This window comes from Amycolatopsis marina (assembly GCF_900111885.1).
GTDB lineage: Bacteria > Actinomycetota > Actinomycetes > Mycobacteriales > Pseudonocardiaceae > Amycolatopsis > Amycolatopsis marina.
This window is the reverse complement of sequence record NZ_FOKG01000015.1, coordinates 1-56,873: the sequence shown is the minus strand read 5'-3', so window position 1 is coordinate 56,873 and position 56,873 is coordinate 1. Positions and strand designations below refer to the sequence as shown.

The 56,873-nt window shown below is 69.7% G+C and carries 52 protein-coding genes, 1 rRNA gene and 1 other RNA gene (1 of these 54 running past the window's edge); 37 read left to right on the top strand and 17 right to left on the bottom strand.

Going from position 1 to position 56,873, the window contains the following annotated elements; all coding sequences use genetic code 11:
* Nucleotides 1-754: the 5' portion of a stage II sporulation protein M gene (locus tag BM199_RS23015; RefSeq protein ID WP_091675390.1), read on the bottom strand. It extends 254 nt beyond the left edge of the window; only the first 754 of its 1,008 coding nucleotides appear in the window; its start codon is at nt 752-754; its stop codon lies beyond the left edge, outside the window.
* Between the two features lie 217 nt (nt 755-971).
* On the opposite strand from BM199_RS23015, the gene BM199_RS23010 reads away from it, so the two are divergent.
* Genes BM199_RS23010 through nudC form a run of 6 tightly spaced genes read left to right on the top strand, consistent with a single transcriptional unit; the run spans nt 972 to nt 8,401 of the window.
* Nucleotides 972-1,862 (top strand): RDD family protein, encoded by an 891-nt coding sequence (locus BM199_RS23010; RefSeq protein WP_091675389.1) that lies wholly within the window; start codon nt 972-974, stop codon nt 1,860-1,862.
* A gap of 47 nt (nt 1,863-1,909) precedes the next feature.
* Nucleotides 1,910-3,331 (top strand): DUF2207 domain-containing protein, encoded by a 1,422-nt coding sequence (locus BM199_RS23005; RefSeq protein WP_091675388.1) that lies wholly within the window; start codon nt 1,910-1,912, stop codon nt 3,329-3,331.
* On the top strand, nt 3,328-4,701 hold the full coding sequence (locus BM199_RS23000; protein WP_091675387.1) for a DUF2207 domain-containing protein: 1,374 nt from the start codon (nt 3,328-3,330) through the stop codon (nt 4,699-4,701). The genes BM199_RS23005 and BM199_RS23000 overlap by 4 nt, the downstream gene beginning before the upstream one ends.
* Nucleotides 4,702-4,710: 9 nt before the next feature.
* Nucleotides 4,711-5,994, top strand: coding sequence for a M16 family metallopeptidase (locus BM199_RS22995; protein WP_091675386.1), 1,284 nt, complete (start codon nt 4,711-4,713; stop codon nt 5,992-5,994).
* Nucleotides 5,991-7,364, top strand: coding sequence for a M16 family metallopeptidase (locus BM199_RS22990; protein ID WP_091675385.1), 1,374 nt, complete (start codon nt 5,991-5,993; stop codon nt 7,362-7,364). The genes BM199_RS22995 and BM199_RS22990 overlap by 4 nt, the downstream gene beginning before the upstream one ends.
* An 8-nt stretch (nt 7,365-7,372) precedes the next feature.
* Nucleotides 7,373-8,401: an NAD(+) diphosphatase gene (nudC, locus tag BM199_RS22985; protein WP_091675488.1), complete on the top strand. Its 1,029-nt coding sequence runs from the start codon at nt 7,373-7,375 to the stop codon at nt 8,399-8,401.
* Nucleotide 8,402: 1 nt separating this feature from the next.
* Here the strand turns inward: nudC and BM199_RS22980 are convergent, their stop codons facing one another.
* A complete protein-coding gene (locus BM199_RS22980; RefSeq protein WP_091675384.1) occupies nt 8,403-8,891 on the bottom strand; it encodes a gluconokinase in 489 nt (162 codons plus the stop codon).
* 161 nt (nt 8,892-9,052) lie between these two features.
* Between BM199_RS22980 and BM199_RS22975 the strand changes: the two genes are divergently transcribed.
* Both BM199_RS22975 and BM199_RS22970 read left to right on the top strand, forming a co-directional pair.
* Nucleotides 9,053-9,721, top strand: a complete 669-nt coding sequence (locus tag BM199_RS22975; protein ID WP_091675487.1) for a FadR/GntR family transcriptional regulator — start codon at nt 9,053-9,055, stop codon at nt 9,719-9,721.
* Nucleotides 9,722-9,821: 100 nt separating this feature from the next.
* Nucleotides 9,822-10,775 carry a cobalamin biosynthesis protein CobD/CbiB gene (locus BM199_RS22970; protein ID WP_091675383.1) on the top strand — a complete coding sequence of 318 codons (954 nt, stop codon included), beginning with the start codon at nt 9,822-9,824 and terminating at the stop codon, nt 10,773-10,775.
* Nucleotides 10,776-10,855: 80 nt separating this feature from the next.
* Here the strand turns inward: BM199_RS22970 and BM199_RS22965 are convergent, their stop codons facing one another.
* The 4 genes from BM199_RS22965 to BM199_RS22950 all read right to left on the bottom strand — a co-directional run bounded on the left by BM199_RS22965 (nt 10,856) and on the right by BM199_RS22950 (nt 14,521).
* A complete protein-coding gene (locus tag BM199_RS22965; RefSeq protein WP_091675382.1) occupies nt 10,856-11,716 on the bottom strand; it encodes an SURF1 family cytochrome oxidase biogenesis protein in 861 nt (286 codons plus the stop codon).
* 49 nt (nt 11,717-11,765) lie between these two features.
* Nucleotides 11,766-12,635: a fructosamine kinase family protein gene (locus BM199_RS22960; protein ID WP_091675381.1), complete on the bottom strand. Its 870-nt coding sequence runs from the start codon at nt 12,633-12,635 to the stop codon at nt 11,766-11,768.
* Nucleotides 12,632-13,090, bottom strand: coding sequence for a low molecular weight protein-tyrosine-phosphatase (locus tag BM199_RS22955; protein WP_091675486.1), 459 nt, complete (start codon nt 13,088-13,090; stop codon nt 12,632-12,634). The genes BM199_RS22960 and BM199_RS22955 overlap by 4 nt, the downstream gene beginning before the upstream one ends.
* A 171-nt stretch (nt 13,091-13,261) precedes the next feature.
* On the bottom strand, nt 13,262-14,521 hold the full coding sequence (locus tag BM199_RS22950; RefSeq protein ID WP_483860448.1) for a helix-turn-helix domain-containing protein: 1,260 nt from the start codon (nt 14,519-14,521) through the stop codon (nt 13,262-13,264).
* Between the two features lie 196 nt (nt 14,522-14,717).
* On the opposite strand from BM199_RS22950, the gene BM199_RS22945 reads away from it, so the two are divergent.
* The 3 genes from BM199_RS22945 to BM199_RS22935 are packed head-to-tail and all read left to right on the top strand — an operon-like array spanning nt 14,718 to nt 15,501.
* On the top strand, nt 14,718-14,972 hold the full coding sequence (locus BM199_RS22945) for a hypothetical protein (RefSeq protein WP_091675379.1): 255 nt from the start codon (nt 14,718-14,720) through the stop codon (nt 14,970-14,972).
* Nucleotides 14,969-15,163: a hypothetical protein gene (locus BM199_RS22940; protein WP_091675378.1), complete on the top strand. Its 195-nt coding sequence runs from the start codon at nt 14,969-14,971 to the stop codon at nt 15,161-15,163. Before BM199_RS22945 ends, BM199_RS22940 begins: the two co-directional genes overlap by 4 nt.
* A gap of 38 nt (nt 15,164-15,201) precedes the next feature.
* Nucleotides 15,202-15,501: a hypothetical protein gene (locus tag BM199_RS22935; protein WP_091675377.1), complete on the top strand. Its 300-nt coding sequence runs from the start codon at nt 15,202-15,204 to the stop codon at nt 15,499-15,501.
* A gap of 6 nt (nt 15,502-15,507) precedes the next feature.
* Here the strand turns inward: BM199_RS22935 and BM199_RS22930 are convergent, their stop codons facing one another.
* Nucleotides 15,508-15,876: a hypothetical protein gene (locus BM199_RS22930; protein WP_091675376.1), complete on the bottom strand. Its 369-nt coding sequence runs from the start codon at nt 15,874-15,876 to the stop codon at nt 15,508-15,510.
* A gap of 299 nt (nt 15,877-16,175) precedes the next feature.
* On the opposite strand from BM199_RS22930, the gene BM199_RS22925 reads away from it, so the two are divergent.
* From BM199_RS22925 to BM199_RS22865, 13 genes are all read left to right on the top strand, one after another.
* Entirely contained in the window at nt 16,176-17,015 is an 840-nt protein-coding gene (locus BM199_RS22925) for a Nif3-like dinuclear metal center hexameric protein (RefSeq protein ID WP_091675485.1), read from the top strand.
* A 13-nt stretch (nt 17,016-17,028) separates the two neighbouring features.
* Nucleotides 17,029-17,766: a zinc ribbon domain-containing protein gene (locus BM199_RS22920; protein WP_091675375.1), complete on the top strand. Its 738-nt coding sequence runs from the start codon at nt 17,029-17,031 to the stop codon at nt 17,764-17,766.
* An 84-nt stretch (nt 17,767-17,850) separates the two neighbouring features.
* A complete protein-coding gene (locus BM199_RS22915; RefSeq protein ID WP_177242750.1) occupies nt 17,851-18,993 on the top strand; it encodes a bifunctional RNase H/acid phosphatase in 1,143 nt (380 codons plus the stop codon).
* 52 nt (nt 18,994-19,045) lie between these two features.
* An RNA gene (gene rnpB / locus BM199_RS22910) (RNase P RNA component class A) lies at nt 19,046-19,447 on the top strand.
* A 106-nt stretch (nt 19,448-19,553) separates the two neighbouring features.
* The gene (locus BM199_RS22905) at nt 19,554-20,420 is read left to right on the top strand and encodes an SCO6745 family protein (RefSeq protein ID WP_091675483.1); all 867 of its coding nucleotides are present in this window, start codon (nt 19,554-19,556) and stop codon (nt 20,418-20,420) included.
* A 532-nt stretch (nt 20,421-20,952) separates the two neighbouring features.
* Nucleotides 20,953-21,219: a hypothetical protein gene (locus BM199_RS22900; RefSeq protein ID WP_091675374.1), complete on the top strand. Its 267-nt coding sequence runs from the start codon at nt 20,953-20,955 to the stop codon at nt 21,217-21,219.
* Nucleotides 21,220-21,231: 12 nt separating this feature from the next.
* Nucleotides 21,232-21,708 (top strand): hypothetical protein, encoded by a 477-nt coding sequence (locus BM199_RS22895; protein ID WP_091675373.1) that lies wholly within the window; start codon nt 21,232-21,234, stop codon nt 21,706-21,708.
* A gap of 3 nt (nt 21,709-21,711) precedes the next feature.
* Nucleotides 21,712-24,765 carry an ATP-binding protein gene (locus tag BM199_RS22890; protein ID WP_091675372.1) on the top strand — a complete coding sequence of 1,018 codons (3,054 nt, stop codon included), beginning with the start codon at nt 21,712-21,714 and terminating at the stop codon, nt 24,763-24,765.
* 150 nt (nt 24,766-24,915) lie between these two features.
* Nucleotides 24,916-27,051 carry a magnesium transporter gene (locus BM199_RS22885; RefSeq protein ID WP_091675371.1) on the top strand — a complete coding sequence of 712 codons (2,136 nt, stop codon included), beginning with the start codon at nt 24,916-24,918 and terminating at the stop codon, nt 27,049-27,051.
* Between the two features lie 3 nt (nt 27,052-27,054).
* A complete protein-coding gene (locus BM199_RS22880; protein ID WP_091675370.1) occupies nt 27,055-27,666 on the top strand; it encodes a hypothetical protein in 612 nt (203 codons plus the stop codon).
* A 51-nt stretch (nt 27,667-27,717) separates the two neighbouring features.
* A complete protein-coding gene (locus BM199_RS22875) occupies nt 27,718-28,713 on the top strand; it encodes a C40 family peptidase (RefSeq protein ID WP_091675369.1) in 996 nt (331 codons plus the stop codon).
* A gap of 96 nt (nt 28,714-28,809) precedes the next feature.
* Complete coding sequence (locus tag BM199_RS22870) at nt 28,810-29,838, top strand: hypothetical protein (protein ID WP_091675368.1); 1,029 nt, start codon at nt 28,810-28,812, stop codon at nt 29,836-29,838.
* A gap of 50 nt (nt 29,839-29,888) precedes the next feature.
* A complete protein-coding gene (locus BM199_RS22865; protein WP_091675367.1) occupies nt 29,889-30,086 on the top strand; it encodes a hypothetical protein in 198 nt (65 codons plus the stop codon).
* Nucleotides 30,087-30,118: 32 nt separating this feature from the next.
* Here the strand turns inward: BM199_RS22865 and BM199_RS22860 are convergent, their stop codons facing one another.
* A complete protein-coding gene (locus tag BM199_RS22860) occupies nt 30,119-31,090 on the bottom strand; it encodes an ATP-binding protein (RefSeq protein WP_091675366.1) in 972 nt (323 codons plus the stop codon).
* A gap of 132 nt (nt 31,091-31,222) precedes the next feature.
* Between BM199_RS22860 and BM199_RS22855 the strand changes: the two genes are divergently transcribed.
* The 3 genes from BM199_RS22855 to BM199_RS22845 are packed head-to-tail and all read left to right on the top strand — an operon-like array spanning nt 31,223 to nt 33,845.
* Nucleotides 31,223-32,632, top strand: a complete 1,410-nt coding sequence (locus BM199_RS22855; protein WP_091675365.1) for an RNB domain-containing ribonuclease — start codon at nt 31,223-31,225, stop codon at nt 32,630-32,632.
* Between the two features lie 5 nt (nt 32,633-32,637).
* Entirely contained in the window at nt 32,638-33,060 is a 423-nt protein-coding gene (locus BM199_RS22850; RefSeq protein WP_091675482.1) for a DUF4326 domain-containing protein, read from the top strand.
* The gene (locus BM199_RS22845; RefSeq protein WP_091675364.1) at nt 33,057-33,845 is read left to right on the top strand and encodes a helical backbone metal receptor; all 789 of its coding nucleotides are present in this window, start codon (nt 33,057-33,059) and stop codon (nt 33,843-33,845) included. Before BM199_RS22850 ends, BM199_RS22845 begins: the two co-directional genes overlap by 4 nt.
* A gap of 4 nt (nt 33,846-33,849) precedes the next feature.
* Here BM199_RS22845 and BM199_RS22840 read toward each other — a convergent pair whose 3' ends face one another.
* Both BM199_RS22840 and BM199_RS22835 read right to left on the bottom strand, forming a co-directional pair.
* Nucleotides 33,850-34,629: a cache domain-containing protein gene (locus BM199_RS22840; RefSeq protein ID WP_091675363.1), complete on the bottom strand. Its 780-nt coding sequence runs from the start codon at nt 34,627-34,629 to the stop codon at nt 33,850-33,852.
* A gap of 43 nt (nt 34,630-34,672) precedes the next feature.
* Nucleotides 34,673-35,416, bottom strand: a complete 744-nt coding sequence (locus BM199_RS22835) for a FadR/GntR family transcriptional regulator (protein WP_091675481.1) — start codon at nt 35,414-35,416, stop codon at nt 34,673-34,675.
* 165 nt (nt 35,417-35,581) lie between these two features.
* Here BM199_RS22835 and BM199_RS22830 point away from each other — a divergent pair, with 165 nt between their 5' ends.
* The 5 genes from BM199_RS22830 to BM199_RS22810 all read left to right on the top strand — a co-directional run bounded on the left by BM199_RS22830 (nt 35,582) and on the right by BM199_RS22810 (nt 41,205).
* A complete protein-coding gene (locus BM199_RS22830) occupies nt 35,582-37,003 on the top strand; it encodes a gamma-aminobutyraldehyde dehydrogenase (RefSeq protein ID WP_091675362.1) in 1,422 nt (473 codons plus the stop codon).
* A 35-nt stretch (nt 37,004-37,038) separates the two neighbouring features.
* Entirely contained in the window at nt 37,039-38,130 is a 1,092-nt protein-coding gene (locus BM199_RS22825; RefSeq protein ID WP_091675361.1) for an ABC transporter ATP-binding protein, read from the top strand.
* A gap of 47 nt (nt 38,131-38,177) precedes the next feature.
* Nucleotides 38,178-39,389: an ABC transporter substrate-binding protein gene (locus BM199_RS22820; protein WP_091675360.1), complete on the top strand. Its 1,212-nt coding sequence runs from the start codon at nt 38,178-38,180 to the stop codon at nt 39,387-39,389.
* A 205-nt stretch (nt 39,390-39,594) separates the two neighbouring features.
* Complete coding sequence (locus BM199_RS22815) at nt 39,595-40,386, top strand: ABC transporter permease (RefSeq protein ID WP_245788587.1); 792 nt, start codon at nt 39,595-39,597, stop codon at nt 40,384-40,386.
* 9 nt (nt 40,387-40,395) lie between these two features.
* Nucleotides 40,396-41,205 (top strand): ABC transporter permease, encoded by an 810-nt coding sequence (locus tag BM199_RS22810; RefSeq protein ID WP_091675359.1) that lies wholly within the window; start codon nt 40,396-40,398, stop codon nt 41,203-41,205.
* Here BM199_RS22810 and pip read toward each other — a convergent pair.
* On the bottom strand, nt 41,202-42,164 hold the full coding sequence (pip, locus tag BM199_RS22805; RefSeq protein WP_091675358.1) for a prolyl aminopeptidase: 963 nt from the start codon (nt 42,162-42,164) through the stop codon (nt 41,202-41,204). The genes BM199_RS22810 and pip overlap by 4 nt on opposite strands.
* A gap of 94 nt (nt 42,165-42,258) precedes the next feature.
* A complete protein-coding gene (panB, locus tag BM199_RS22800; protein WP_091675357.1) occupies nt 42,259-43,140 on the bottom strand; it encodes a 3-methyl-2-oxobutanoate hydroxymethyltransferase in 882 nt (293 codons plus the stop codon).
* 293 nt (nt 43,141-43,433) lie between these two features.
* Between panB and BM199_RS22795 the strand changes: the two genes are divergently transcribed.
* Nucleotides 43,434-44,138 carry a DUF998 domain-containing protein gene (locus BM199_RS22795; protein ID WP_091675356.1) on the top strand — a complete coding sequence of 235 codons (705 nt, stop codon included), beginning with the start codon at nt 43,434-43,436 and terminating at the stop codon, nt 44,136-44,138.
* 73 nt (nt 44,139-44,211) lie between these two features.
* Here BM199_RS22795 and BM199_RS22790 read toward each other — a convergent pair whose 3' ends face one another.
* From BM199_RS22790 to secA2, 3 genes are all read right to left on the bottom strand, one after another.
* Nucleotides 44,212-44,754, bottom strand: a complete 543-nt coding sequence (locus BM199_RS22790; protein ID WP_091675355.1) for a methylated-DNA--[protein]-cysteine S-methyltransferase — start codon at nt 44,752-44,754, stop codon at nt 44,212-44,214.
* Between the two features lie 2 nt (nt 44,755-44,756).
* Entirely contained in the window at nt 44,757-46,481 is a 1,725-nt protein-coding gene (locus tag BM199_RS22785) for an NAD+ synthase (protein WP_091675479.1), read from the bottom strand.
* 352 nt (nt 46,482-46,833) lie between these two features.
* On the bottom strand, nt 46,834-49,302 hold the full coding sequence (gene secA2, locus BM199_RS22780; protein WP_091675478.1) for an accessory Sec system translocase SecA2: 2,469 nt from the start codon (nt 49,300-49,302) through the stop codon (nt 46,834-46,836).
* 153 nt (nt 49,303-49,455) lie between these two features.
* Here secA2 and BM199_RS22775 point away from each other — a divergent pair, with 153 nt between their 5' ends.
* Nucleotides 49,456-51,072, top strand: a complete 1,617-nt coding sequence (locus BM199_RS22775) for an alpha/beta hydrolase (protein WP_425425572.1) — start codon at nt 49,456-49,458, stop codon at nt 51,070-51,072.
* A 184-nt stretch (nt 51,073-51,256) separates the two neighbouring features.
* On the opposite strand, the gene BM199_RS22770 is transcribed toward BM199_RS22775, so the two are convergent.
* Both BM199_RS22770 and BM199_RS22765 read right to left on the bottom strand, forming a co-directional pair.
* The gene (locus BM199_RS22770) at nt 51,257-51,955 is read right to left on the bottom strand and encodes an LppX_LprAFG lipoprotein (RefSeq protein ID WP_091675353.1); all 699 of its coding nucleotides are present in this window, start codon (nt 51,953-51,955) and stop codon (nt 51,257-51,259) included.
* A 9-nt stretch (nt 51,956-51,964) separates the two neighbouring features.
* Nucleotides 51,965-52,963, bottom strand: a complete 999-nt coding sequence (locus BM199_RS22765; RefSeq protein ID WP_091675352.1) for a GlxA family transcriptional regulator — start codon at nt 52,961-52,963, stop codon at nt 51,965-51,967.
* On the opposite strand from BM199_RS22765, the gene BM199_RS22760 reads away from it, so the two are divergent.
* From BM199_RS22760 to BM199_RS22745, 3 genes are all read left to right on the top strand, one after another.
* On the top strand, nt 52,962-54,353 hold the full coding sequence (locus tag BM199_RS22760) for an MFS transporter (RefSeq protein ID WP_091675351.1): 1,392 nt from the start codon (nt 52,962-52,964) through the stop codon (nt 54,351-54,353). The genes BM199_RS22765 and BM199_RS22760 overlap by 2 nt on opposite strands.
* A gap of 28 nt (nt 54,354-54,381) precedes the next feature.
* Nucleotides 54,382-55,725: a type I glutamate--ammonia ligase gene (gene glnA, locus BM199_RS22755; protein WP_091675350.1), complete on the top strand. Its 1,344-nt coding sequence runs from the start codon at nt 54,382-54,384 to the stop codon at nt 55,723-55,725.
* Nucleotides 55,726-56,679: 954 nt separating this feature from the next.
* A 16S ribosomal RNA gene (locus BM199_RS22745) occupies nt 56,680-56,873 on the top strand; the annotation flags it as partial.

Genomic DNA, 56,873 nt, shown 5'->3' with positions numbered 1-56,873 from the left:
CCGCCGTGCGTGTGTGCGGGCCGGGGTCGATGACCGTCCAGCCCAGCCGCAGACCCGCTCCCGCCGCGACGAACACCGCCGTCAGCTCCAGCAGCCCGTGCGGGACGATCAGGCCGAAGAACACGTCCAACCGGTCGGCGTCAGCCATCAGGCCCGCCGAGACCCCCAGGTTGAGCGCGTTGCTCCAGAGGATGAAGACCACCGGCAGGCACAGCAGCACCCCGAGTACCAGCGCGCCGGCCGCCACCCACGCATTGTTGGTCCACACCTGTGCCGCGAAGGACGCGGCGGGCTCGCTGGAGTAGTAGGACTCGAAGTCGCCCCCCGGCGCGGTGAGCTGCCGGATCTGCTCCGGCGCGACGATCGCGGTCTGCACCTCCGGGTTCTGCGCGATCCACGCCGCGAGCACCCCGCCGACCAGGACGAACGCCGCCGAGCTCGCCAGCCACCACCGCCTGCTCAGGTAGACCGCCGCCGGGAACCTCCGCGAGAAGAACAGGCCGATTTCCCGCCACGCCGGGCTGTGCGTCCCCGCCACAGCGGATCGTGCCCGTGCCACCAGCGACGACAGCCGCGCCAGCAGCGCCGGATCCGGTGCCGCCGACCGCGCTGTCGACAGATGTGTCGCCGTCCGCTGGTAGAGGTGCACGAGTTCGTCGGCCTCGGGGCCGCTCAGCCGTCCGCTGCGGCGGATCAGCGCGGCCAGCCGGTCCCATTCGGCACCGTGCGCGGCGACGAAAAGATCGACGTCCACTCCGGTACCGGGTCCTCTCCTCGGGCCGGCCCAGAGGGGCCGGGCATGGGCATCCGCCTGCCAGAACGAGGCTTGCGCAAATAAGTGTCGTGCACACACGCGGGTTCGGCTGTCGTGCGCATGTTACTTGCACCCGGCCGCAGCGGGGGCCCTCCTCCGCAAGCTCCGGGCAGCCCCCGTCCACCGAGTTGTGCATGACCCTCAATACATTCTTCACATGCAGGCAGAGTCCGATCTGGTCACCGGCGACGCCGTCGTCCTGGAACTGCGGCTGGCCCAGTTGGCCAGTCGCAGCGTCGCGTTCGCCCTCGACGTGCTGGTTCAGGCGGCGTTGTTGCTGCTCGCGCTCCTGCTGCTCGCCGGGGTCGGCGATGTCGACGGAGCACTGCTCGGCGCGATCATGCTGACCCTCGCCGTGCTGGTGCTGGTCGGGTACCCGGCGACCGCGGAGACCCTGAGCCATGGTCGGACACTGGGCAAACTCGCGATGGGTCTGCGCACGGTCCGGGACGACGGCGGGCCGATCCGCTTCCGGCACGCGCTGACGAGGGCCCTTGCCGGGTTCTTCGTCGACTTCTGGGCCCTTGGCTTCCTCGGCACGGTCGCGATGACCGTGTCGCTGTGCTCGGCGAAGGGCAAACGGGTCGGCGACTTCCTCGCGGGCACCGTCGTCATCAGGGAACGCGCTCCCGAGGACCTCGCCGTCACCACCGCCACCATCGCGATGCCTCCCTCGCTCGCCGACTGGGCCGCCCGGCTCGACCTGTCGAACCTGCCGGACGATCTCGCGCTCGCCGGGCGCCAGTACCTCGGCCGCTACGGCACGCTCGGCGAGGCCGCCCGCGAACAGCTCGGGCACCGGCTCGCCGGGGAGGTTGCCGAGCGCATCGGCGCACCCGTGCCGGCCTGGGTCCCGCCGTGGGCGTATCTGTCCGCGGTGCTGGCCGAGCGGCGCAACCGCGAGTACGCCGGGCGCTACGGTCAACCGCCCGCGCAGCACGCTCCGCCACCGCAACAGAGCCAGCCACCGCCACAGAGCCAGCCACCAGCGGCGCCCCCCGCGGCCCCGACGCAGGACACCGACAACCCCTTCACCCCACCCGGCTGAGCGCGTCCCGGACGCGTTGCGCTGCCGGTCCTCTATCGTCTGCAGTCGTGCGCACACAGCTCGTCCGCTGGGGGACCGTGCTCGTGGCGGCGGGACTCGTCGCCGTGCCGGGCCAGCAGGTACGTGTGGTTTCCACACTGGACGTTGCGATGAAGGTCGAGCGGGACGGCCGTCTTTCGGTGACCGAGACCGTCAGCGTGCCCCCGGGACGAGAAATCTCCAGGGTGACCTCGCTCAGGGAGCCCGTCGACGGCGACCGTGAGCGCCGATACCGGGTGCGGGACGCGGTGGTCACCGGGTCCGGCAGTGCGGACGTGACCGAGGACGAGCTGCGGACGACCATCAGCGGCAACGCCACCGTCACGTACACAGTGGACGGAGCGGTGGCGGAACTGCCCCACAGGCAGGAGGTGCGCTGGCAGGTCGCGGACGGCTGGGACACCGAGCTGGCGGAGGTACGGGCCTCCTTCGTCGCCCCCGTGCAGCGCGCCTCGCCGATCACCTGCCTCGCCGGACCGCCCGGGTCGGGCAGGCAGTGCGGCCTCGCGGAGGTGGACCACACCGGTGTCGTCCGCGCCGAGCACTCGCCGCTGGCCGCCGGGGAGCGGATGGTGCTCGCCGTCGGGCTGCCCACCGCGACGGTCACGGCGAACGCCGCCTTCGTCTCCGCCGGGCTCGGGTGGCCCTGGCTGCTCGCACTCTCTCTCGCCTGCCTGCTCGCGCTGGCGCTGGTCGCGGGCGGCATCGTGGTCCTGCTGGCCCGCAGGCGAGACGCACAGGCATTCGGCGTGGCCGAGCCGGTGGAGGTGCTGCTGCGGGACGGGGACCGGGTGCGCTTCAGCTCACCGGACGGCGTGCTGCCCGGCCAGATCGGCACGGTGATGGACGGTGTCGTGGACGTCGTGGACATCAGCGCGACCGTGCTGGATCTGGTGGTGCGGCGCTACCTTGACGTTCGCCCCGACGGCGAGGGCGCTCGGGAACTCGTCCAGCTCAACGCACCGGGTCCGGAGCTGCACGACTACGAGCAAACCGTGCTGGCGACCCTGCTGCCGGGCGAAGAGCGAGTCCTTTCCCTGTCTCGATTGCGCGGCAGGGATCTCGATCTGACACCGGTCATCGATGCCATGTACGACGACGCGGTGCGTCAGGGCTGGTTCTCGCGCAGGCCGGACAGGGGCAGGGGGTTGCTGCCGCCCCGAACCGCGCGCGGCAGGCTGCTCGCCGGTCAGGTCCGGGGATTGCTGAACTACCTGCACTCCGTGCGGCCCGCCGATATCCCGGCCGCGGACCGGGAACTGGTGTTCACCCGGTCGCTGCCCTACGCCGCGGTGCTGGGCGGGGTCGAGCGCTGGGTCGCCACCTTCGCCGAGGACGAGCGGCTGGCAGGCAGAGGCAGCGATCTCGCTGCCTTCCTCGTCGAACTGAACGGTCTCCTCGCCGAGTCCGAGCACCTCCGAAACCGGTGAGGGCGGCGATTCTCGTCTGTGTGCTCACCGCCCTGCTCGCGGTGGCACCGGTCCCGGCACGTGCCCAGTCCGGCACCCCGCCCCTGCCCACGTTGCCGCGCAGTGTCGAGGTCGAGCTCATCGTGCTGCGCGACGGCGCGCTCGCGGTGACCGAGGTCGTCTCGGTGCCGCGGGGAGAGCGGATGGTGCGGGAGGTGCCGCTGCGCGTACCCGTCGACGCCGCCAGGGAACGGCTGCTGGCCGTGCGCGACGTGAGCATCGAGGGCACCGGGTATGCCGAGACGACCGGCGACCGGCTGACCATCCGGCTCGGCGGTGGCACGGCGATTGTGCGGTACACGGTGGACGGAGCGGTGGGTGAAGCGGGAGCCGGTCGCGAGGTGGTCCACTGGCAGCCCGCCGGCGGCTGGGACACCGACCTGGTCCTGGTCCGGGGCTCCTTCGCCGCGCCGCGAGTCCCGACGGCCGTGCGCTGCTCGGTGGCAGCGGAGACGGGCGGAGCCACGGATCTGCCGTGCCTGGCCGCCCAGATCGGTCACTCCGGGCTCACCCGGTTCAGCCAGCGCGATCTGCCGTCCGGGGACCGGTTGCACCTCACCGTCGAACTGCCGGACGGGACCGTGCCCGGCAACACCCGGACACGCCCCGCCGCGACCCTGGCCGGTGCGTTCCTGTGCACCCCGCCGGTTCGCTGGGCCTGGACCGGGCTCGGCGTACTCGTGGTCGCGGCCGCGCTGGGCGTCGTCCGCGCCCGGCGCAAGGACCGGCGCAGCGCGACGGGCGGGCCAGGTCCGCCGGGGCCCCTGCCGACCGGACTTGGTCCTGGTCATGTCGGCCCGCTCGCCGTTGGCAGGCTCGATGCGGTGGACCTCGCCGCGGCCCGGCTCGCGCTCGACGACCGCGAGCCGGAGGGGACGTTCGAGTCGCTACTGTGGCGGTCACGGGACAACCCGGATCTCGACCTCACCGCACTGACGGCCGCCGCACGCGACGACCTCGTGCGGCTCGGCTTCCTGCGCGGCGACCGGCTGCGGGGCGCGGGGCTGCGGGTCATCGGCTACGGCGCCTTTCTCACCGTGCTGCTCGCGCTGACCACCGGCCATGCCCAGGTCGGACTGGTTCTCGCGCTGGCCGGTGCGACGACGGCCGGCTGCGCGCGGCTCCTGCCGGGACGCACCTCGGCAGGGCGAACGGCGCTGGGGCTGGTGTTGGCCTGCCGCGAGTCCCCGGCCTGGCAGCCGCCGGACCGGGCGTGGGCCGTGGCGCTCGGCGCGCACCAGGGTCGGGGAGACACCGCGTCGGCCATGCGGATCCGGCGCCTTGTCGGCACCCTCACCGGGAGCGTCGCCGCCGCAGGCCACACCCCGTAGGGTGGCCGCATGGCCGTACCCGAGCTACACAGACTCACTCTCGACAACGGCCTGCGGGTCGTGCTCGCCCCCGACCGCACCGCACCGGTGGTCGGCGTGAGCGTGCACTACGACGTGGGCTTCCGTTCCGAGCCGGAGGGGCGAACGGGCTTCGCCCACCTCTTCGAGCATCTGATGTTCCAGGGCAGCGAAAGCCTGGAGAAGCTGGCCCACTTCCGATATGTGCAGGGCAGTGGCGGCACGTTCAACGGCTCGACGCATCCGGACTACACCGACTACTTCGAGGTGCTGCCCTCGGCGGCGCTGGAACGCGCGTTGTTCCTCGAGGCCGACCGGATGCGCGCGCCGAAGCTGACGCAGGAGAACCTGGCCAACCAGATCGACGTGGTCAAGGAGGAGATCCGGCTCAACGTGCTGAACCGGCCCTACGGCGGGTTCCCCTGGATCCTGCTTCCGCCGGTGCTCTACTCGACCTTCCCGAACGCGCACAACGGCTACGGCGACTTCACCGACCTGGAGCAGGCCTCCCTCGAGGACTGCGCCGCCTTCTTCGACACCTACTACGCGCCGTCGAACGCCGTGCTCACCGTCGCCGGTGACATCGAGATCGACCGTGCGCGGGAACTGATCGAGAAGCACTTCGGCGATGTGCCCGCACGGCCACGGCCGGTGCGACCGTCGTTCGCCGAGCCGCGCCCGGAAACGGAGCTGCGCGGCACGCACGTCGATCCGCACGCGCCGCTGCCCGCGCTGGCCGTCGGCTACCGGATGCCGGACCCGGTCAACGAGGTGGACGGCTACCTGTCCCACCTGGTGCTGGCCGGCCTGCTCGCCGACGGCGACGGGTCGCGGCTGCAGCAGCGCCTGGTGCACCGCGAACCGCTGGTCACCGACATCAACGCCGGTGCGGGCCTGTTCGGCCCGTTCGAGGCACGGGACCCGGACACGTTCTCGGTCACCGCCGTGCACCCGCCGGAGGTCTCGGCCGACCGCGTGCTGGCCGCACTGGACGAAGAACTCGACACACTGGCGGCCAACCCGCCGGACGAGCAGGAGCTGGCCAAGATCACCGCGCGCTGGAGCGCGAACCTGCACGCCGAGCACGACCGGTTGGTCTCCAGGACGCTCGCACTGGGGTCCTTCGAACTGCTCTACTCCGATCCCGCGCTGGTCTACGGGATCGCCGATCGCATCGCCGCCGTCACCGCGGACGACGTGTCCGCCGCAGCCAAGGGGCTGCGCCCGGACTCGCGCGCCGTGCTGGTGGTTCAGCCAGAGGGGGGAGCCCAGTGAGTTCAGCGACGCACCGTACGGCCGACGAGATCGGCCGTACGCCACACGGTCCGCGCGAGGTGCCGGCGCTCGGCGAGCAGGGTGTGGCCGCGGACCTGTCCCATGTGGACACGGTTCTGAGCAACGGCCTGCGTGTGCTGGCCGTGCGCAAGGCCAACGTCCCGCTCGTGGAACTGCGGCTGTCGATCCCGTTCGCGGGCACGGATCCGATGCACCCGGCGACGGCCGAGGTGCTCGCCGAGACACTGCTGACCGGCACGGCTCGCAGGGACCGGATCGCGATCGACACCGAACTCGCGCTGATCGGTGGCGAGCTGGGCACCATGGTCGACCCGGAACGCCTCTCGCTCAGCGGCACCTCGCTCGCCGAGGGGTTGCCGACCCTGCTCGACGTGCTCGCCGACATTCTCACCAGCGCGTCCTACGCGGATGCCGAGGTGCGCAGGGAGGCCGACCGCATCGGTGAGCGCCTCGCCGTCGCCAGGACCCAGCCGAGGGTCATCGCGCGGGAAGCGTTGCAGCGCCGCCGGTACGGCGACCACCCGTACACCAAGGAGATGCCGCAGGCCGAGGACGTCGCCGTGGTGGAGGCGGCGGGCGTGCGCGAACTGCACGCCACCGCCGTGGTGCCGCGCGGCGCGACGATGGTGCTCGTCGGCGACGTCGATCCGCAGTCGGTCGTCGGTGATATTGAGAAGGCGTTGCGGGACTGGGCATCGGAGCAGGCCGCCGCCGTGCTGCCGCCGCTGCCCGAGGTGGTCGGCGGCGCGTTGCTGCTCGTGCCGCGCGCCGGTGCCGTGCAGTCGCAGATCCGCCTTTCCGCGCAGGCACTGCCCCGCACGGACCCCCGCTATGCCGCGCTGCAGCTGGCGAACCTGGCCTTCGGCGGTTACTTCTCCTCGCGACTGGTGGAGAACATCCGTGAGGACAAGGGATACACCTACGGTGCGCATTCCGGGTTCGAGTTCACCGGGAACACCGCGACCGTCCAGGTGGACGCGGACACCGCGAGCGAGGTCACGGTCCCGGCCCTGCTGGAGACCCGCTACGAACTCGGCAGGCTGGGTCTCGTGCCGCCGACCGAGGCCGATGTGGAGTCGGTGCGGCAGTACGCGATCGGGTCGCTGCTGATCGCCACGTCCTCGCAGACGGGGCTGGCCAACCAGCTCTCCGCGCTGGCCTCGCTGGGGCTCGGCGCGGAGTGGCTCGCAGAGCACCCGGGGCGGCTCGCGCAGGTCACCACCGAGGAGGTCGCCGAGGCGGCGCTGGACTTCTTCGCGCCCACTCGGTTCACCGGCGTGGTCGTCGGTGACGCGGCGACGCTCACCAGGAAGCTGACGGCGCTGGGAGATGTGGTCGTCGAGGAATGAACGGTGCGATGAGTGCTCCGTTCGAGTTCGGGGCGCTACCCGCTTTGTCGCGCTCCGGGGCCGATCGGCAGGAGAACCTGCGCGGTGACCGGGAGCGACTGCTGAGCCGTTGGCCGGACGCGCGGGTGGTGCTCGTCGGCCACGCCACCCGTACCCCGGTGCGAGCGGTGTCCGCGGGGTCCGACAGCGGCGGGCAGTACACGTTGAGTACGCGCAAGGCGCTGTCCTTCGGTGACGAACCGCCGGAGGACGCGCTGTTCCTCGGTGAGTGGGACGGTACCGACTACTGGGCGCTGCCGGGTGAGCCGGAGGACACCGGGAAAACGGAGCGGGTGCGCGGCGGCTGGGGCTTCTGGGAGGAGGTGCCCGCGGCGGACGGCGAGCTATGGGTCGAACTCCGCGGCCACGGCCACAAGCTGGACGACGCCTCGGCCGGACTGCTCACGACGGCGGTCGCCCTGCGCAACTGGCACCGCCGCGCGCGGTTCTGCGCGCGCTGCGGCGAGGCCGCCGCGCGGACCCAGTTCGGCTGGGCCTCCTGGTGCGCCTCCTGCGAGCGGGAGGAGTACCCGCGCACCGATCCCGCGGTGATCTGTCTGGTGCACGACGACGTCGGCACGAACGGGAAACATGTGCTGCTCGCCCGGCAGCCGATGTGGCCGCGCGGGCGCTACTCGGTGCTGGCCGGTTTCGTCGAGGCGGGCGAATCGCTCGAAGGCTGTGTCGAACGGGAGATCCGCGAGGAGGTCGGCGCCGAGGTGTGGGGGATTCGCTACCTCGGCAGCCAGCCGTGGCCGTTCCCCCGCTCGATCATGCTGGGGTTCGCGGCGAGGGCCGACGCGTCGGCCCCGCTGCGGCCCGCGGACGGGGAGATCGAGGAGGCCAACTGGTACAGCAGGGCCGAGGTGCGCGCCGCGCTGGCCGCCGACGAGATCCACGAGCCCGGGTTCGAGGCCGAGCCGGGAGCACTCCTGCTACCGGGGAACTCCTCCATCGCCAAGGTGATGCTGAACGCCTGGGCGGCGGCTGAGGCCTGACTCAGGCTCGCAGGGCGTCGAGGGCAGTCCGGACGATCTCGTCAGGGCCGAGTGCGAGGTCGACCGTCAGGCCGTCCTCGTCGGTGCCGAGCGGCTGCAGGTCGGCCAGCTGGGATTCGAGCAGCGACACCGGCATGAAGTGCCCGGACCGGGTCTCCATCCGTTTCGCGATGAGCGCGCGGTCGCCGTGCAGGTGCAGGAACCACGCCGGGCCACCCTCGCGCAGGACGTCGCGGTACTCGCGCTTGAGCGCGGAGCAGGTCACCACCCCGCCGGTCTCGGCGTGCTCGCCGATCCAGCCCGCGATCGCCCGTAACCACGGCCAGCGGTCCGCGTCGGTCAGCGCCGTTCCGGTGGTCATCTTCTCGATGTTGGCCGGCGGATGGAACGTGTCGGCCTCGGCATAGCGGACGCCGAATGCCTCGGCGAGCGCCGTACCCACGGTCGTCTTGCCGGACCCCGACACACCCATAACAACGATCACGCGCATGGCAGCAGAGTCAACCCCAAAAGTAGTACTTAATCAAGGAAGCGTATTCAGGCAGCTTTAAATCGTACTTAATACGAGCGGCGGTGTAGCCTCCTCGGCCGGGGGGCGTTGGCGTCCCGGTAGCGGAAGGGGTACCCGTGGCCGACGCACGGCATGCGCGGATGCTGGACGAACTGGGCACCGAGATCGCCTGCGGCACGCTGCGCTCGGGCACGGTGTTGCGGGTCGAGCAGCTGCAGGGCCGGTTCGGGGTGTCGCGCACCGTCGCCCGTGAGGTGGTCCGCACGCTCGAGGCCATGCGCCTGACCACCAGCAAGCGGCGCGTCGGTGTCACCGTCCGCGACCCGGCCGAGTGGAATCACTACGACCCGAGGCTCATCCGCTGGCGACTCGACGGGGAAGGGCGAACTTCCGCCCTGCGCACCCTGACCGAACTGCGCGCCGCGGTGGAACCCAGCGCCGCCCGGTATGCCGCGCTGCGGGCAGGCCCGGACGAGCGCGGCAGGCTGCGCGCGCTGGCCGACCAGCTGGCGAGCACGGCGCAGGACGCCGATCTGCAGGCCTTCCTCGAGCACGACATCGCCTTTCATCATCTCGTGCTCACCGCCTCCGGCAATCCGATGTTCGGTCAGCTCTCCGAGGTCGTCGCCGAGGTGCTCACGGGCAGGACCGGGCACGGCCTGATGCCCCAGCGACCGCAGCCGGAGGCGGTCAGGCTGCACGTCGAAGTGGCGGTCGCCATCGTGGCGGGGCAGCCGGACCGCGCCGAGCGGGCCATGCGCGACATCGTGGTGCAGGCCCGCGAGGAGATGTTCGAGCTGATCGAGTAAGAGGGTTGTGCCCCTGCGCCGTTCACACGTTCGGTACGGTCGGCGGGTACTGGGAGGCGGCCGCGTACGGCGGCCGGACACGGCGAGCGGGGATTCACGGGTGAGCGCGGCGCGAGCGATCGGACTGCTGCTGGGTGTACTCGCCGACGGCGCGATCGGTGATCCCCGGCGGGCCAATCCCTCGGTGCGCTTCGGGGAGCTGTCCCGGTGCGTGGAGTCCCGTGTCTACGCCGACCACCCACTGCCCGGCGCCCTGCACACCACCGGTCTCGCCGGGGCGGCCGTGCTCGCCGGTGTCGCCACCGAGCGCTTCGGCCGTCGCGGCCCGGTCCTGCAGGCCGCTGGTACCGCCGTCGTCACCTGGGCGGTCCTCGGCGGCGCACGGCTGGCCGCGAACGGTACGGAACTCGCTCGCGCACTCGAGACCGGCGACCTCGAAGCCGCCCGGCGAACCTTGGGTGGTCTCGACCAGCGCCAGACCGCCGGACTCGAGGTGATCGGCCTTTCCCGTGCTTCGGTGGAGACCGTCGCCGAGCACACGTCCGACGTGGTGGTGGCACCGCTGTTCTGGGGCGCGGTCGCGGGTGCACCGGGTCTGCTCGGTTCCCGCGCGGTGACGATTCTGGCCCGCAACGCGGGCAGGCGGGTGCCGAAGTACCGCCGATTCGGCTGGTGCGCGGCCCGGCTGGACGAGTTCGTGAACCTGCTGCCCACGCGGGCGGCGGCCGCGATGACCGTGGCCGCCGCGCCGGTCGTCGGCGGTTCCGCGTCCGGCGCCTGGCGTGCCTGGCGCCGGGACACACTGGCGCATCCCAGCCCCAACGAGGGCAGGGTGGAGGCGGCGTTCGCCGGCGCCCTCGAGGTCCGCCTCGGTGGTCGCACGGTGTACGCGCACGGGCAGGAGGAACTTCCGGTGCTCGGCGACGGCCGCAACCCCGACACCGGGCACGTCACCAGGGCGGTGGAGCTGTCCAGGGTCGTCGGCTGGCTGGCCGGGCTCAGCTCCGCGGTGCTGGCGCTCCTGGTGGGCCTGCGCCGTCGCCGCAGGGCCTGAACACCAGGGCCGACACCGCGTGTGCCTTCCACGCGCATGCGTGTGCGGTTTGTGCACACCTGATTGCCTTCGGTGCACGGTCAGGAGACCGAAGCCTCGTTCCGCGGCCCGCGGTCCGAGGACGACTCGGTCTCCTCGTCCTCGGCGACCATCTGCGCGACCGACTTGCGGCGCTGGGGCCGTGGCTGCTGCTCGGCCAGCGCGCCACCTGGCTTCAACTCGCGCACGGTGAAGTACAGCCAGCCCAACAGGACCATGGTGCCGAAGGCGATCCACTGCAGCGCATAGGAGAGGAAGGGGCCTGCTTCGACCTGCGGTAGCGGCAGCGTGCCGAGGGCTCCGGGCTGACCCGAGTCCAGTTGCAGGTAGCCGGGGCGGATGTCCAGCCCGGTCGCCGCCGCGACCACCTTCGAGTCGACGCTGTAGCTGTGCAGCTTGCCGCCGGTGGAGTCGTTCGCGAACGCGGGCCGCGCCTGCGGATCGGTCTCGTCCACCCTGATCCGGCCGACGAGTTCGACCCGCGTCTCCGGTGGCGCCTGATATTCCGGCACCCGAATCTGCTGATCCGGCTTCAGGTAGCCACGGTCGATCAGCACGATCTGTCCGTCCGTCGTGCGCAGCGGTGCGAGCACCTCGTACGCGGGCTCGCCCAGCACCGTGCGCAGGCGGGCGATGACCTCGTGCTCGGACAGATAGGTTCCGGTCACCGCGACCCGGCGCCACTCGGTGGTCCGGTCCGGCGCGGTTCCGGGCGGGAGCACCTCGGCCAGCGGCTGTGGCTCGGAGGTGAAGGACTCCTGCAGCGCGGCGTTCTGTGCCTGACGTTCCTCGTGCCTGTTGAACTGCCACGGAGCAAGCAGCGTGTAGCACGCGATGGCGAACGTGAACACCACCAGCGTCAACGCCAGCCAGCCTGGCTTGAGCAGGAACTTCAACCGCACCCTTCAACGGTAAGCGGTCCCCGTGTCGCGCGCGCCGTCGGGCGGGGCTCTAACCCGCGCGGAGCGTTTTCTGCGCCGCCGCGAGTGCCTGTCCTGCGTATCCCCCGCCGAAGAGCACGGCGTGCACCAGCAGGAAGTGGAGCTGATGCAGCTCGGTTCGGTCGCGCCAGCCGGGGGCCAGGGGAGCGCCCGCCGCCTCGGCCTCCTCCGCGTACGCGCCGAGTACCCGTTCCAGGTGGGGCAGGCCGAACACGGCGAGCACGGCGAGGTCGGTCTCCCGGTGCCCGCCGTGCGCGGCGGGATCGATCAGCCAGACCTGCCCGTCGTGGCCCCAGTGGATGTTGCCGCTCCAGGTGTCGCCGTGCAGGCGAGCGGGTGGTTCCGGCGGCCCGGCGAGTTCGGGCAGCCGGTCCCGGACCTCGTCGAACACCGCGATCTGCCGGGCGGAGTAGCGGCCCTGGTCGGCGGCCATCCGGACATAGGGGGCGATCCGGTGCGCGCCGAAGAACGTCGGCCAGTCCGGGCAGGGCTCGTTGCGCATCGGCGTCAGTCCCATCGAGGCGTCGGCAGGGCCGCCGGGTGGGGGAGAGCCGTACGCGGGGGCGCCGCGCAGATGCAGTCTGGCCAGACCGCGGCCGAACGCCTCGGCGGCCCGAACGGTCGCGGGTCCCGGCCGTACGTACTCGCTGACGAGCCACTCGTCGTCGGCGCCGAGGACGGCGGGGATCGGCACGTCGCCGCTCTCGCCGAGCCAGCGCAGCCCGGCGGCTTCGGCCACGACGTCGTTGGGCCGCGATCCCCGTTTGGCGACGGCAGTGCGTCCGTCTTGCAGGGCGACCTCGAAGAGCGAGCCGCCCAGTTGGCGGATGTTCGCGACTCGTTCCGCGGTGAGCCGTTCGGCGGCTGCCCGCGCGCTCATCGGTTCGCGCGGATCCAGTCGAGCAGGCCGGGCATGCTCCGTTCGATCATGCCCAGCACGATGTCGAAACCGTCGGACCCGCCGTAGTACGGATCGGGTACCTCCGCGTCGTCGGGAGCGGTCGGGTCGAACGAGCGCAGCAGCCGGATCCGGTCGGGGTCGTCGACCAGTTCCCGCAGGTCGTCGAGGTGACCGGTGTCGGCGACGAGCAGCAGGTCGGCCGCAAGGTGCTCCTCGCCGACCTGCGCGGCGACGTGCTCCACCCGGTAGCCGTGCCTGCGCAGGGTTGTCACGGCCCTGGCGTCGGCTGGCTCGCCGACATGCCAGGGCCCGATGCCCGCGCTGCTGATCCGCACGTCGTCGCTCAGCCCTGCCTCGCGCAGGTGTCGTTCGAGGACGAGGGCGGCCATCGGGGAGCGGCAGATGTTGCCGGAACAGACGAAACAGATGTGCATGCGCTTGTTCCCGGATGGGGCGTCGTCGTTGTTCACACCGCCAGTGTCCCCGCCGCAACGGGTATCGTCCTCGCGGGTCATGGTGGTGACGATCCTGCCGCCTGGACGGGACCACGGCGACAACAAAGGGCTTCACCCCTCGCGCCATCCGCGTCGACTGGAAGTAGCCGTCTACACTCCAGCCGCGCGGAGCGTGTCCCGCAGGCCCTGCCGTGCCCCGGACCGGTCCATAAGCGCCGCTGTTCGCCGCAGGCTGTGCCGTGCCCGGCCCGAGGTCGTCTGGTTCAGGTGCAAGACGACCTCGTGTGCAACGTGCTCGGCCTCCGCCCAGGCCCCGGCACGCACCGCTCCCTCCAGCAGCAGCGCCCTGCACCCGTTCTGACCGCGCCGGTCGTGGGTATAGCTCTCCACCGCGTCGGCCAGCTCTGGCAGTGACCGGGACCAGTCGCCCAGGGCGGCGTGGGCCATTCCCTCGTGCCAGGTCATTTCTGTCGGGAGCATCCACCACGTCCATGCCGGATCCCGGCTGGTGACACTGTTGTCCAGCAGGGATCGCGCCCGGCCGAACTCCGCGCGCTGCTCCGCGTCGTCGCCCAGTGCAGCCAGGGCGCGAGCTCGGCGCAGGCTGACCAATGCCGCCACTCGACCCGGGAGGTTGTCTCGCTCTTGCATGTGGCTGGTGATGCGTAGTGCCTCGTAGGGGCGGCCAGTGTGCACTGCGCACATCGCCAGGTTGGTGAGCAGGAACCACTCCATGGGCAGGTCCCCGGACGTACGGGCCAGCGCCAGCGCATCCAGGTTGACCTGCCGAGCCTCGTCTTGGAGTTCGGCGTCGTAGAGCAACCACCCCGCCAACTCGCCCAGTTCAGCGGTGGCCGCCTCCAGATCCCGTTCCACACTCGTCCGGTAGCGACCACTGGCGAGGGTGCCTTGCGCGGCCCGGAACTCGGCCACGGTCAGCCGAGCGATCTCCGGCCCGCCGACGGTGTTGTTCAACGCGACAATCCGATCCACGGTCTCCCGGAGGGAGTTCACGAAGTCCGAACCGACCGGCGTTCCCAGGGCGTCGTGGAGAGCCCATTCACATACATCGCGGGTTACGGGCTCACCTTTGAGTTGCGCCGCTGGGGTTCTGACTGGGCGGCGGTTCGCGGAGGAGGGCTGGAATCCCAGCTCCGACTCAGGGCTGTTAAAGACGGCCGCGAACGCTGACCGGTAGTCGGCGTTGGGCCAGCGGATCTTGCCGCGCTCCAAGCGGGCCACGTAGTGCTCGTCCACCACGGCGTGCCTGTCGGTGTGAGCGACAAGCCAGGCATTCACGGCGTCGGCCAGCTCAGCGCGACTCATCGCAGCGCCACGGACGCGCGGAGAGGGGGCCGCCTCGCGGGCGGCCCGTAGGCGGTCGTTTCGGCTCGCGGCCGTTCTCCTCACGGCGCCAATTGTGCCCCTCTGTCCGCCCCCGGGAATCACCCTGGTGATCGGCCGTTATCGGCGCAGCGTAATCAGGTCAGCCTTGCTGGGTGACCAGTCGCAACAGCCGCAACGGCAGCGCCTGCCCTGTTCGGCCCCCGGACGGCTCAGGGGTACGCATCTTCTGTCCCGGGTGCTCGGAAGCGGCGGAGTCAGCGTGAGCACCGCCAGAGGTCCACGGTGGGCGACCGTCGGTCAGCAGCGGCACGCTGTGCTGGCGTGGGAGCGGTCCGGGGCCTGGAGCTATGCGCGCTCCGCGTGCGGCTGGCTGCTCACTCCCTCGGTCTATGACCGCGCTCCCGACGCGCCCGTGTGCCCCACCTGCCGCGCGCTGCACCCCGATCTCACGGCGGCCCGTCTTGTCCGCGGCTTGGGGCGGGCCGTCGTGGACCAGCCGGAGGGGAAGCGGTGACCGCGCCGGATGACGCCACCCTGGCCGTGCTCATCCGGCAGACCCAATGGCTGCTGGACGACGTGGCCCACGACCTCCCGGCCGAGCGCGTCACCCCCGAGAAGGGCGAGGAGCTTGCCCGGATCCTGGAGGACTTGGCCGCGCTTGTCCGGCGGCGGACCTGGCGCGTAGTCATCGACTCGGAGATGTAGGAAGATCCGGTCTCCGACGAGACCAACGGAAGGCAAGCATGTATCGGCTGTGGCGAGTGGTGCTCAAGCCCATGGTGTGGGACGACGACGAGCCACAGCATCACATCATCGAGGCGCTCACGGAACGTGACGCAGCGCAGACCTTTCCGCAACACCGGGTGATCCGAGTCGAGCCCTACAGCGGCTTCAAGTCACCCGAGCGGCGCGTAGAATCGAAGCCGAGCCGCTTCGCCCCGGTCGCTCGGTCGGCCTGGTGGGCCGTGAGGTGGGTGGCACGGGGGATCGGACGCGGAGGTCGGAGGTTCTGGCGCTGGCTGCCGGACAAGGACGCGCGCTAGCGCGGCCTACAGGAGGTTGCCCAGTGCGTCGGTGCGTACTGGGTCACCCAGGCCCGTCCGAGACCACCAGAGATGGTTGGTATCCATGAACCGGATCGTGACCTGGAAGCTACTGGAATCGAGTGCTTTCCGGATTGCCTCTCGCAGGTTGTCCGAGAGCAACTCGGAGGATTCGAAGGTCTTGGCCTGGTTCTTCGGGATGTGGGTGTAGTCCCGAGGGTCGAGCCTGTCAGAGGAAATCTCGATCGGTCCTCGCAGGTTGCTGATGCTCGCGTGGTGAATGGGGGCGGTGCTGTCGTTGAAGATGACGACGAAACCGACCCGAGGCCTTCGGTCGTTGGCCTCCGGACCCCGCAGGACGAACTCTCCCCGCACACGGTGGTGAGCGTGCAGGAAGCCCCGCAGGGCCCGAACGGCTGACGTTCGAGGGAGACCTGAAGGCACTACAGGTCGGCGGCCAGGTCGAACTAGCGGAATGAGACACGGAGGGACAGTCAGCCCTGGGGAAGGGCGGGGCCTCCATGGTCAACCTGCGCATTCGGTCGCGCGGTCGACCACGTCTCTGACAGTCTCCCCGGACATCCCGCCGAGTATCTCCGTGCCGACAGACGCGAGGGGTGGCGCTGATCGGCGCCGGGGCCGTCAGCCGGACCGCGCATGAAAAGATCGGCGGCATGTCCGAGTCAGCACCCGGGGCCGCCACCGTGTCCGATGTCGTCACCGCGCTGGAGACCGCCTACCCGCCCGAACTCGCCGAGTCCTGGGACGCGGTCGGCCTGGTCTGTGGTGATCCCGCCGAGCCCGTGCGGCGCGTCCTGGTGTGCGTCGACGTCGTGCGGGAGACGGTGGAGGAGGCGATCGAACTCGGCGCGCAGCTGATCGTGGCGCACCACCCCCTGCTGCTGCGTGGTGTGCACGGTGTCGCCGCCGACAGCACGAAGGGCAGCCTCGTCCACCGGATGATTCGTGCTGGCGTCGCTCTGTACTGCGCGCACACCAACGCGGACTCGGCCAGCCCAGGCGTGTCCGACGCGCTGGCCGAGGCGATCGGCCTGCGGGTGCTCGCCCCGTTGTCTCCGCACACCTCGACCGAACATGGCGCGACCGGCATCGGCCGGATCGGTGAGCTACCGGAGCCGGAGCCGTTCGGGGCGTTCGTGGAGCGGGTCGCCCAGGCCCTGCCCACGACCGAGCCGGGGGTGCTCGGCGCGGGCGACCCCGACCGTCCGATAAGGACTGTTGCCGTCTCGGGCGGGGCAGGGGACAGCTACCTCGGAGCGGCCACCGCCGCCGGTGTCGACGCCTACGTCACCGCCGACCTGCGCCACCACCCCGCGGGCGAGCACCTCGAATCCGTCGGCCGGGTTCCCGCTCTGGTCGGGCTCACGCACTGGGCCAGCGAATGGCCCTGGTGCGGGCAAGCCTCGACGGTGATCGGCGCGGCCACGGCGGGTACGGTCGAGGTCCACATCTCCACGCGGAGCACCGATCCGTGGAACGTTCGAGCCGGTTGAGGGAGAACACAAAGTGAAGGCAGATCCAGCCGTGCAGCGGCAGCTGCTCGACCTCGCCAAGGTCGACGCCGAGCTGTCCCGTATCGCGCACCGCCGTCGCACGCTGCCCGAGCTGACCGAGATCGCCGAGGTGGAGAAGACCCTGCGGGAGCGCAAGGACGCGCTGGTGGCCGTGCAGACGTCGGCCTCGGACATGGACCGGGACGTGGCGCGGCAGGAGCGCGAGGTCGAGTCCGTGCGGGCGCGGGAGGACAAGGACCGCAAGCTGCTCGCTTCCGGTTCCGTCTCGCCGAAGCAGCTGACCGACCTCGAACACGAGCTGGCGACGCTCGAGCGCAGGCAGTCCGCGCTGGAGGACGACCTGCTGGAGTTGATGGAACGCCGGGAGGCGCTCGAACTCGACGCCCAGCGCACCGGCGCGGAGGTCGACAAGGCCGAGCAGCAGCTCGCCGAAGCGGCCCGCAGGCGCGACGACGTCCTCGCGGATCTGGAGGCAACGGAGGCTCGGCGTACCACCGAGCGCACCGCCCTCGTACCCCGCTTCCCCGAAGACCTGCTCAACCTCTACGAGCGCGTGCGGGCGCAGAAGGGCATCGGCGCGTCCCTGCTGCGTGCGCGCAAGTGCGGCGCCTGCCAGCTGGAACTGGACCGCAACACCGTCGCCGAGATCAAGACGACGGCGGAGGACGACGTCGTCCGCTGCGACAACTGCGGTGCCATTCTCGTGCGGACTCTGGAGTCAGGCCTATGAGTGTGGGTTGGGTCGGGTCTGCGGAGGAGGTCCGCACCATTGGATGCTGTCGGACGCTGGAATCGGGTCTGTGAGTTGGGACCTGTGACGGATCGGGTGATCGTCGAGGCCGACGGGGGTTCCCGGGGCAACCCCGGCCCTGCCGGGTACGGCGCCGTGGTCAAGGACGCCGAGACCGGCGAGGTGCTGGCCGAGCGCAGCGAGGGACTGGGTATCGCCACCAACAACGTGGCCGAGTACCAAGGGCTCATCGCCGGGCTGGAGGCGGCGGCCGAGCTCGGTGCGTCCACAGTGGACGCCATGCTGGATTCCAAGCTCGTCGTCGAGCAGCTGTCGGGCCGCTGGAAGATCAAGAACGCCGCGCTGCAGCCGCTCGCGCAACGAGCACGGGAACTCATGGCCGGATTCGACCGTGTGCGGTTCGAGTGGATCCCGCGTGCCCGCAACGCCCACGCCGACCGGCTCGCCAACGAGGCGATGGACACCCAGGCCGGGATCGCACCGAAACACACGGCCGAGGTGGCGCGGCAGGCCGAGCTCGGCGACCCGGACCCGGACCCCGACCGGGCCCCGGTCCGCTGGTCCGGCGCGACCGGGACACCGACCCGGCTGCTGCTACTGCGCCACGGCCAGACATCGATGTCAGTGGACCGGCGCTACTCCGGGCGCGGGGACGTGTCGCTGACCGATGCCGGCGCGCAGCAGGCGGCCGCGGCCGCGAAGCGGCTCGCCTCGATGGACGGCCTGGTCATCGGCGGGGAGGCGGCGCCGATCATCGCCTCGCCGCTCACCAGGGCACGGCAGACGGCGGAGGCGGTGGCCGACGCGCTCGGCGGCCGGGTGAGCACGCACCCCGGCCTGCTGGAGACGGACTTCGGGGACTGGGAGGGACTGACGTTCGGCGAGGCCGCCGAACGCGACCCGGACCTGCACCGCGAGTGGCTCGGTGACCCCTCGGTGCCCGCACCGAACGGCGAGAGCTTCGATGCCGTGCACCGCAGGGTGCGCCGCGCCCGCGACGAACTGCTGGCGACCTACGGGGGTCGCACGATCGTCGTCGTCAGCCACGTCACGCCGATCAAGTCGCTGCTCCGGATGGGTCTGGACGCGGGCCCTTCACTGCTGTTCCGGCTGCACCTGGACCTGGCCTCGCTGTCGGTGGTCGAGTTCTATCCCGACGGCAACGCCTCGGTCCGCCTGGTGAACGACACCTCCCACCTGAGCTGAAGGGGTCATCCCGGTGTCCGGGCCGGTCGGTCGCTACCCTGGACGGTGCGGACGAGCTGGCAGGGCGGTCGCGACGCCGCGTCTCGGCGCGGTTTCGAGGAAAGTCCGGACTCCGCAGGGCAGGGTGGTTGCCAACAGCAACCCGGGGTGACCCGCGGGACAGTGCCACAGAAAACAGACCGCCTGCCGCGCGAGCGGCGGGTAAGGGTGAAACGGTGGTGTAAGAGACCACCAGCGCCCCGGGTGACCGGGGCGGCTCGGTAAACCCCACCCGGAGCAAGGCCAAGAGGGAGTTCACGCTCCTGCGCAGGCGTTCGAGGACGGCCCGTCCGATGCCTGCGGGTAGGCCGCTAGAGCCTGTCGGCGACGGCAGGCCGAGATGGATGGCCGCCCATCGCGGTGCCGCTACGGCGCACCGCGTGGACAGGATCCGGCTTACATGCCAGCTCGTCCGCGCCCCCTCGCACTTTCCCGGGAAAGTGCGGTACTTGCGCGTGCACACACGGCACTTTCCCGGGAAAGTGCCGTTACGTGTCGTACCCTCCGGTAGGTTGATGACCATGGATCAGGACGATGCGAGCAAGGTCGCCTTCCGGTGCAATCGCGTGCTGGAGCCCCTCCACTCGATGATCTACTTCGCGCCTGAGGCGGAAGAGCGCTACACCGAAGCCGGCCTGCGGCCCGGCCGGATGGGGTACTTCGCCAGCCGATCCGCCCCGATGGGCGCGGTCGGCGCGGGCCTCGTGGCCGCGACCTTCTTCAACTTCAATCCCGAACTGGTCGCCCGGCACATTCCGCGTGCCTGGACGCTGGCCACACCGGAGCGGGTTCTCGAGGCCCGCTTCGCCGCCGCCGATGCCGCGCTGCGCAGGCTGCTCGGCGAGGACACGATCACCTCAGGCGAACTCGACGAGGCCGCGAAGCTGGCCAGGCAGGCCGCCGAGGGGTGTCTGCCGGAGGGCCGCCCGCTGTACGCCGCCCACGCCGACCTCGAATGGCCGGAGGAACCGCACCTCGTGCTCTGGCACGCGGTCTCGCTGTTGCGTGAGTTCCGGGGCGACGGGCACATCGCGGCGCTCATCGCGGCCGGATTCAACGGATTGACCGCCATCGTCAGCCACACCGCCACCGGCAAGGGCTTCCTCGAGCCGATCGCGAAGAAACTGCGTGGCTGGTCGGACGAGCAGTGGGCGGGCGCGGTCGAGCACCTGCGGGAGGCCGGACTGCTCGATGAGGACGGCTCGCTGACCGAGCAGGGCGCCGCTCTGCGTAGCGAGGTCGAGGCCGTGACCAACCGCGCTGCCGCTGTGCCGTGGTCCCTCCTCGGTGGGGAGAAGGCCGAGCGCCTGCACGATCTCGGGCGGGCACTGAGCCGGACCGCCGTGGCCGCGGGGGCCTTCCCGGACGGCGTCTTCGCCGGTCGCTGACTGACCGGGACGTTTCCGGAAAGCAAATTCCTCCACATCAGTTTTTGATCACTCACGGTGACGAAAACGGCGAGCGGGGCGGCACCCGAACTGTTTTCCCTTCTCCTTCGGTTGATCGTTTTACCGCCAGCCCACAATGCGGTCGGTCACCGGGCAGAGGCCGATGCGGCCTCCTTTCGGGGCATGGTTCACTGGTTGCATCGCATTGACGCCGAATGCCGGATACCCAGAGTGAGTTGGATCCTCGCGACCGGGTGAGTCCATCGGCACACTACGAAATCCGGGTGGAGTGCCTCGATACTGAGTGGATTCACGGTGATGATGGAGAGCGACCAGTTGAGGAAGAATCGGCCGTAGTGCGCGCTGGGCAAGAAGCCCTCAGGTGTGGAAGGGCCCTTTGACCACTACCCCTTGTAACGCCATGATGTTCTGTGAACACGGCAAGTGTTGGAACTGGCAAGTGTTGGAACCACAGTGGGGTGCACGACCGTGCGCCCCGCACAACCACGCTCCGCGCAACTTGGAGTAAGCGATGACGATCATGACCCTTGCGGCACTGGCGCAGGACGGCGAGCTCGGAACGGGCGGCGTCCGCACCTGGCTGCTCGACAACGTGGTTCCGCTGGTGTTGCTCGCCGTGGCGCTGCTGCTGCTCTGGCTGGGCGGCGGCAAGGGCGACAACGCCGGAGTCATGCGCCGCCTGGCCGGCGTGGTGGTCGCGCTGGCGATCATCGGCCTCGCGGTCAGTGGCGCGGGTGTCGACGTCGGCGAATGGATCGCCGGCCTGTTCACCGGCTGAGGTGCTTCGGCCTTGCGAATCCGAACCGATGACGACGTCTACCGGGTCGATGCCGTATGGCTCGGCCCGCCGAAGGCCACCTTTCCGTGGCGGGCCAGGTACGTGGCGTGGGGCGTCGGCGTTCCGGTGTTCCTGCTGGTGCTGACCGTCGAACGGCAGATGGGCTTCAGCTTCGGCTTCTTCTCGACGGCCTGGGCCTTCGTCATCACCATCGTCATCACCAGGTTCATCACCGCCAAGATCAGCCACGAGCGCCCGCTCGGGTCGGTCATGACGATGTGGGCCAGGGAACTGCGAACTCCACGTGAGCGGACCAGCGGGTCCGGCGGCGCGGTCAGTGCCAGCAAGGTGCGGGTGCGGACCGAACGGCCGAGACCCAAGTCGAGGACGAGAGGGCCGAGAACGAGAGGGGCCACGCCACCACCCAGAACCCAGCACAGCCCAGCACGAGCGCGCCGTGGCCGGCCTCCGGCCCCGGTCGGGAGGTAGTCGTTGTTCGGTCGCGGCGGAAGCCGGCAGAAGCGGGAGCAGGACCTGCCCCTGGCCGCCAGTTCCTGGCAGCCTGGTCAGGCACAGCAGCCACAGCAGCGCCCGGTGCCGGCACAGTCGAAGGCTGCGCAGAGATCTGCGCAGTCCAGGTCAGCACAGGCGAAGAAGGCCAACTCGGGTAAGAAGGGCAGGAGACTGCCCGGCGAACAGTCGGTACCGACCTACACCCCCTCGATCGCGGCAAGAAGCATCGACGGGCACCTGCTGCGTACCGGGCACGAGGTCTACGCCTGGTACCGGCTCGCGCCGCAGCGCTGGTCGTTCCGGTCGGACTCGCAGCGACGTGACCTCATCGCGGCCATCGCCGGGCAGTACGCCGAGCTGCAGGGCCGGTGGCTGCACCTGCGCGTGACCAACCGGCCGTACCCGATCCGGATGTGGGCCGAGTCCCACGTCCACAACGCCGTCGGCCGCCCGCCGGACAGCCCCGGCGCCCTCTCCTTCGACGAGTACCTGATCGGTGAGCAGCAGCAGCTGATGGGCCGATCGATGGCGGAGAAGGAGGTCTACATCGGGGTCCAGGTGCAGACCAGGGGAGTGATGGACCGTGCCGTGGAGCGTGCGGCCCCGCTGCTGCGCAAGATTCTGCCCGAGGCCGTGGACGCCGAGCTGACCGCGCTCGACTCCGAGGTCGAGCACCTCGACCAGGTGATCGGTTCCGCCGGGCTGGAGGGCAGGCCCGCGCACGCCGAGGAGATGTCCTGGCTGATGCACCGGTCCTGTTCGCTGGGCCTGCCGGCCCCGCGCAACCTGCCCGCCGTGCCGGGCGCCGCCTGGGAGCCGGAGGACCTGGCCAGCTTCACCGACGCCGCGGACTTCCACGCCGATCCGTACGCCCCGACGGTCACCGTGCGCGGACGCACCGGTTCCAACGCCGGGGTGTCCCGGCACGTCGCGGTGCTCACCGTCGGCCAGATGCACGGCCTGCAGATCCCGGAGGTCGACGACCCCTGGGTGCAGCACGCCGATCGCCTCGCCGGTGCGGTTGAGTGGTCCGCGCGCATCTACGTGCGCAGGCCGGAGGAGGTCGCGGGCGAGCTGCAGCGACAGATGAACAAGGTGCGCTCGCAGGTGAAGCACTACACCGACGAGCACGAGCTGGAACCGCCGCAGTCGCTGGCCAGGCAGGCCTCTCGCGTGCTGGAGATCGACGACGAGATGACGTCGGGATTCACCGCGCTGGCCACCCGGGTCCGGTCCTGGTGGCGGCTTGCCGTATCCGGGCCGACCGAGCGCGACGCGCTGCGCATGGCACAGCAGTTGCTCGACCTGTACAAGCCGAAGATCGCGATCGAGCATCCCGAGGCGCAGTACGCGATGGCCAGGGAGTTCATCCCCGGCGAGCCGCTGGCCTCGGCCGCCTACATGCGCCGCGGCTCGGTCGTCTGGGCCGCGTCGTCCGTGCCGACGGCCACCGCGGAGGTCGGCGACCGGCGGGGCATCCTGCTCGGCGAGACCTGCACCGCCACCCGGCGTCCGGTGGCCTGGGACCCGTGGATGGCACAGGAGATCCGGGACGGCTCCGGCCTCACCGCGATGGTGGCCGGCCTCGGTGGCGGCAAGTCCTTCCTCGGTGGTGGCATCGTCTACAAGACGCTGCGATCGGGGGCCCACTGGACGATCCTGGATCCGTCGGGGCCCCTGTCCCGGCTGTGCGACCTGCCGGAGATCCGGCCCTACGCGCGGCCGATCAACCTGCTCAACGCCCAGCCCGGCATCCTCAATCCGTACCGGGTGGTGGCCGAGCCGCAGCTGGACCACTTCCTGGACGAGGAGGACCCGGAGCGGGCATGGCGTCGGGAACGCGCGCTGGCCGGCGCCACCCGGCGCCGACTTGTGCTCGACGTGCTCGCCGGGGTGCTGCCGTACGAGGTTTCCCGGATGGCGCAGACCCGGATCGTCCTGCTGCGCGCCGTGCGCGCGGTCGGTGGTCGCTTCGATGCCGATCCGGGCCAGGTGATCGACGCACTGCGCAGGGACTCCAGCGAGCACCACGAGCATGCCGTGGTCGTGGCCGACTTCCTGGACGAGATGCGTGAGCGGATGTCGCTGCTCATCCCGGAGTCCGGTGCCGATCCGTACTCCGAGACCCGCGACGACCGGCTCACCGTGCTGACCATGGCGGGGCTCACCCTGCCGAAGGACGGCGTTGGCCGGGAACACTGGACCGACGCCGAGGCGCTCGGTGTGGAGATGCTCAACCTGGCCGCCTGGCTGACCCAGCGGTCGGTCTACGAGAAGCCCAAGGATCTGCGCAAGGGCGTCTGGATCGACGAGGCGTTCTTCCTCTCCGAGGTGCCGACCGGGCGGGTCCTGATGAACCGGTTCGCCCGTGACTCCCGGAAGTGGAACGTCCGGGTGCTGCTGTCCTCGCAGATCCCGGCGGACTTCCTGAAGATCCAGGGTTTCGTGGCGCTGCTCGACTCGGTGTTCGTCGGCAGGCTCGACGACGACGAGGCGCAAGCGGACGCGCTGCGCCTGCTCAAGGTGCCCGTCGGAGTCGGCTACGAGCAGGTCGTCGCGGCTCTGGGCAGGCGTCCCGGCGGGCAACGGGGCCTCGATCGGGACCGGGAACCGAGGCAGTTCATCTTCGGCGACGGCGCCGGTGGCGTCGAGCGCATCCGGGTGGACTTCTCCGGGCCGCACCTGGAGCACCTGCGGGCCGCGATGGACACCACACCTGGTTCGAAGGACGCGCGGGTCGCTGACGGCGGGCGCGTTGTCGGAGCGGACGAACCCGAGGACGAGCAGCGGCCGTACGTCGCCGCCCCGCCGGAAGACGACTTCGCGGGCAAACTCGACAACGAACTGGAAGAGGACCTCGAACGGGCAGCCGAACTGGAGGTCGGCCTCACCGAGGAGCAGGTACTCAACACGCCGCCGGGCGGGCAGCCGGACGACCAGCCACCGGAGCGGCCGGAACAGCGTTCGCCGAACGGGCGCGAGCAACAGCATGCGGGAGCGGGAAAAAACGGCACCGGCCGGGACGCGGCATGAGCAAACCTGCACGAGGTGACGCGGGGCAGTTCTGTGGTGAGGGGCGAATGCCCTGCACGCGGAGCGGAGCGAGGCCGGGTGACACTGCATGAGCAAACCTGCACGAGGTGACGTGGGTGGCCCCTGTGCCGACGGGGCCGGTGATTCGCCGTGATCACGCTGTTGACGGTTCTGTCGCTGCTGCTCCTCGCCCGGTGTTGGCAGGTGGCCCGGCGGCGTCGCCGTCGAGGCGAGCCGGTGCTGGGCAAGGCGGGCAGGCGCAGCGCGGCCACGCAGCGGCGTTCCGCGCTGCTGATGGTGGTCGCGATCCTCGGTCTGCAGGCCCTGTTCCTCGGGCCGTCGGCCTCCGCCGCGGCCTGCGGCGAGGCGCCCAACCCCGAGCGGCCTGGTTCGGGGATGGTCGGCGCGCTCGACCCGGCGCACAGCCAGGGCGAGGCGGGCAGCGCCTACTTCGACTACAGCTACGCGGGTGCCGTGTGGCACGTGTTCGAGACCGACTGCGGACCGTTGTCCGGTATCACCGACCCGAACTCGACCATCGACACGTGGGCGGGCAACCAGCTGTTCAACCTCGGCAAGAACATCGTCGGGGCGACCAACTCGCTGCACTACACGGTGATGAAGGGTGGCCTGCTCACCCCGCTCTACGACGCCGTGCGGTCCGGGGCGGAGAAGGTCTACAACAACATCTACGGCCAGCTGTTCGGGCTGGCCGCGCTGTTGCTGGCGATCATGTTGTTCCGCAACATCTGGCGCGGTGACCTGTCCGCGGTCAGCAAGCGGGCGCTGTACGCACTTGCCGGGGTGTGGCTGGCCGCGTCGTCGTTCGCGATGTTGCGGTTCTACGACGAGATCGACTCGGCGATCGTGCAGACCACGACGAACATCCAGGCCGGGTTCGTGGACGAGTCGGAGAACCGGGTCATCCGGCACGTGCTGCCGACCAATCTGCACAACGAGGTCGTCTACAAGAACTGGTTGCGCGGTGAGTTCGGCTCTCCGGAGGCGCCACAGGCCGAGCAGTTCGGCAGGCCGTTGCTGGACGCCCAGGCCTTCACCTGGGCCCAGGTCCGCGACGGCGCGGACGCCGACCAGGCGGTCGTCGACGCGAAGAAGGCGGAGTTCAAGGAGATCTCCACCCAGCTGGGCCCGGCCACCGGGTACTTCACCGGTGAGGACGGCAGCCGTACCGGATCCGGTCTGCTGGCCTTCCTGCAGAGCCTGGTCTACTCGCTGTTCCAGCTCTTCGCCAAGGCCGCCGTGCTACTGGCACAGGTGCTGGTGCGGCTGTTCACCCTGACCGCGCCGTTGATCGGGCTCGTCGCCCTGCTGCACCACGACATCCTGCGCAGGGTGGCGAAGGTGGCGGGCGCCGTCGCGTTCAACCTGGTGGTGCTCTCGGTGCTCGCGGGGGTGCACGCGCTGCTCCTGCAGGCGATCTTCGACGCGGGCAGCGCGCTGTCGATGCTCACCCAGATGGTGATGGCCGGGCTGGTGACGATCCTGCTGTTCCTCGTCGGCAGGCCGGGACGACGGCTCTGGCAGATGGTCGAGATGTCGGTCGGGATGGTCGGCTCGGCCGTACCGTCGCCGAAGAGCGGGCTGTTCTCCCGGTTCCGCAAGCAGCAGGAGGGGCCGACACCGCAGGACGAGTTCTGGCAGAACGTCCGCGACACCGACGACGTCGCGGGCAACGCGGAGAAGCGCGGCCCGCTCGGCGCGACGGTCGGTGGCAGGCGGGTCCGGCCGGAGGCGAGCACGGTGTTCGCGAGTGCCCAGCGAATGGACGGCGCGGCGGCTGGGCAGCGTCCCGCCGCTGCCTGGTCGGGAGCGTGGCCCGGTGGCGAGGTGTCGGGTCCTGGTTCACGGCCCGGGCTGCCTGCGGGTGGCACGGGTGCCGAGTACCCCGCCTTCCGCCCAGGAGTCGGTGCGCCGGGGGACTACATGCCCGCCGGATCAATCGGTCAGGGCGCGGGCTTCACCGCGGCGGCGAGCAGGCGGGTGGACACCGCGCCGGTGTCCGATCGCCGATGGGACCGGGGCGAGGACCCCGATCCCGTCGTGGTGCCCTCCCGGATGTCCGCGGTCGGTGCGGACACCGGCGGGTACCAGCGTTCGCCTGCGCAGCTGGCCTACACCCCGGACGTTCCACAGCCGAGGACCGGTCCCCGGCGAGTGGATCCGGAGGTCGTCGCAGGCAAGCCGGTGTTCGTGCTGTACCGGCCATCGCGAGGCCTTGAGGTCCGGGAGGACTTCAGGGACACCGACCGTGCGGTGCGGGGGTAGCCGATGCCGATCAGGACCAACCGCGGCAGGGCCGCCGTCTATCGCAAACTGTGGGGCTGGCCGTTGCGCTCGCCCGTGCACCTCGCGGGAACCCTCGTTGTCCTGCTCGCCGTCGTGGTGACGCTGGGCATCGTGATACCGCAGCTGCCGGGCGGTGACAGCGGATCTGGTCCGAGCGCCGCCACGGGTGAGTCGTCGCAGAACGAGGGGGACTCGACCACCGGGTCGGATGAGTCGGATCAGGACGGCAGCAAACCCCTGCCGACACGCCTGACCGAGCCGAGGGAGACCCCGACGCCGGACGACCCCGACCCCGCGGCGCTGCGGGTCGCGGAGCAGTGGGCGACGGCGTGGGTGAACCATCCCGAGGGCATGACCGTCGAGCAGTGGCTGGACGGCCTGCGTCCCTACACCACCGAGGAGTACCTCCCGGTGATGTCGACGGTGGAACTCGCCAACATCCCTGCCACCAAGGTGGCAGGCAAGGCCACCGCCACCAGTGCCTTCACCAGTTCGGTCGAGGCCGAGGTACCGACCGACGGACCCACGCTCAGCCTGACCGTGGTGCAGACCAACGCGGGCTGGCGGGTCGCGCACTACGACGAGGCGGGCTAGGCCGTGATCCGCGGGTGCTCGGTGTCGCCCCACCTGGGGGTGGGGTAGACGATGCGTATCGGAATTCTGGTCGGGGTGCTCGTCACCGCCGTGTTCGCGGCCGTGCTGACCACGGGCACGGTCGCCAAGGTCGTCGGTGACCAGGCGCAGCTGGAAGCGCAGGGGGTGACCAACCTCAGCTGTGAGGCCGCGGTCGGTCCTTCACAACCGGGGCAGGGCAACGGCGAGGCGGACGCGGCCAATCTCGAGGAGGAACAGCTCGCCATCGTCGCGCTGATCATCTCCATCGGCAAGCAGCGGAACATGTCGCCGAGGGCGTGGCAGGTGGCCATCCAGGCGGGCATGACGGAGTCCGGGTTGCGCAACCTGAACTACGGTGACCGGGACTCACTCGGCATCTTCCAGATGCGGCCGTCGATGGGCTGGGGCACACCAGAGCAGGTGACCAACCCGCCGTACCAGGTCAACAAGTTCTACGACGTGCTCGAGGCCGTCCCGGACTGGGAGAATCTTCGTCCCGGCGCCGCCGCGCAGGCGGTGGAGCGTTCGGGTTTTCCCGACCGCTACCACAAGTGGGAGGCCATGGCCGTCCACCTGGTGGAGAACCTGGGGCAGGTCACCGACGCCGCGGGCTGCGGCGAGAGCGCCGGCGCCGTCCTGCCGCCGAACAAGGCGGCGGCCGCGGCGATCCAGTTCGCCCTGCGGGAGCAGGGTAAACCGTACGTGTGGGGGGCCACCGGCCCCGACTCCTACGACTGCTCCGGGCTGATGCTGCGGGCGTACGAGGCCGCGGGCATCAACCTGCCGCGCGTGTCCCGCGACCAGTACAAGGCGGGGGCGATGCTGCCGGTCGAGGAGGCCCAGCCGGGGGACCTGCTGTTCTGGGCCTACGACGAGGCAAATCCGAAGACTATTCATCATGTTGCGATGTACCTGGGTGACGGGAAGATTGTGGAAGCGCAGCAGAGTGGTGTGCCGGTGCACACCAGGTCGGTCTCGTGGGATGAGGGCGAACTCGTTGCGCAGGCCATCCGGCCCGGCGTCTGAGAGCGTGTTGGTGAACGGAGATTTGTGGCGATAGTGCCCCGAGAACGCGGAGTCGATCGTGACGCGCGTTTGCCCAAAGGACACTGAGAAGGGACTATGGCGAAGAAGTTCGGCAAGCGGGGCAAGCCGCGGGGGCAGCAGCTCCCGGAGGACCCGCGGAACATGTTCGGTCCCCCGCAGCTGCCCCGGCCCTCGGGTCCACCCGCGTCCAGCACGCCCCTCGCGGACTACCTCGCGCACGGCTGGCCCGGGGTGGACTCGGGTTACGTCGTGCTGCCGCGTTCGCTGGCCGAGGGCATGTCGTTGCCGTGGCAGCAGCAACTCGTCCACCTGCTGGCGCAGTTCCACGAGCAGCACGGCAGGCTGACCTGGCCCATCTACCGGGTGGTTCCCTCCCGATACGAGCGACTTGTCGATCTGGACGAGGAGCAACTCGCCGAGGCGGGCTACCTGGTGGAGATCGACGTCGGCGGCGACATGGTCTATCGCGAGCGCAGCGGTCGCAAGGTCGAGGACCCGGACAACACGACCGTGCTGGTGTCCTGCCTGGACCCGATCGTGCCGCCCGTGGCCCGCCCGCAAGCCCGGCAGAGCGCCCCGCCGTCCGGTCCCGTTCCGCCGCCCGCGCACCAGCAGCCTGCGCCGCCACAACCGCCGCCGGCGCAGCCCCGCACGCCTGCGCCGATGAACATCGGACCACAGCCGGTGTGGCATACGACCCGGAGTGCGGCACCCGCGCCACCCGCGGAGTCGAAGCAGGCACCGCAGACGCAGGAGCGCGCGCAGCCGGCCCGGCAGGCGCAACCGTCAACGCCCCAGGCGGAGCAGCGACCCGAACCGCAGAGCCGGCCGCAGCAGAGCGCGCCGCAACCGAACACGGCCCCGCGACCGCAGGAGCCGTCGCCGGCCCCGGCGCGACCCGCCGAGCCGGCCCGGCAGGAGCCGGACACGCCGCCCAGAGGCGTCGGGATGCCCGGCGCGGGTGCGCGGGGCTGGTTCGACGAGTTGCCCGAGTCCGGAGAAACCGCCGCTGACCACGGTGAAGCCAAGGGTGCTGACGCCGAGGGCGAGCAGTTCGGGCCGACCGGCGACCCGACCGAGATTCCGTACCGCTACCGCCGGTGAGTAGTGGCCGCAGGGTGGCCCCGGCGCCGGATCGGTGCGAGGCTCGGTGCATGGCACCAGGAAGCGATCCGAATCCGGACACCGGCTGGTACTACAACACGCGAACCGGCGAGGTGGAACATCTCGAGCGGTCCCGTGCGATCGACCTGCTCGGCCCCTATCCCGACGAGGCGACCGCGCGCCGCGCGCTGGAGATCGCCAGGGAGCGGACCAGGAAGGCCGACGCGGAGGACGCCGAGTGGAACTGACCGGGCGGCTGAACCGGTAGCGGTTTGCGTGCTCAGCCCTCGCGGGCGCCGGCCAGCAGGCGGGGACCGGGGACGAAGCCGGGATCGACCTGTGCGGCGAGGTCGGCTCCAGCACGGTCGTTGCCCCACGCCCGCGCGTTGCGCAGATGGAACTCCACGGCCTGCTCCTGGTAGCGCTGCCAGTCCCTGGTGCTCGCGTCGACCAGGGAGAGCATCGTGGCCAGCACGTCCAGATTGTGCGACTCGAGTTGGCTGATCGGCCGTGGCCTGCCGCGTTCGGCGGCCCGCACATGCCCGGAACTGGTGATCCAGCCCAGCAGGTTTTCGCCGAGTTGTTCGCGCAGGAAGTCGACGTCGTCGTCCTCGGTGACCTTGTTGCCGACCACCGCGAGCCGGACCCCGAAGTCCCGCGCGTACTCGGCGTACTGCCGGTACACCCCCAGGCTCCGTACGGTGGGCTCGCAGACCAGGAAGGTGACGTCGAAGCGGGTGAACAGACCGGAGGCGAATGCGTCCGCTCCCGCGGTCATGTCCATGACCACGTACTCACCCGCGTCGTCGAGCAGGTGGTTGAGCAGCAACTCGGCGGCTCCCACCTTCGAGTGGTAGCAGGCGACGCCCAGCTCGTCGTCGGCGAATTTGCCGGTGACCGCGAGGCGGGCGCCGCCGACCTCCCGGAAGCACGCCTCGGAGATGGGGCTGTCCTCCATCGGACCCAGCAGCCGTGAACCCCGTCCTGGCGGAGTTGTCTTGATCATCGCGTCGGCGCTGGGGATCAAGGGGTTGTCACCGCGCAGGTAGTCCTTGATCAGCGGGAGGTGGTCACCGAGGGTCGGCAGGGCCGCCGCGTCCTCCTCGGTGGCACCCAGCGCGACGGCGAGGTGCTGGTTGATGTCGGCGTCGATGGCCAGGACGGGGTGCTGCGATGCGGACAGGTAGGCCGTGAAGAGCGAGGCCAGTGTGGTTTTTCCGCTGCCGCCCTTCCCGACGAAGGCAATCTTCACGCGGGACTCCAAATTCAGCCGAAGGTGGAATTGGTTTTCATTGCCGGTGAGGGCAAGGTACACCGTTCGGCCTACTCTCGAACGGGCGATACCGCGCCTGTCCCGGGTTAGGGTTGTCGTGTGGCTTCTCTCGTGATCCGTGCCCACGATGCGGGCGGCGACTTCGCCGCCCTGCGCACGGAGTTCGACCTGCCCGAATCCTTTTCCGCCGAGGTGCTGGCCGAAGCCGAACAGGTCGCGGGTGATCCGGTGGACGTCGACGGCGAACGCGAGGACGCCACCGGTCTGCCGCTGGTGACCATCGACCCGCCGGGCTCGAAGGATCTTGATCAGGCAGTGCTGATCGAGCGGCTGCGTTCCGGTGGCTTCCGGGTCCACTACGCGATCGCCGACCTCGCGGCCTTCGTGCCGCCGGGTGGCGCCGTCGACCGGGAGGCCCGCAGGCGGGGACAGACGCTGTACCTGCCGGACGGCACTGTGCCCATGCATCCGCCCGAGATCTCCGAGGGCGCGGCCAGTCTGCTGCCCGGCCAGGTCCGGCCGGCCGTGCTGTGGACGATCGACACCGACAGCGGCGCGGAACCCACCGAAATCCGGGTGCGCCGGGCACTGGTCCGCTCGACCGAGCAGTTCGACTACGAGGCGGTGCAGGCAGCGCTGACCGCGGGCAATCCGCATCCTGCGGTGGCGGCACTGCCGGAGCTCGGCAGGCTCCGGCGTGAACTCGCCGTCAGCAGGGGGGCGGTGGAACTGCAGCTGCCGGAGCAGGAAATCGGCTCCGACACCGACGGCGGATGGGTGCTCACGCAGCGGCCCCGGCACGACGTCGAGGCGTGGAACGCGGAGGTCTCCCTGCTCACCGGCATGTCGGCCGCCTCGATCATGATCGAGGCGGGAGTCGGCGTCCTGCGCACGTTGCCCGATGCCGAGCCCGACGCCGTCGAGTGGCTGCGTCGCTCCGCCGGGGCGCTCGGTATCGACTGGCCCGCCGAGGTCAGCGTCTCCGAACTGCTGGCGGGACTCGACGCGGGCAGGCCGGAGTCCCTCGCCCTCTACGCCGACACCACCCGGCTGCTGCGCGGTGCGGGGTACACGGCCTTCGACGGCAGCCCGCCCGAGTTGGCCACCCACGCGGGAATCGGTGGCCCCTATGCGCATGTCACCGCACCGATCCGCAGGCTGGTCGACCGCTTCGCAACCGAGGTCTGTCTGGCGGTGACGGCGGGCAGGGCCGTGCCACAGTGGGTGCGTGCCGCGTTGTCCGAGCTGCCCGCACTGATGGGAGCGTCGGACGCACTGGCCGCCAGGGTCGAGAAGGCCTGCCTCGAGCAGGTGGAGGCGTGGATCCTCGCCGAGCACGTCGGTGGCACCTTCAGCGCCGTGGTGCTGCGGGCCGAGGCGAACCGGGCGGAGATCCTGATCGAGGACCCGCCGGTCATCGGCAAGTGCGCGGGCGTGGACCTGCCGGAGGGGGAGCGGATCACCGTCCGGCTGACGGCGGTGGATCCGGAGAAGCGCAAGATCGCCTTCGAGCGAGCGTGACAGCGATGCCGGATATCGAACGACCCGATCTGCCGGAGTCGGCCGACCGGTGGAGCGCGGCGGAACGGGACATCGCCGAGGAGGTCCGGGGCGGCCGGTCCGTTCTGGTGAACGTGCGCAAGTCGGGGCCACACCGCAATCTCGTGCCCTGGCTGGTGGAGACCGGGCTGATCGTCTACATCGGCCACTCCGGCAACCGGCATTCGTGGCCGGAATCGGATTTCGCCAATCCGTTCGTCCGGGAGGGAAAGACCGACAGAGCGGCCATGGTGCGGCACTACCGGGAGTACCTCGAAGGCAGGCCGGACCTGCTCGAGCGAGTGCGCTCCGGCGAACTGAACGGAAGGGCCCTGGGTTGCTGGTGTGCGCCGGACCCATGTCATGGTGACGTGCTGCTCGAATTCACCGAAACCACGGAGAACCCATGAGGCAGGTGCTGTTCGACGACCTCGGCGAGGAGGTCGCCATCCCGGGCGAGGCGCGGCGAGTGGTCTCGCTCGTTCCCTCGCTGACCGAGGCCGTCGAGGTGAGCTCACCCGGAGCGCTGGTCGGCATCACCGACTACTGCACCCATCCCTCCGGCCTGGACGCCCGCCGTGTGGGCGGTTCGAAGTACCCGAAGGTGGACGAGGTCATCGAACTGAGTCCGGACCTGGTGCTCGCCAACTCGGAGGAGAACCGGCCCGAGGACGTGCAACGGTTGCGGGCCAACGGTTTCCCGGTGTGGGTCATGGAGGCGGCACCGACGGTGCCCGCCGCGCTGGGCTCGCTGCGCCGGATACTGACCCAGGCGCTGGATCTGTCCGAACCGGACTGGCTGGTCACCGCGGAGGAGCTGTGGCGCGAGGTCCTTCCCGAGCGCGCGCGGGCTCTCGTTCCGGTCTGGCGCAAGCCGTGGATCGTGCTGGGCAGGGACACCTTCGCCGGTGACCTGTTGCGCCGACTGGGCGTGTCCACTGTGTACTCGGATCACTCCGATCGCTATCCCCGCCCGAAGCTGGACGAGCTGCGTGCCTGCTTCGAGGAAGGGCGGGCGGACCTGCTCGTGCTGCCGGACGAGCCCTACGAGTTCACGTCGGACGACGGTCCGCAGTTCTTCCCCGGAGCCAGGTACGCACTGGTCTCCGGTCGGTATCTCACCTGGTACGGGCCTTCACTGGTGGACGCGCACCGCGAGTTGAGCTCGCCGATTGACGCCGCGCTCGGCGGCTGACCGCTCAGTCGCGGGTTCGGCCTGAGCGGTCGACGACGAGCAACGCGATCGGGGCGTCGCCGCAGCGCCGCAGTGTCGTCCCGTCCCGGTCCATGGTCTCGGCGCCAGAACTCCACCAGGCGGGGATGTCGATCTCACGCACGAGCGAACCCGTGCTCTGGCGCACGCTGTTGGACACGATCACCCTGCCCTGTGCGTTGACCAGCGCGGCACGCCCCGGCAGGGTGCGCAGCCGGGGCAGGAGCCGGTGTTCGCATTCCCGGACGAACACGTCCGCTCCGACGACCCCGGCGAAACCGGTCGGGGCGGGAACGGGCACGGTGAAGGTCATCGTGTACTCGTCGGTGCACAGGTAGTCCACGTACGGCCCGGTGATGTGCCTGCGCCCGGTGTCCCTCGGCACGGTGAACCATGACTGTCGGGTGTAGTCGAGGAAGTGGTCACTGGCGGGGTCGAGGCTGATGAAGAGCTGAGTCGGCCGTTCGTCGGCGACGGAGTTGCCCGACGTCCACCACTCGAAGCCGAACTCCTGGTCGGCGAGCACCTTCGGGGCGGCGATGAAGCCGGCGCCGACCACGAGGCCGCCCTGGCCGTCGAGGGTCTGGATGACCTGGTCGCGCAGGGTGGCCAGCCCCTGGCCGGTGACGCCGGTGGCCCCTCCCGCCGCGTCGAACAGGGCCTGCGTCCGTTCGCGCAGCGGTGCGAGACGGGCGAACACTCCTTCGGTGAGTGCGGAAACCTGCTCGACGACCTCGTCACCGACCAGCGTGCGCGTGTTCTTCACGTGGAACCACCTTGTTGCCGTAGCGGTCGCAGCAGCATAGGACTCAGGACTCCATCAGGCCTAGATGCAACTCAGCCAATCGGTCGATCGCCTCGAGGATGTGCTCCTCGGTGAGCCTGCGGGCGAGGTCCCCTTCGGCCTTCTCGATGGCCTCGGTGATCGCCCTGTGCTCCTCGTGTGCCGCCGAGTGCGCCCCCTGGTGTCCGGCGGGCAACCAGAGCAGCGCGCCCAGCTCACCCTGCAGTCGCACCTCCTGGTGGGTCAGCCGGGGCGACTGCGCGGCCGCGGCGACCTCCAGGTGAAAGTGCCGCTCGGCCCGTGATGCCTCCGCGCCCGAAGCGGCGCGCAGATCGTCGGCGGCCAGGTAGAGCCGCTCGACGTCCTCGGCCGAGCTGCGCTCCGCGGCCAGTCGCGCCGCGGCGCCCGCGATCGCGACGTAGTGGTCGCCGACGTCGCGCAGGTCGCTCAGGGTCACGGCCCGCAGGCGCTCCCGCCACCAGCCTCCGCCCGCGTCCTGCGGTGCCCGGACGAAACTGCCGCCGCTGCGCCCCCGCCTGGTCTCCACCAGTCCCTGCTGCCGCAGGGCCATCAGGGCTTCCCTGACCGTCACCGTGGACACCCCGAACTGGCTGGCGAGTTCGGTCTCGCTGGGCAGCTGCTCGGCATCGCTCAGCAGACCCAGGGTGATCGCGTCCACCAGTCTTCTGGTGACCGCCTCCACCCGCCCGGTCTGGTCGAGAGGCGCGAACATCGCCGTTCGCGCGCTGTGGGAGATCCGCCTGCGCATCCGTTCCCTCGGTTCCGTGCCTGTGTGCCCGCTGCCCATCCTGCGTCATCACCGGGCCAGCCCGCCCCCCGATAGAAGCAATCTTGCCCGAAAGGCTTGGCATATTAAATATGGAGTTATATGTTTTGCGCCATCCCAACCGGCCCCCCGAACGAGGAGCATCCCGTGCAGCAGCTCAGGCACTTCGTCGGCGGCGAGTACATCGACCCCGCGACCGACACCGTCGCGGAGATCATTGATCCGGTCACCGGCTCGCCCTACCTGCTCGCCCCCGTCGGCGGAGCGGAGGACGTCGACCGCGCCGTCCGCACCGCGGCCACGGCGTTCGAGAGCTGGCGTGACAGCACGCCCGCGGACCGGCAGCTCGCGCTGCTGCGCATCGCCGACGCGCTGGAGGCGCGCGTCGACGAACTCGTCCGGGTCGAGTCCGCCGACACCGGCAAACCCCTCGCGCTCACCAGGGCCGAGGAGATGCCCATGCTGCTCGACCAGTTGCGGTTCTTCGCCGGAGCCGCGCGCGTGCTGGAGGGCCGATCGGCCGGGGAGTACCTGGCCGGACACACCTCCTACGTCCGGCGTGAGCCGGTCGGGGTGTGCGCGCAGGTCACCCCGTGGAACTACCCGCTGATGATGGCGGTGTGGAAGATCGCGCCCGCACTGGCGGCGGGCAACACGGTGGTCCTCAAGCCCGCCGACACCACCCCCGCCTCGACGCTGCTGCTCGCCGAGATCTGCGCGGAGTTCCTGCCGCCGGGCGTGCTCAACGTGATCTGCGGTGACCGCGACACCGGACGCGCGCTCGTCGAGCACCCGGTTCCGGCGATGGTGTCGATCACCGGCTCGGTCCGGGCCGGGGCCGAGGTCGCTGCCGCTGCCTCCGATGACGTCAAACGGGTGCACCTCGAACTCGGTGGCAAGGCTCCCGTGCTCGTCTTTCCCGACGCCGATATCGAGGCCGCGGCAGGCGCCATCGCGGAGGCCGCGTTCTTCAACGCCGGACAGGACTGCACGGCGGCGACCCGCGTCCTGGTGCACGAGTCCGTGCGGCAGGAGTTCGTCACCGCGCTGAGCCGCGCGGCGCGGGCGACGAGGACGGGAGCCCCGGACGATCCCGATGTCGCATACGGCCCACTGAACAGTGCGCAGCACCTGGCGAAGGTCAGCGGCTTCGTCGACCGGCTGCCGGACCGAGCGGTTGTCCACAGTGGAGGCCATCGGGTCGGGGAGCGCGGGTACTTCTACGCGCCGACGGTCATCGACGGCCTGCGGCAGGAAGACGAGATCATCCAGCACGAGGTCTTCGGCCCGGTGATCACAGTTCAGGACTTCGCCACCGAGGCCGACGCCCTCACCGCGGCCAACGGCGTTCCCTACGGACTTGCCTCCTCGGTGTGGACCGCCGACCACTCCCGCGCTCTCCGGCTTTCCAGGGACTTGGACTTCGGCTGCGTGTGGATCAACACCCATGTCCCGCTCGTCGCCGAGATGCCGCACGGCGGCTTCAAGAAGTCCGGCTACGGCAAGGACCTCTCGCTGTACGGGCTCGAGGACTACACCCGGGTCAAGCACGTGATGAGCGCGTTCTGACCGCGACAACCGCCAACACGGAAAGGCAACCGGCCATGTCGCCGAACCAGGCTCCCGCACTGCCACAGCCCAGCACCGCCGCGACCACGTCCGACCGCGCGGGAGGGGACCGGCCCGCGGTACGGCTTCGCGGGCTGCGCAAGGACTTCGGTCAGGTGCACGCCGTCGACGGTGTCGACCTGGACATCGCGGAGGGCGAGTTCTTCTCGATGCTCGGCCCTTCCGGCTCGGGCAAGACGACCGTGCTGCGAATGATCGCCGGGTTCGAGCTGCCGACCGGTGGAACGGTCGAGCTCGACGGGCGTGACGTCAGCAGGCTCGCCCCCTTCCAGCGGGACGTCAACACCGTCTTCCAGGACTACGCGCTGTTTCCGCACATGGATGTGCAGGCCAATGTGGAGTACGGGCTGCGGGTGAAGCGGGTTCCGCGGGCGCAGCGCGCCGAGCGGGCGCGGGAGGCGCTGCGCACAGTGCGGCTGGAGAACTACGCCGAACGCAAACCGGGCCAGCTCTCCGGCGGTCAGCGCCAGCGCGTCGCACTTGCCAGGGCACTGGTCAACCGGCCGAAGGTGCTGCTGCTCGACGAACCGCTCGGAGCGCTCGACCTCAAGCTGCGCCAGGCGATGCAACTGGAACTCAAACAGATCCAGCGCGAGGTGGGGGTCACGTTCGTCTTCGTCACCCACGACCAGGACGAGGCGCTGACCATGAGCGATCGGATCGCGGTGTTCGACAACGGGCGCATCGAGCAGGTGGGCACCCCGGTCGAGGTGTACGAGCGACCCGCGAGCGCGTTCGTCGCGGGGTTCGTCGGTACCTCGAACCTCCTTGGCGGCCAGGCGGCGCAGGCGGTGATCGGCGAGGTGGGCACATTCAGCATCCGGCCCGAGAAGATCCGCCTCGACAACGAGGTCGCGACGCCCGCTGGGGCGGGGGAGACCAGCGCGACCGGGACCGTAGCCGATGTCGTCTACGCGGGTGCGTCGGTGCGTTACGAGGTCGTACTGGATGTGGGCGGGCAACTCTCGGTGGTGCGGCAGAACGAGGCGGGCGAGGCACTGCTGCCCTCGGGGACCCAGGTGCGGCTGGTGTGGCCGCAGGAACACAGCTTCCGCGTCGCGGACTGAGCCCGGCGCGCAGAACTGGCGTCGTCACAGGTGGAGAAAGGATCAACATGAGGAACGCACGAAGCATCCGGCTCCTCGCGGGACTGGTGTGTGCCGGTACCGCCGTCGCCGCGTGCGGCACGGCGGGCGAGGACGGATCGCAGGCAGCACCGGGTGGATCGGGTTTCGAACCACCCGCCCTGGAGGCGATGGCAGAGCTCGGCGAGCCGGAGGGTGAACTGAACATCCTTGCCTGGCCCGGATATGCCGAGGACGGGTCCAACGATCCCGCGGTGGACTGGGTGACCCCGTTCGAGAAGGAGACGGGCTGCCAGGTCAACGTCAAGCCGTTCGGCACCTCGGACGAGGCGGTGAACCTGATGAAGACCGGTCAGTACGACGTCATCTCCGCTTCGGGGGACGCCTCACTGCGGCTTGTCGCGGCAGGCGATGTGGAGCCGGTGAACACCGAGCTGATCGGCAACTACGGCGATGTCTACCCGTTCCTGAAGGACAAGCCGTGGAACAGCGTCAACGGAAAGTCCTACGGCGTGCCGCACGGCTGGGGGGCGAACGTCCTCAGCTACCGGACGGACGTGGTGCGGCCCGCACCGGACTCGTGGTCGGTGGTGTTCGACAAGGACTCGAAGTACAAGGGCAAGATCACCGCGTACGACTCGCCGATCTACATCGCCGATGCGGCGATGTACCTGATGAAGCATCAGCCGGACCTGGGCATCCAGAACCCGTACGCCCTGGACGACAAGCAGTTCCAGGCGGCGGTCGATCTGCTCAAGCAGCAGCGCCCGATGGTCAGTGAGTACTGGTCGGACTACCTGAAGGAGAGCCAGGCGCTGAAGAACGGCGACGCCGTCGTCGGCACCGCGTGGCAGGTGACGGTGAACCTGACCGAGTCGGAGGGCGCTCCAGTCGCGTCGGTGCTGCCGTCGGAGGGCGCGACCGGCTGGTCGGACACCTGGATGGTGTCCGCGAAGTCGCCGAACAAGACCTGTGCCTACAAGTGGCTCGACCACATCATCAGCCCGGAGGCCAACGCCCAGGTGGCCGAGTACTTCGGCGAGGCGCCTGCCAACCCGAAGGCATGTGGACTGACCGAGGACAAGGGACACTGCGACGCCTACCACGCCGGTGACGCCGACTATGCCGCCCAGATCTGGTACTGGACGACGCCTATCGAGCAGTGCCTCGACGGCCGGACCGACGTGAAGTGCAAGGACTACGGCGAGTGGACCCGAGCCTGGACCGAGATCAAGGGCTGAGGCGGAGACCAGACCAGGAGTGGTGCGGGGGACTGCCCTGCCCCGCACCACTCCTTTCCACGGACCCGAGGGAATTCCAGCGATGACGAGCACACTCGAGCGGCCCGCTCCACCGGAACCGCCCCGAACCTCCGTACTGGACACGGTGTCGAGCGCCCTGCGCCGCAAACCACGGCTCCGGCTGGGTCTGCTGCTCTCCGCACCGATGCTCTGGCTCGGCCTTGCCTATCTCGGTGCGCTCGCCGCACTGTTCGTGACCGCCTTCTGGCACACCAACACCTTCACCGGACAGGTGGTGCGCGAGTGGACGCTGGACAACTTCGTCACGCTGTTCACCAACGAGGTGTACCGGACCATCACCCTGCGTACGGTGGGCATCGCCGTGCTCGTCACGGTGATCTGCGCGGTGATCGCCTTCCCGATGGCGTTCTACATGGCCAAGTTCGCCTCGCCGAGAGCACAGCGCATCCTGGTCATCGCGGTCATGACCCCGCTGTGGGCCAGCTATCTCGTCAAGGCCTACTCCTGGCGCATCATGCTGTCGGGCAACGGCGTCATCGACTGGCTGCTCGCACCATTCGGAATGGACAGTCCCGGCTACGGGTTGCCTGCCACGGTGCTCACCCTGTCCTACCTCTGGCTGCCGTATATGATCCTGCCGATCTACGCGGGACTGGAACGCCTGCCCAACTCTCTTGTGGACGCCTCGGGCGATCTCGGTGCGCGGCCGTGGCGCACGTTTCGGTCCGTGGTGCTGCCGCTGACGTTTCCCGCGATCGTCGCAGGCTCGATCTTCACCTTCTCGCTCTCCCTGGGCGACTACATCTCGGTGAAGATCGTCGGTGGTACGAACCAGATGCTCGGCAACGTGGTGTTCGACAACATTGGCGCGGCCAACAACCTGCCTTTCGCGGCCACCGTCGCCACCGTGCCGGTCGTGATCATGCTGGTGTACCTCGCCGCCGTCCGCCGCACCGGAGCGTTGAACAATCTCTAGGAGTCTGCCGTGACCGTGTCGAAAACCACGAGGACCATCCTGTTCTGCGCGCTCGTGCTCGGACTGGTCGTCATCTACTTCCCACTGCTGGTCGTGCTGCTGAACTCGGTCAACGCAGACACCACGTTCGGCTGGCCGCCGTCCAGCTTCACCCTGGAATGGTGGAGCCGTGCGGTCACCAACGAGGGCGCGCTGAGTGCACTGTGGACAAGCGTGCGGGCCGGGCTCGCGGCGACCGGAATCGCGTTGGTACTCGGGACCATGGCCGCTTTCGCGTTGCAGCGGTACCGGTTCTTCGGCAGGGACTCGGTGTCCCTGCTGATCATCCTGCCGATCGCGCTGCCCGGAATCGTCACGGGCATCGCGCTGAACAACGCCTTCCGCACGGTGCTGGGAATCGACCTCGGCATGTTCACGGTGATCGTCGCCCACGCCACGTTCTGCATCGTGGTGGTGTTCAACAACGTCGTGGCGCGGTTGCGCAGGATGGGCGGGAACCTGGAGGAGGCGTCGATGGATCTCGGCGCCAACGGCCTGACCACCTTCCGGCTGGTCACGTTCCCGATGCTGCGCTCGGCGCTGCTCGCCGGTGGCCTGCTGGCGTTCGCGCTGTCGTTCGACGAGATCATCGTCACCACGTTCACCCTCGGCACGGGAATGGAGACCCTGCCGATCTGGATCCTGAACAACCTGTTCCGGCCGAACCAGGCGCCGGTCGTGAACGTGGTGGCCGCGGTGCTGATCCTGGTCTCGACGGTGCCGGTATACCTCGCGCAGCGGTTGTCCGGCGGCGACACGGCCAGCGGGGGCAGGCTCTAGCGCCGGGCGAAGGAGTCCGTCGCCGCGCGCAGCGCCGCGAGGACACCGGGATCGTTCACCGCGTGCCCCGCGCCCTGCAGGATGTTCAGTCTGGACCCCGGCCAGGCGCGGTGCAGTTCGTAGGCCGTGGCCGGTGGGCAGACGGCGTCGTAGCGCCCTTGGACGAGCACGCCGGGGATGCCGGCCAGTTTGCCAGCGTCCCGGATGAGCTGGTCCGGTTCGAGCCAGGAGTCATGGGCGAAGTAGTGCAGGGCGATCCTGGCGAACGGCACGGCGACCGCGGGTTTGGCGTAGCCGGCGCGGAACTGTTCCTGCGGGACGACGGAGACGATCGCGCCCTCCCAGGTGCTCCACGCCACGGCGGCGGGCTCGCTGACGGCGGGGTCGGGATCGGCGACCAGCCTGCGGTACCCGGCGACCGGGTCCTGCCGCTCGGTCTCGGGCAGCGGCGCGAGGTAGCGCGCCCACTCCTCGGGGAAGAGATGTGCCGCGCCGCCGTTGTAGATCCAGTCGATCTCGCTCTGCCGTGCGGTGAAGATCCCTCGCAGGACGATTTCGCTGACGCGCTCGGGGAACGTCTCGGCGTAGGCCAGTGCGAGCGTGGCGCCCCACGAGCCGCCGAACAGCTGCCAGCGCTCGATCCCCAGCAGCTGGCGCAGGCGCTCCATGTCCGCGACGAGATGCCAGGTGGTGTTCACCGACAGGTCGGCGCCGGGCCGGCTGACGTGCGGCGTGCTGCGGCCCGCGCCGCGCTGGTCGAAGAGCACGATGCGATAGGCGGCTGGGTCGAAGTGCCTGCGCGTCAGTGGCGCGCTGCCGCTGCCCGGCCCACCGTGTACCACCACAACCGGCTTGCCTTCGGGATTCCCGCTCACCTCCCAGTACACGAGGTTGCCGTCACCGACGTCGAGCATCCCCCGCTCGTGCGGCTGGATCGCCGGGTACAGGTCGTCGTCCATGCCGCCACTCTGCCCGAACGAGGATTCCGGTCGTGCCCGGGCCGGGGGATGTCCCCAATGCCACATTGGGGAACTTCACCACGTGCGGCAGGCGTCAGTGGAAGGTGTGTTCCGCCGCGGGAAACTCGCCGCGGCGGACGTCCTCGGCGAAGTCGGTGGCCGCCTTCGACAGGATTCCGGCCATGTCCGCGTACCGCTTCACGAACCGCGGCGCCTTCCCCCTGCGCAGGCCGGCCAGGTCCTGCCAGACGAGTACCTGCGCGTCACAGTCCGGGCCCGCACCGATGCCGATCGTCGGGATCCGCAGCTCGTGCGTCACCTGCTTGGCCAGCTCGGCGGGCACCATCTCCATCACCACCGAGAACGCCCCCGCCTCCTGCAGCGCGAGTGCGTCGGCGACGAGTGCCTCACCGGTCTCCCCGCGGCCCTGCACCCGGTAGCCGCCGAGGATGTGCTCGCTCTGCGGGGTGAACCCGATGTGCCCCATGACCGGAATCCCCGCGGCGGTCAGTGCCCGCACGTGCGGCGCGAAGTGGTGGCCGCCCTCGAGCTTGACCGCGTGCGCCCTGCCTTCCTTCAGGAACCGCACCGACGTCTCCAGCGCCTGCTCCGGCGAGAGCTGGTACGAGCCGAAGGGCAGGTCGGCCACGACAAGGGCGCGCTTGACCGACCTGGTGACCGCACGGACCAGCGGCAGGAGTTCGTCGACCGTCACCGGGAGCGAGGTGTCGTACCCGTACACGTTGTTCGACGCGGAGTCGCCGACAAGCAGTACCGGGATACCGGCTTCGTCGAAGAGTTCGGCTGTGTACATGTCGTATGCGGTGAGCATCGGCCACGCCTCGCCGCGCTCCTTGAGTTCGCGCAGGTGGTGGATGCGCACCTTCCTGCCGGAAGTTTGTGCGGGCTGAGCCGAAGGTCCGGAGCCGTACGGCGCGGCTACCTCGTCCGAAGTGCTGTTACCAGTGGTTGACATCGTCGTCGACCATCCTTCCCTCGAGGCCCTTACAGGGTCCCCGGGTCTGAGGTTGGGTGCATCTCGAAGCCTGGCACCAGGTGCCGGCTTACCCAAGGTCGTGCGACCAGCTTCACATCCCGCCATCGCACCGTTTGCCGAGTCCACACCGGATACTTGGTCAGGACAACCCGTGATGGGATGTCCGTTGACAGTGACCACAGTCGTCGTGATACATAAACCTCCTCAATGAAACATCCGGGTTGCGGTAGGCGACCTGGGTACGAGATGGATGATCGGTTGGTATCACTGCCATGCCTGCCGCTGTTTCCGTCCGGCCTGGCGTGCGGATGAGCCGCGGAGTGCGGGCCGCCCGCGCCCTGGCCATCACCCTCATGCTGCTCAGCGGCGCGGCCTACTCGGCCTGGGTCCTGCAGTTCGTCCTGCCCGCCGACGAACTCTCGCCGGTCCACGCCTACATATCCGAGCTGAGCGCCGACGGCCAGCCTTACCAGGAGCTGTTCCGTGCAGCCGACATCGCCGCTGGCGTCGCGTTCGTCGTGATGGTGCCGCTGTTGCTCCGGCTGGTGCCCGCACAGACCTGGCCGCGGCTTTCCGTGGCCGCGATCGGCGTGTTCGGGGTGAACCTGCTGGTCGGCGCACTGTTCACGTTGGACTGCGCGCCGTCGGTCGACCAGGAGTGCCGGGAGCGGATGCTTCAGGGTGACTACTCGGGTGACCAGGCGGTCCACCTGGTCACCTCCACCATCACCGTGTTGCTGTACCTCCTCAGCGCGACCTGCGCCGGGCGCTGGTGGCCATCCGGCTGGTGGCGCAACTCGGCTCGGATCGCGCTGGGGACCGTGCTCGTCAGCACGGCGGGCATCGTGTTGCTGGAGCTGGCGGCCGATGGCCGGTTCGTGGGGCTGGTCGTCCGGCTGCGTCTGCTGACGATGGTGGTGCTGCTCTTCATCGGCGCGCTGTACCTGCTCAGCGCCGCCCGTGACCACACCCGCTGACCGGATACCGGGACTTTGTCGCCCGAGTTCGACGGCGGCCGTGTCGTCGTGACTTCCAGTTCTCGGACCGGCCTCACAGGTCGAACAGCGCCGGTTCGTCCGCCCGGGCGCCCTCGATGGTGAGCATGCGCAGCTTCGTCGCCGTGCCACCGCCCGCGGAGAAACCGCCGGTTCCGCCGTTCGCCGCCAGCACGCGATGGCACGGGACGATCGGGGCGAACGGGTTTGATCCGAGCGCCTGCCCCACCGCACGCGCCGATCCAGGTGCGTTCAGCCGATGCGCGACATCGCCGTAGGTGAGGGTGCTCCCGGGTGGGATCGTGCGGGCGACCTCGTAGACCCTGCGATGGAAGGCGGGCACTCCGGCGAGGTCGAGTTCCACGTCGGACAGGTCCACCGCGGTGCCCCGCAGCAACTCGGTCACCCCGTCGATCGCTTGCCGCGCCGCGGCCGGCGGCACCGTTTCCTCCGCGTCGGGGAATCGCCGCCGCAGCCGATCCCGTGTGGCCTGCTCACTACCCTCCGGCAGCTGAGCCCCCACAATCCCGTGCTCGCCCCAGGCGATGCCGCACCAGCCGATCGCTGTGTCGAACACCGTGAAACCCTGCGCGACCATGCTCAGTGACCTTCGCGCCAGGCGTTGGTGATCGGCAGCCTTCGGTCCCTGCCGAAGGCCTTGAAGGTGATCTTGGTGCCCGGCGGGTACTGCCTGCGCTTGTACTCGGCCTTGTCGACCATCCGCACCACGCGGTCGATGACCTCGGGGTCGAAGCCGGCAGCGAGTAGGTCGCCGAAGCCCCGGTCACCCTCGACGTAGTCGTCCAGGATGTCGTCCAGCAGGGCGTAGTCGGGCAGCGAGTCGGAGTCCAGCTGGTCCGGCCGGAGTTCCGCCGACGGTGGCTTGGAGATCGAGTTCTCCGGGATCGGCGCAGTCTCGCCGCGTTTCTCGGCTTCCGCGTTGCGCCAGTGGGCGAGTTGCCACACGTGTGTCTTGAACAGGTCCTTGATGGGGGCGAAACCGCCCACCGCGTCGCCGTAGATCGTGGAGTAACCCACGGCGAGTTCGGTCTTGTTTCCCGTCGCGAGCACCAGATGCCCCTCCAGGTTGGACAGTGCCATGAGCAGCATGCCGCGCGTGCGGGCCTGGATGTTCTCCTCGGCGAGACCGGTACCGGCCAGTTTCAACTGGTCCACGTAGACCGCCACCATGTCCGCGACCGGTTCGACCCGGAAGTGGCATCCGAGCCTGCGGGCCAGTTCCGCGGCGTCGGACTGGGAGTGCTCCGAGGAGTACTTCGATGGCATCGCGACCCCGTGCACCGCGTCGGGGCCGAGTGCGTCCACCGCCAGCGCGGCGACGACGGCGGAGTCGATTCCGCCGGAGAAGCCAAACGTCACCGACCCGAAACCGTTCTTCCGCGCATAGTCCCGCAACCCGAGTACCAGCGCGGACCAGACCTCGGCCTCGTCGGAGAGCGGCTCGCTGATGACCGGCGCGGGCTCCGGCCGGTACGCCGGGAGTGGCGCCGCGCTGAGTACCGTGCGCCGGACGTGCAGCCCCGCCAGTTCACCGTCGGCGACATGGCCACCCACCTGCAGATCGAGGTCGAGCACGAGCAGGTGCTCGGTGAACTGCGGTGCCCTGGCGAGGAGTTCGCCGTCCGCCGCGACGACGATCGAGTCGCCGTCGAACACGAGGTCGTCCTGCCCGCCGACCTGGTTCGTGTAGACGACGGGGGCACCGGCCTCGCTCGCGCGCCTGGCCACCAGCGGCAGCCGGATGTCGTCCTTCGAGCGCTCGTAGGGGGACGCGTTCGGCGCGACGACAAGATCCACCCCCGCGGCGCCAAGCGCGGAGATCGGGCCTCCGTCCTGCCAGAGGTCCTCGCAGATCACCATGCCGATGTCCACGCCGTGCAGGCGCACCACGTCCAGCGTCTCGCCCGGGATGAAGTAGCGGCGCTCGTCGAACACCCCGTAGTTGGGCAGATGATGCTTGTACTGGCGGGCGACGACCTCGCCCCGGTAGAGCGCCGCCGCCGCGTCGCGCGGGCCAGCGTCGTCCAGGTCGAGGTAGCCGACATAGGTCAGGACGTCCCCGAGACCGGCCTCGGCGAGCCTGTGGGCGAGGTCTTCGAGCGCGCGGCTGGAGGCCTTGCCGAACGTCTCCCGCAGTGCGAGGTCCTCGACCGGGTACCCGGTGAGCGACATCTCCGGGAACACCACGACGTTGGCGCCTGCCTCGACGGCCTTCCGGGTCCACTCGAGCGTCAGCTCGATGTTGCCCGGCAGGTCGCCGACAGTCGGATTGATCTGGGCCAGTGCGATGCGCAGTTGCGGCATGCGGCCATTCTCGCCTACCGCGGCGACACCCGCCGAGACGGTGTACGGCACGAGCCCCGCGGCGCTCACCGGACCGCTGTTACGCCGTTGGCTGGCATGACGGCGCGGCCGGCTGCTCCGAACGGCGGGATGTCCCGGCGGTTCCGGACAGTAAGGTGCACGGCGTCAGTTCCTGACGCACACTCGCCTGTTCACGCGAAAGTCCAACCCCTGCTGTCGGCGGACGCGTGATGAGGGCCAGGCGAGAGAGGCGCTCCGTGGACTCCCGCCGGTCCCTGCCGGGCGGGAGCCACGGTGCGTCTCGCCTGAGCGCGCCGCCCGCAATCGCCCCGAGAAGGGTGTCCGGTGTGTCTCAACTCCGCTTTTTCCGCAGCATTCCGCGCACCTTCTTCAGCGCCTGCTCCGCATCGGAGTCGAAGGGGTTGTCGTGCACCAGGTAGGTCCAGGTCGAGGTGGGCCTGCGGACGCCGGAGGCCGCGAGGTCTATCCCCGCTTCGCTCACTTCGGCCTCGATCAGCGTCTTCGCGGCACGCTCCCGTGCCTTCGCCGCGATCTTGCGGAACTCCGGAATGGCGGCACGGTGGAACTCGTCCAGCGGTGTCTCCCTGGCGAGCGCGCGCAGGTGGATGCTCTCCCGCACCTCGGTCAGGAACGCCAGGTGATCGGCCCACAGCTGGTCCAGGTGGTACAGCAGGATCTCCCGGCTCACCCGCTCCATCCGGTCCGCGCCGAGCGTTTCGGTGAGTTCGGCGAAACGCTCGGGTTCGGTCTCCTCAAGCACCTCGGCGGCGAGGCCGGTGCGCAGCACGTCGTCGCGGTAGGCGAGTACCTCCTTGCGCTGGTGCTCGATCAACCGGGTGTAGCGCCAGGTGTTGCGGTGGATCTCCAGGTCGACGCCCTCGGCCACCCGCTGGGCGTGGTTGATCTGCCGGTGCGCGTGCTCCGAGGTGATCTCGCCCGTCTCGTCGTCGGCAGGGATGCCTTCCGGGATGTCGGGGGCGTAGCTGAGCACCAGTTCGTCGTTCAGGCTCGCGAAGAACACGGAGCTGCCGGGGTCGCCCTGGCGCCCTGCGCGGCCACGCAACTGGTCGTCGAGTCTGCTGCTCGGGTACCTGGCCGTGCCGATGACGTGCAGCCCGCCGAGTTCGGCCACCCGCTCCCGCTCACTGCCGCCCTCGGCGCCGCCCAGCCGGATGTCGGTACCGCGTCCCGCCATCTGGGTGGACACGGTGACCGCCTCGAACCGGCCCGCCTCGGCGATGATGGCCGCCTCTTCGGCGTCGTTTCGCGCGTTGAGCACGACGCACGGCAGGTCGGCCTTCGCCAGCTTCTCCGCCAGCTCCTCGGACTCGGCCACGTCCTGGGTGCCGACGAGGATCGGCCGCCCGGTGGCGTGCACCTCGCGGATCTCCTCGACGATCGCCCGCAGTTTGTGCGAGGGGGAGGCGAAGATGCGGTCAGCGCGGTCCTCGCGGATGTTCTCGGTGTTCGGCGGAATCACCGCGACCTCGAGCTCGTAGAACTCGCGGAGCTGCTCCGCGACCGCCACCGCGGTGCCCGTCATGCCCGCGACCTGCGGGTAGCGGGCGATCAGCGCCTGAACGGTGATCGAGTCCAGGATCTCGCCCCGGTCCGAGGGCGGCAGCTGCTCCTTGGCCTCGACGGCGGCCTGCAGCCCGTCCGGCCACCGCTGCAGCTCGGCGACCCGGCCACGGGACGCGTTGATCAGCTGCACCTTGCCGTCGCGGACCAGGTAGTCCACGTCCCTGGTCAGCAGTGCGTGCGCGTGCAGCGCGATGTTCACCGAGGCGAGCCGGTTGCCAGCGCCCGCAGCGGCCTGCCGCTCGGCGTTCCCGGCGCCGTCGGCACTGCTCTCGCCACCGCCCGCGTCTTCGGTGTCGGTGCTGTCAGAACTGTCAGTGCTGTCCGCGCCGGCTGTACCGGCTGTACCGGCATCGCCCTCGGCGGCCTTGGACCCGCCCGTGCCACCGCCGTAGAGGTCGACCCCCCCGAGTGCCTTCTCCACCACCGAGGCACCCGCCGCGGTGAGCCAGGCGTTGCGGCCGTCGGCGTCGGTCTCGTAGTGCAGGTTCAGCCGCAGCCGCCGCACGATGTTCGCGACCTCTTCGTCGGCGACGCCGGCGTCCACGGAACCGGCCATCACCAACGGCACTCTGGCCTCGTCGACCAGCACGGAGTCCGCCTCGTCGATGATCGCGACCTCGGGTTCGGTCTGGACGAGGTCTTCAGGACGCGTGACGAGCCGGTCGCGCAGCACGTCGAAGCCGATCTCGCTGACGGCTCCGTAGCAGACCTCCGCCTGGTACGAGTCGCGGCGTTCGGCGTGCGTGAGCGCCGGGTCCACCCAGCTGACGGACACCCCGAGCAGGTCGTACACCGGCTTCATCCACTCGGCGTCCCGGCGGGCCAGGTAGTCGTTGACGGAGATGACGTGTACCCGCTTGCCCTGCAGGGCGTGCCCCGCGGCGGCCAGTGCCCCGGACAGCGTCTTGCCCTCACCGGTGGCCATCTGCACGACATGCCCCGTGAGCAGGCCCATCGTCCCGAGCAGCTGCACGTCGAAGGCCCGCTCGTCCAGGGCCCTGCGCGCGGCCTCGCGCCCCAGCGCGCACACCTCGATCAGCTGCCTGTCGCCGAACTCGGCCTCCAGCCTCACGGCCTTCGCGGCCTCGGTGAGCTCGTCGTCGGTGAGCTTCTCCAGGTCCGGCTCCCGCTCGCCGATCGCGGGCAGCAATTTCTCGTACCGGGTCAGTTCCACGCTGGCCGGTCGCTGGATGATCCGGCGCAGCCGTCTGCTCATCCGGTCGATCAACACTGCCACCCGTGGCCTCCTTAGTCCTGCCTGGCGAGCCGGTCCCGCTCACTGCCCAACGCCGTAGTGGTGCCGCGGAGTTCCGCGGCAGGTTGTCACTCGCCGATGGTGCCGATCGGGTCGGATGGCACCATCGTCGGTGTGCGCCTCCTCGAACGCTACCGGTCCCACTCAGCTTGTGTAGCCGTCATCGGTCTGCTGGCCGCTGGTGTGGCCGGTTGTTCCTCCGGTGACACCTCCCAGCAGGCCGCGGCGGAGGCGGTGACCGAGACCAGAGGACCGGCCGGTGTGGTGCCCGCCGGTCTGGAGCGGTACTACTCCCAACCACTCGAGTGGGGGAACTGCGCGTCGTACGCGACCTCGGAGGACGCCGAGTCGGCCTTCGGGTCCAGCGCTCTGCAGTGCGCGCGCTTGAGCGTGCCGTTGGACTACGCCGAGCCAGCGGGCGAGACGATCACCGTCGGGCTGCTGCGCTCACGGGCGGGTGACGCGGACGGGCGCATCGGGTCCCTCGTCGTCAACCCGGGTGGGCCCGGGGCCTCGGGCATGGTCGCCGCCGCCGGCCTTGCGAGCCGGGTCTCCGGAACCGAGATCGGGCAGAAGTTCGACCTGGTCGGCTTCGACCCGCGTGGTGTGGGGGCCAGTGAACCGCAGGTCGAGTGCCTCACCGATGCGGAAAGGGACGCGGACCGGGCGAGTGACTCCGAGACCGACGGCTCCCCGGCGGGGGTGCGGGCGCAGGAGGCCGAGGAGAAGGAGTTCGCCGAGCGGTGCACCGAGCGCACCGAGCACGGTGCGCGGATGCTGGCCGGGATCGGCACGCGCGACGTCGTCAAGGACCTGGACGTGCTGCGCTCCGTCCTGGGCGACGAGAAGCTGACCTACGCCGGCTACTCCTACGGCACTCGCATCGGCTCCACCTACGCGGAGGCGTTCCCGCAGAACGTGCGCGCTTTCGTGCTCGATGGGGCGTTGGATCCGGAGCAGGACCTGGTCGAGTCGCTGGTGGCTCAGGGCGAGGGGTTCGGGATCGCGTTCAGGGAGTTCTCCGCATGGTGCGCGCAGCAGCAGGACTGTGCGCTCGGAGCCGATCCGGCGGGTGCGACGAAGGCATTCCAAGATCTGGTGCAGCCACTGATCGACGACCCGGTGGACGTCGGCGACGGCAGGCCGCTCTCCTACGAGGACGCGACCACCGGTGTCATCCAGGCGCTGTACTCACAGCAGTTCTGGGGGCAGCTCAACTCCGGGCTCAACGAGTTGCGCGCCGGGCGCGGAACCACGCTGATGGCGCTTGCCGACATGTACAACCAGCGGGGCAGCGACGGCGAATACGCCTCCACCCAGGACGCGTTCACCGCGATCCGCTGTGTGGACGATCCACGGGTCACCGACGAGGCCGAGATCCTCGAGGCCCAGCGTCGGTACGAGGAGGTGGCGCCGTTCCTGGACGACGGCAGGCCGGACGGAGCGGCGCTGGACGCCTGCGCGTTCTGGCCGGTGCCGAACACCTCGGAGCCGCATCTGCCGAACGTGGACGGCGTGCCGCCGGTGCTGGTGATCTCCACGACGAACGACCCGGCCACGCCGTACGAGGCCGGGGTGAATCTCGCCAAGGCGATGGGCGGGGCGTTGCTGACCTACGAGGGCACGCAGCACACGGTCTTCCTGCAGGGCGTGTCCTGTGTCGACGACGCCGCCACCGACTATCTGCTCGAAGGCACGCTGCCGCCCGAGGGCAAGCGCTGTTCCTCCTGACAGCTCAGCCGCGCGTTCAGCGCCTGTTTGAGAACCCGTGACGCGATCGCGTCGCCAGGGCGCTGCTTCTGCCGAGCAGCTGGCTTTCGTGCTGATCGGCGCCCTGCCGCCGAGATAGCGTGCCTTCGGCCGAACGGGTTCGCCCAGGTTATGTTGCGTCCCTGGGCTCGGTTCTCAGCCGCGTTCAGCTCGTCGGAGCGCCGGAGACCTGCGCGTTGTGCTCGGACAGTTCGAGTTCGAGCATCACGGCGCCCTCTTTGGGCTGGCGTGGGGGGATCTGCATCCACAGCCGCACCAGCTCGCGCGGCTGCTGCCTGGTGACCCAGAACTTGATATCCACATCGGACTGGATGCCGGGCACCAACTGGGAAACGACGTCCGCCGCGACGGATCCGTTGATCCGGAACGCCGACACCTCAGCGAGGTCTTCCTTGCCCTCGGTCTCCAGTTCGGTCGTGTCCGACATCAGCTCGGCCAGACCATGGTCGGGGTCGAGGATCGCGGCCGGGTAGTACGGCGCGGGCACCGGCACCTCGGTCGTGTCGCCCCGCTCGTCGGTCAGCCGCACGGACTCGCCCTCCAGCAGGAAGTCGACCTGTTCGCGTTCGGTGAGTCGCTGCAGGTCGGCCTCACCGCGAGCCCAGCCGTACCGGCTGCCGTCGGCCACGGCGTACCCCGTGACCTCACGGACATCCAGGCCCGGGACCGTGCCGCTCGCGCCGAAGGTGAATCGCACGCTGCGCAGCTGGGCGACCGACTCGGCCGCCTCCGTCACCAGCTGCCGACCGTCCGGCAGCGGACCGGTCGTGTCGGGCGCGGGGGTGCAGGCCCCGGTCAGTCCCAGCGCGAGCACGGTCACCAGCGCGATTCGGCGGGAGAACATGCCGTTACGTTAACGCGACCTGCTCGAGGGGATCGCGAAGGTGCGGCGGTAGGCCAGCGGGGAGACGCCGATCGCGGAGTTGAGGTGCTGGCGCAGCGAGGCTGCCGTGCCGAGCCCCGCCTCGGCGGCCACCCTGTCCACGGTCAGGTCCGTCGTCTCCAGCAGGTGCCGCGCGTGCTGGACCCGCTGCTGGATGAGCCAGGCTCGGGGGGTGAGCCCGGTTTCGGCCCGGAAGCGCCTGCTGAACGTGCGCAGGCTCATGCTCGCGTGCGCGGCGAGGGTGGGAACGTCGAGCACATCGCCGAGGTGGCGCAGTGCCCACTCGCGGGTCGCCGCGGTGCTGCCTGCTTCGGGATCGGGCAGTGGCCGGTCGATGAACTGGGACTGCCCGCCGTCGCGCCACGGGGGAACGACGCAGTAGCGCGCCGCCCGGTTGGCGACCTCGCTGCCGTGGTCCCGGCGCACCACGTGCAGGCACAGGTCGGTTCCGGCCGCCAGCCCGGCGGAGGTCAGCACGGTGCCGTCGTCGACGAACAGCACGTTCTCGTCGAGCAGCACCTGGGGATAGAGCCGCCGGAACTGTTCGGCGTGGGCCCAATGGGTGGTCGCCCTTCGTCCGTCGAGCAGCCCGGCCGCGCCGAGGACGAACGCGCCGGTGCAGATCGACATCAGCCGCGCGTGCGGCGGGATCCGGGCCAGTGCGCCGGCGAGCGCGTCCGGCAGGGTGCCGTGCCAGCGGGGGCCGCGCACCCTCGTCCCCGGAATGATGACCGTGTCCGCGGTCGCCAGCGCCTCCGGCCCGTGATCGAGCACCGCGGTGTAGCCCGCGGTGAGCCGGACCGGCTGGTCGTCGACGCCGCAGATCCGGACGTCGTAGCGGCCCTGGCCCGCTGCCCCGAACACCTGCGGTGGGATGTGCAGGTCGTAACCGATGACCTCGTCGACGGCCAGCACGACCACCCGGTGCGGCTCGGGCTCTCGTTCGGTACCGGCATCAGCTGCTGTCATGGCAGAATTCTTGCACATATTGGCGTTTCGGCCACTCGTTCTCCGTGACCGGACCGGGCAGGCTCACGACGTGACCGAACTGCGGGAGTGGGTACCGGGGGACAGGAAGCGGCGGCCGGTACGGGGTGGACTGCGCAGGCCGCACTGGGCCTGGCTCGTGGCGATCGCGGCGTTCGTCGCGCTGATCGGCGCGGCCGGTTTCCGCGCCGCGCCGAGTGTGCTGATCGATCCGCTGCACGCGGAGTTCGGCTGGTCTCGTGGGACGATCTCGGCGGCCGTGTCGATCAACCTGCTGCTCTACGGCCTCATCTCCCCGTTCGCCGCCGCTTTGATGGAACGGTTCGGGATGCGCAGGGTGGTCGCGTGGGCGCTGCTGCTCGTGTCGGCGGGCAGCGGACTCACCGTGTTCATGACCGCGAGCTGGCAACTGCTGCTCACCTGGGGTGTGTTGGTGGGTGTCGGCACGGGGTCCATGGCGCTCGCATTCGTGGCGACGGTGACCAGCAGATGGTTCGTCCGGCACAGGGGACTGGTCAGCGGTGTGCTCACCGCGGCGGGGGCCGCCGGCCAGTTGGTGTTCCTGCCGCTGGTGGCGATGCTGGCCACCGACCACGGCTGGCGCTCGGCCTCGTTGGTGATCGCGGCGGTCGCACTGGTCGTGGTCCCCGTCGTGCTGCTCCTCCTGCGCGACAACCCCGCGGACGTGGGCACGACGGCACTTGGTGCGCCCGAGGACGCCTCGCCCGAGCCCGCGTCCAGCACGGGAAACGCGGCGGCGCGTGCGGTGCGGGTGCTGCGCGACGCCGTGCGGAGTCCCACCTTCTGGCTGCTGGCAGGCGGGTTCGCGATCTGTGGCGCCTCCACCAACGGGCTGATCGGCACGCACTTCGTCCCGGCGGCCCACGACCACGGCATGCCGCACACCACGGCGGCGGGACTGCTGGCGCTGGTCGGCATCTTCGACGTGGTGGGCACCATCGCCTCGGGCTGGCTCACCGACAAGGTGGATCCGCGCAAGCTGCTCGCCACCTACTACGTACTGCGGGGCGCGTCGCTGCTGGTGCTGCCGATGCTGTTCGCGCCGACCACCGAGCCGCCGATGTGGGCGTTCATCGTGTTCTACGGCCTGGACTGGGTGGCCACGGTGCCGCCGACCGTCGCGCTCTGCCGGGAGCGGTTCGGCAACGCGACCGGGCCGATCGTGTTCGGCTGGGTGTTCGCCTCGCACCAGGTCGGCGCCGCGATCGCCGCGTTCGGGGCCGGAGTGACGCGGGACCAGCTCGGTAGCTACGACCTCGCCTGGTACGTCGCGGGGGGTCTCTGCGCACTGGCGGCGATCATGTCCCTTCGGGTGCCTCACTCGAACGAGCACGTCACCCTGAAACATTGAAGTAACACGGCACGCATACGCTGCGCTCATGGATCGCCAGCAGGAGTTCGTGCTGCGCACGCTCGAAGAACGCGACATTCGTTTCGTCCGGCTCTGGTTCACTGACGTTCTGGGCTTCCTCAAGTCGGTCGCGGTGGCCCCCGCCGAGCTCGAGGGTGCGTTCAGCGAGGGCATCGGGTTCGACGGATCGGCGATCGAGGGATTCGCCAGGGTCTACGAGTCGGACATGGTCGCCAAGCCCGACCCCGGCACGTTCCAGGTGCTGCCGTGGGAGACCCCGGAGGGCGGGCACTACTCGGCGCGGATGTTCTGCGACATCGCCATGCCCGACGGGTCCCCGTCCTGGGCGGATCCACGGCACGTGCTGCGCCGGCAGCTGTCGAAGGCGGGGGAGGCCGGGTTCACCTGCTACGTGCATCCGGAGATCGAGTTCTTCCTGCTCTCGACCCTGCCCGACGACGGCACCGAACCGGAGCCCGCGGACAACGGCGGCTACTTCGACCAGGCCAGCCACGCGACGGCGACGCACTTCCGGCGCCACGCCATCGAGACCCTCGAGGCCATGGGAATCTCGGTCGAGTTCAGTCATCACGAGGGAGCGCCGGGCCAGCAGGAGATCGACCTGCGGTACGCGGACGCGCTCACCATGGCCGACAACGTGATGACCTTCCGGTATGTGGTCAAGGAGGTGGCGCTCACCCAGGGCGTCCGGGCCACGTTCATGCCGAAGCCCTTCACCGACCAGCCGGGGTCGGGCATGCACACGCACGTGTCGCTCTTCGAGGGCGACCGCAACGCCTTCTACGACCCGGAGGATCCGCACGAGCTGTCGGAGACCGGCAAGGCCTTCGTCGCGGGCGTGCTGCACCACGCCAGGGAGATCTCGGCGGTCACCAACCAGTGGGTGAACTCCTACAAGCGGCTGATCAGCGGCGGGGAAGCCCCGACGACCGTGTCCTGGGGCAGGTCCAACCGGTCGGCGCTGGTGCGGGTGCCGATGTACTCGCCGGGCAAGGCATCGTCGCGGCGGGTCGAGATCCGCACGCTGGACTCGGCGTGCAACCCCTACCTGGCGTACTCGGTGATACTGGCCGCCGGGCTGAAGGGCATCGAGCAGGGTTACGAGCTGCCACCGCCCGCCGAGGACAACATCTGGTCGCTCTCGGACGCGGAACGCAAGGCCGCCGGATACGCCCAGTTGCCGCAGAACCTGGGTGAGGCGCTCACCGAGATGGACCGCTCCGAGTTGCTCCCGGAGGCGCTCGGCGAACATGTTTACGACTTCTTCCTGCGCAACAAGCGTGCGGAGTGGAACAACTACCGGAGCGCGGTCACGCCTTACGAACTGCGCACGCTGTTGCCGGTGCTGTAACGCGGAAGCGGCCAGGTATGCCGAGGGGCCATCCCGATGGCAGATCCTGGCCGTGCCCTGCGGCACGTCGCGGACTCGGCGATCACGCCGTCCGCACCGCAGGTCGAGCCGGCCCACAGGGCCAGGTGAACGAGCTGTCGTTCACTGCCCCGCTCAGCGAGTTCCGCGGGGATCTGGAGAGCTACCCGCGGCCAGGAACTCTTCGAGCAGACCCTGGCCGCTCCGGCGACCTGACGATCCGGAGTACCGGCACAGCCGGGAGACGGCACGCCCGCGCCTCGATCGACGAGCTGCTGCGGGGAGCGGAACTCGACGCCATCGTCGGGCCGACGAACGACCCCGCCGGGATCACGGACGACCGCCCTCCGCTACCCATAGGTCTGTCGCTCTTCTCGGGCCGCTGGGCGGACGCTGAAGTGCTGTCCTTGGCAGCCGCGTTCGAGCGGTCTACGGCCGCACGTCGGCCGCCCCCTTGTCTTCCTGGGCTGAAAATGCGGGCTGACCTGCGGTTCCATCGTTAAGGGACCCCCCTGTTCTTCAGGGGTTGGCGGGTGTGTAATCTTCTCTTTGTCGCCAGGAACGCCGGGCCGACAGGAAAGAGAACCGAGAGGGACTCACTCCTGAAGGACCGGATGGCGGCCGAGAGAACTTGATGGAGTACGCTCCAGCAAGAACTTGGCCCCCGGGTCGAGCGGGTTGACACCGCGAACCGAACCGGGTAACGTTCTGCGATGGCCCTGAGGTGGGGCACAACCTCCGACTTGAGTCTCCGGACTTTAAACGGCGGGTAGGGCTTGCCTCGGGACAATAAACAAGCTTTTCGCGTAGTGGTTTGTTGCTTGAGAACTCAACAGTGTGCTAGTGAACTAAGCCAGTAGAGCTTATGTATGAGAATACCCTTTGTGGGTTTCTTTGAGTAGATTGATGTAGTCATCGATCGGATTTTTCAATGCATTGTTGGAGAGTTTGATCCTGGCTCAGGACGAACGCTGGCGGCGTGCTTAACACATGCAAGTCGAACGATGAAGCCTTTCGGGGTGGATTAGTGGCGAACGGGTGAGTAACACGTGGGTAATCTGCCCTGTACTTTGGGATAAGCCTTGGAAACGAGGTCTAATACCGGATATGACTCTGCACCGCATGGTGTG

Bases quoted from the DNA above. Each gene is read 5' to 3' on its own strand.
- BM199_RS23010 (WP_091675389.1), top strand. From the start codon at position 972: ATGCAGGCAGAGTCCGATCTGGTCACCGGCGACGCCGTCGTCCTGGAA.
- BM199_RS22995 (WP_091675386.1), top strand. From the start codon at position 4,711: ATGGCCGTACCCGAGCTACACAGACTCACTCTCGACAACGGCCTGCGG.
- nudC (WP_091675488.1), top strand. From the start codon at position 7,373: ATGAGTGCTCCGTTCGAGTTCGGGGCGCTACCCGCTTTGTCGCGCTCC.
- BM199_RS22980 (WP_091675384.1), bottom strand. From the start codon at position 8,891: ATGCGCGTGATCGTTGTTATGGGTGTGTCGGGGTCCGGCAAGACGACC.
- BM199_RS22975 (WP_091675487.1), top strand. From the start codon at position 9,053: ATGCTGGACGAACTGGGCACCGAGATCGCCTGCGGCACGCTGCGCTCG.
- BM199_RS22960 (WP_091675381.1), bottom strand. From the start codon at position 12,635: ATGAGCGCGCGGGCAGCCGCCGAACGGCTCACCGCGGAACGAGTCGCG.
- BM199_RS22955 (WP_091675486.1), bottom strand. From the start codon at position 13,090: ATGCACATCTGTTTCGTCTGTTCCGGCAACATCTGCCGCTCCCCGATG.
- BM199_RS22935 (WP_091675377.1), top strand. From the start codon at position 15,202: ATGTATCGGCTGTGGCGAGTGGTGCTCAAGCCCATGGTGTGGGACGAC.
- BM199_RS22925 (WP_091675485.1), top strand. From the start codon at position 16,176: ATGTCCGAGTCAGCACCCGGGGCCGCCACCGTGTCCGATGTCGTCACC.
- BM199_RS22905 (WP_091675483.1), top strand. From the start codon at position 19,554: ATGGATCAGGACGATGCGAGCAAGGTCGCCTTCCGGTGCAATCGCGTG.
- BM199_RS22900 (WP_091675374.1), top strand. From the start codon at position 20,953: ATGACGATCATGACCCTTGCGGCACTGGCGCAGGACGGCGAGCTCGGA.
- BM199_RS22880 (WP_091675370.1), top strand. From the start codon at position 27,055: ATGCCGATCAGGACCAACCGCGGCAGGGCCGCCGTCTATCGCAAACTG.
- BM199_RS22875 (WP_091675369.1), top strand. From the start codon at position 27,718: ATGCGTATCGGAATTCTGGTCGGGGTGCTCGTCACCGCCGTGTTCGCG.
- BM199_RS22870 (WP_091675368.1), top strand. From the start codon at position 28,810: ATGGCGAAGAAGTTCGGCAAGCGGGGCAAGCCGCGGGGGCAGCAGCTC.
- BM199_RS22865 (WP_091675367.1), top strand. From the start codon at position 29,889: ATGGCACCAGGAAGCGATCCGAATCCGGACACCGGCTGGTACTACAAC.
- BM199_RS22850 (WP_091675482.1), top strand. From the start codon at position 32,638: ATGCCGGATATCGAACGACCCGATCTGCCGGAGTCGGCCGACCGGTGG.
- BM199_RS22845 (WP_091675364.1), top strand. From the start codon at position 33,057: ATGAGGCAGGTGCTGTTCGACGACCTCGGCGAGGAGGTCGCCATCCCG.
- BM199_RS22835 (WP_091675481.1), bottom strand. From the start codon at position 35,416: ATGCGCAGGCGGATCTCCCACAGCGCGCGAACGGCGATGTTCGCGCCT.
- BM199_RS22825 (WP_091675361.1), top strand. From the start codon at position 37,039: ATGTCGCCGAACCAGGCTCCCGCACTGCCACAGCCCAGCACCGCCGCG.
- BM199_RS22820 (WP_091675360.1), top strand. From the start codon at position 38,178: ATGAGGAACGCACGAAGCATCCGGCTCCTCGCGGGACTGGTGTGTGCC.
- BM199_RS22815 (WP_245788587.1), top strand. From the start codon at position 39,595: ATGCTCTGGCTCGGCCTTGCCTATCTCGGTGCGCTCGCCGCACTGTTC.
- pip (WP_091675358.1), bottom strand. From the start codon at position 42,164: ATGGACGACGACCTGTACCCGGCGATCCAGCCGCACGAGCGGGGGATG.
- panB (WP_091675357.1), bottom strand. From the start codon at position 43,140: ATGTCAACCACTGGTAACAGCACTTCGGACGAGGTAGCCGCGCCGTAC.
- BM199_RS22795 (WP_091675356.1), top strand. From the start codon at position 43,434: ATGCCTGCCGCTGTTTCCGTCCGGCCTGGCGTGCGGATGAGCCGCGGA.
- BM199_RS22790 (WP_091675355.1), bottom strand. From the start codon at position 44,754: ATGGTCGCGCAGGGTTTCACGGTGTTCGACACAGCGATCGGCTGGTGC.
- BM199_RS22785 (WP_091675479.1), bottom strand. From the start codon at position 46,481: ATGCCGCAACTGCGCATCGCACTGGCCCAGATCAATCCGACTGTCGGC.
- secA2 (WP_091675478.1), bottom strand. From the start codon at position 49,302: ATGAGCAGACGGCTGCGCCGGATCATCCAGCGACCGGCCAGCGTGGAA.
- BM199_RS22770 (WP_091675353.1), bottom strand. From the start codon at position 51,955: ATGTTCTCCCGCCGAATCGCGCTGGTGACCGTGCTCGCGCTGGGACTG.
- BM199_RS22760 (WP_091675351.1), top strand. From the start codon at position 52,962: ATGGCAGAATTCTTGCACATATTGGCGTTTCGGCCACTCGTTCTCCGT.
- BM199_RS22765 (WP_091675352.1), bottom strand. From the start codon at position 52,963: ATGACAGCAGCTGATGCCGGTACCGAACGAGAGCCCGAGCCGCACCGG.
- glnA (WP_091675350.1), top strand. From the start codon at position 54,382: ATGGATCGCCAGCAGGAGTTCGTGCTGCGCACGCTCGAAGAACGCGAC.